The sequence below is a fragment of the Rhodobacter capsulatus genome, from assembly GCF_052363175.1.
Taxonomy (GTDB): Bacteria; Pseudomonadota; Alphaproteobacteria; order Rhodobacterales; family Rhodobacteraceae; genus Rhodobacter; species Rhodobacter capsulatus_D.
Map to the genome: position 1 here is coordinate 1,386,456 of NZ_CP198946.1, position 56,758 is coordinate 1,443,213.

Annotated in this window: 41 protein-coding genes, 2 tRNA genes and 19 pseudogenes (1 of these 62 running past the window's edge); 31 read left to right on the forward strand and 31 right to left on the reverse strand. The window is 66.0% G+C overall.

Annotation, left to right across the window (positions count from 1 at the left end):
* Window positions 1-945, reverse strand: partial view of a citrate synthase gene (gene gltA, locus ACTTAI_RS07690; RefSeq protein WP_444455198.1) — the 5' portion only. Its footprint begins 351 nt before the window's first position; 945 of the gene's 1,296 nt are visible here — the first part of the coding sequence; the start codon lies at window positions 943-945; its stop codon lies beyond the left edge, outside the window.
* A 101-nt stretch (window positions 946-1,046) separates the two neighbouring features.
* Window positions 1,047-2,445 (reverse strand): annotated as a pseudogene (gltX, locus tag ACTTAI_RS07695) (glutamate--tRNA ligase).
* Window positions 2,446-2,629: 184 nt separating this feature from the next.
* Here gltX (ACTTAI_RS07695) and ACTTAI_RS07700 point away from each other — a divergent pair.
* Window positions 2,630-4,717: a ComEC/Rec2 family competence protein gene (locus ACTTAI_RS07700; RefSeq protein ID WP_444455199.1), complete on the forward strand. Its 2,088-nt coding sequence runs from the start codon at window positions 2,630-2,632 to the stop codon at window positions 4,715-4,717.
* On the opposite strand, the gene lexA is transcribed toward ACTTAI_RS07700, so the two are convergent.
* The 5 genes from lexA to ACTTAI_RS07725 form a co-directional block, all read right to left on the reverse strand.
* Window positions 4,711-5,427, reverse strand: coding sequence for a transcriptional repressor LexA (gene lexA / locus ACTTAI_RS07705; protein WP_444455200.1), 717 nt, complete (start codon window positions 5,425-5,427; stop codon window positions 4,711-4,713). The two genes, ACTTAI_RS07700 and lexA, sit on opposite strands and share 7 nt — an antisense overlap.
* A gap of 121 nt (window positions 5,428-5,548) precedes the next feature.
* Window positions 5,549-6,022 carry a cyclic pyranopterin monophosphate synthase MoaC gene (moaC, locus tag ACTTAI_RS07710; RefSeq protein ID WP_444455201.1) on the reverse strand — a complete coding sequence of 158 codons (474 nt, stop codon included), beginning with the start codon at window positions 6,020-6,022 and terminating at the stop codon, window positions 5,549-5,551.
* Entirely contained in the window at window positions 6,016-6,810 is a 795-nt protein-coding gene (trpC, locus tag ACTTAI_RS07715; protein ID WP_444455202.1) for an indole-3-glycerol phosphate synthase TrpC, read from the reverse strand. The genes moaC and trpC overlap by 7 nt, the downstream gene beginning before the upstream one ends.
* Window positions 6,807-7,817, reverse strand: a complete 1,011-nt coding sequence (trpD, locus tag ACTTAI_RS07720; RefSeq protein WP_444455203.1) for an anthranilate phosphoribosyltransferase — start codon at window positions 7,815-7,817, stop codon at window positions 6,807-6,809. Before trpD ends, trpC begins: the two co-directional genes overlap by 4 nt.
* Window positions 7,814-8,401, reverse strand: a complete 588-nt coding sequence (locus ACTTAI_RS07725; protein ID WP_444455204.1) for an anthranilate synthase component II — start codon at window positions 8,399-8,401, stop codon at window positions 7,814-7,816. The genes trpD and ACTTAI_RS07725 overlap by 4 nt, the downstream gene beginning before the upstream one ends.
* A gap of 147 nt (window positions 8,402-8,548) precedes the next feature.
* On the opposite strand from ACTTAI_RS07725, the gene ACTTAI_RS07730 reads away from it, so the two are divergent.
* Both ACTTAI_RS07730 and ACTTAI_RS07735 read left to right on the forward strand, forming a co-directional pair.
* Complete coding sequence (locus ACTTAI_RS07730; RefSeq protein WP_444455205.1) at window positions 8,549-9,376, forward strand: hypothetical protein; 828 nt, start codon at window positions 8,549-8,551, stop codon at window positions 9,374-9,376.
* Window positions 9,327-9,947: a divergent polysaccharide deacetylase family protein gene (locus ACTTAI_RS07735; RefSeq protein ID WP_444455206.1), complete on the forward strand. Its 621-nt coding sequence runs from the start codon at window positions 9,327-9,329 to the stop codon at window positions 9,945-9,947. Before ACTTAI_RS07730 ends, ACTTAI_RS07735 begins: the two co-directional genes overlap by 50 nt.
* A gap of 202 nt (window positions 9,948-10,149) precedes the next feature.
* Here the strand turns inward: ACTTAI_RS07735 and trpE are convergent.
* The 6 genes and pseudogenes from trpE to fabI form a co-directional block, all read right to left on the reverse strand.
* Window positions 10,150-11,654, reverse strand: a pseudogene (trpE, locus tag ACTTAI_RS07740) (anthranilate synthase component I).
* An 11-nt stretch (window positions 11,655-11,665) separates the two neighbouring features.
* Window positions 11,666-13,519, reverse strand: a complete 1,854-nt coding sequence (locus ACTTAI_RS07745) for a SurA N-terminal domain-containing protein (protein ID WP_444455207.1) — start codon at window positions 13,517-13,519, stop codon at window positions 11,666-11,668.
* A gap of 86 nt (window positions 13,520-13,605) precedes the next feature.
* Window positions 13,606-14,781, reverse strand: a complete 1,176-nt coding sequence (locus ACTTAI_RS07750) for an aminotransferase (protein ID WP_444455208.1) — start codon at window positions 14,779-14,781, stop codon at window positions 13,606-13,608.
* A 157-nt stretch (window positions 14,782-14,938) separates the two neighbouring features.
* A complete protein-coding gene (gpt, locus tag ACTTAI_RS07755) occupies window positions 14,939-15,445 on the reverse strand; it encodes a xanthine phosphoribosyltransferase (RefSeq protein WP_444455209.1) in 507 nt (168 codons plus the stop codon).
* Window positions 15,446-15,455: 10 nt separating this feature from the next.
* On the reverse strand, window positions 15,456-16,073 hold the full coding sequence (locus ACTTAI_RS07760) for a LysE family translocator (protein ID WP_444455210.1): 618 nt from the start codon (window positions 16,071-16,073) through the stop codon (window positions 15,456-15,458).
* 1 nt (window position 16,074) lies between these two features.
* A pseudogene (fabI, locus tag ACTTAI_RS07765) lies at window positions 16,075-16,895 on the reverse strand (enoyl-ACP reductase FabI).
* Between the two features lie 127 nt (window positions 16,896-17,022).
* Between fabI and pdxH the strand changes: the two are divergent.
* From pdxH to ACTTAI_RS07785, 4 genes and pseudogenes are all read left to right on the forward strand, one after another.
* Window positions 17,023-17,646 carry a pyridoxamine 5'-phosphate oxidase gene (pdxH, locus tag ACTTAI_RS07770; protein ID WP_444455211.1) on the forward strand — a complete coding sequence of 208 codons (624 nt, stop codon included), beginning with the start codon at window positions 17,023-17,025 and terminating at the stop codon, window positions 17,644-17,646.
* A 184-nt stretch (window positions 17,647-17,830) separates the two neighbouring features.
* Window positions 17,831-18,361: pseudogene (locus ACTTAI_RS07775) on the forward strand (cold-shock protein).
* Window positions 18,362-18,402: 41 nt separating this feature from the next.
* Entirely contained in the window at window positions 18,403-18,684 is a 282-nt protein-coding gene (locus ACTTAI_RS07780; protein ID WP_444455212.1) for a DUF192 domain-containing protein, read from the forward strand.
* Between the two features lie 187 nt (window positions 18,685-18,871).
* A tRNA-Pro gene (locus ACTTAI_RS07785) sits at window positions 18,872-18,948 on the forward strand.
* A gap of 774 nt (window positions 18,949-19,722) precedes the next feature.
* Here the strand turns inward: ACTTAI_RS07785 and ACTTAI_RS07790 are convergent.
* The 6 genes and pseudogenes from ACTTAI_RS07790 to ACTTAI_RS07815 all read right to left on the reverse strand — a co-directional run bounded on the left by ACTTAI_RS07790 (window position 19,723) and on the right by ACTTAI_RS07815 (window position 23,824).
* Window positions 19,723-19,798 (reverse strand) — tRNA-Ile (locus ACTTAI_RS07790).
* An 88-nt stretch (window positions 19,799-19,886) separates the two neighbouring features.
* Complete coding sequence (locus tag ACTTAI_RS07795; RefSeq protein ID WP_444455213.1) at window positions 19,887-20,933, reverse strand: threonine aldolase family protein; 1,047 nt, start codon at window positions 20,931-20,933, stop codon at window positions 19,887-19,889.
* Complete coding sequence (locus tag ACTTAI_RS07800) at window positions 20,934-21,350, reverse strand: YcgN family cysteine cluster protein (RefSeq protein ID WP_444455214.1); 417 nt, start codon at window positions 21,348-21,350, stop codon at window positions 20,934-20,936.
* 73 nt (window positions 21,351-21,423) lie between these two features.
* Entirely contained in the window at window positions 21,424-22,341 is a 918-nt protein-coding gene (ribF, locus tag ACTTAI_RS07805) for a riboflavin biosynthesis protein RibF (protein ID WP_444455215.1), read from the reverse strand.
* A gap of 41 nt (window positions 22,342-22,382) precedes the next feature.
* Complete coding sequence (locus ACTTAI_RS07810; RefSeq protein WP_444455216.1) at window positions 22,383-22,823, reverse strand: MaoC family dehydratase; 441 nt, start codon at window positions 22,821-22,823, stop codon at window positions 22,383-22,385.
* A 123-nt stretch (window positions 22,824-22,946) separates the two neighbouring features.
* A pseudogene (locus ACTTAI_RS07815) lies at window positions 22,947-23,824 on the reverse strand (TIGR01459 family HAD-type hydrolase).
* Window positions 23,825-24,117: 293 nt separating this feature from the next.
* On the opposite strand from ACTTAI_RS07815, the pseudogene parE reads away from it, so the two are divergent.
* Both parE and ACTTAI_RS07825 read left to right on the forward strand, forming a co-directional pair.
* Window positions 24,118-26,062: pseudogene (parE, locus tag ACTTAI_RS07820) on the forward strand (DNA topoisomerase IV subunit B).
* A 20-nt stretch (window positions 26,063-26,082) separates the two neighbouring features.
* Window positions 26,083-26,397: a hypothetical protein gene (locus ACTTAI_RS07825; protein ID WP_444455217.1), complete on the forward strand. Its 315-nt coding sequence runs from the start codon at window positions 26,083-26,085 to the stop codon at window positions 26,395-26,397.
* Window positions 26,398-27,104: 707 nt separating this feature from the next.
* Here the strand turns inward: ACTTAI_RS07825 and ACTTAI_RS07830 are convergent.
* On the reverse strand, window positions 27,105-27,467 hold the full coding sequence (locus ACTTAI_RS07830) for a ribbon-helix-helix domain-containing protein (protein WP_444455218.1): 363 nt from the start codon (window positions 27,465-27,467) through the stop codon (window positions 27,105-27,107).
* A 133-nt stretch (window positions 27,468-27,600) separates the two neighbouring features.
* Here ACTTAI_RS07830 and xseA point away from each other — a divergent pair.
* Window positions 27,601-28,996 (forward strand): annotated as a pseudogene (gene xseA / locus ACTTAI_RS07835) (exodeoxyribonuclease VII large subunit).
* A 582-nt stretch (window positions 28,997-29,578) separates the two neighbouring features.
* Here the strand turns inward: xseA and ACTTAI_RS07840 are convergent.
* The 3 genes from ACTTAI_RS07840 to ACTTAI_RS07850 all read right to left on the reverse strand — a co-directional run bounded on the left by ACTTAI_RS07840 (window position 29,579) and on the right by ACTTAI_RS07850 (window position 30,901).
* Window positions 29,579-29,794: a hypothetical protein gene (locus ACTTAI_RS07840; protein ID WP_444455219.1), complete on the reverse strand. Its 216-nt coding sequence runs from the start codon at window positions 29,792-29,794 to the stop codon at window positions 29,579-29,581.
* A gap of 82 nt (window positions 29,795-29,876) precedes the next feature.
* The gene (locus ACTTAI_RS07845) at window positions 29,877-30,164 is read right to left on the reverse strand and encodes a fatty acid desaturase (RefSeq protein ID WP_444455220.1); all 288 of its coding nucleotides are present in this window, start codon (window positions 30,162-30,164) and stop codon (window positions 29,877-29,879) included.
* Window positions 30,152-30,901, reverse strand: coding sequence for a fatty acid desaturase (locus ACTTAI_RS07850; protein ID WP_444455221.1), 750 nt, complete (start codon window positions 30,899-30,901; stop codon window positions 30,152-30,154). The genes ACTTAI_RS07845 and ACTTAI_RS07850 overlap by 13 nt, the downstream gene beginning before the upstream one ends.
* Window positions 30,902-31,264: 363 nt before the next feature.
* Here ACTTAI_RS07850 and ftsY point away from each other — a divergent pair.
* From ftsY to ACTTAI_RS07870, 4 genes and pseudogenes are all read left to right on the forward strand, one after another.
* A pseudogene (gene ftsY / locus ACTTAI_RS07855) lies at window positions 31,265-32,601 on the forward strand (signal recognition particle-docking protein FtsY).
* 265 nt (window positions 32,602-32,866) lie between these two features.
* A pseudogene (locus tag ACTTAI_RS07860) lies at window positions 32,867-33,479 on the forward strand (inner membrane-spanning protein YciB).
* A gap of 148 nt (window positions 33,480-33,627) precedes the next feature.
* Window positions 33,628-33,765, forward strand: coding sequence for a hypothetical protein (locus ACTTAI_RS07865; protein WP_444455222.1), 138 nt, complete (start codon window positions 33,628-33,630; stop codon window positions 33,763-33,765).
* Complete coding sequence (locus ACTTAI_RS07870) at window positions 33,723-33,875, forward strand: hypothetical protein (RefSeq protein WP_444455223.1); 153 nt, start codon at window positions 33,723-33,725, stop codon at window positions 33,873-33,875. Before ACTTAI_RS07865 ends, ACTTAI_RS07870 begins: the two co-directional genes overlap by 43 nt.
* Before the next feature lie 58 nt (window positions 33,876-33,933).
* Here the strand turns inward: ACTTAI_RS07870 and ACTTAI_RS07875 are convergent.
* Window positions 33,934-34,730, reverse strand: a pseudogene (locus ACTTAI_RS07875) (23S rRNA (adenine(2030)-N(6))-methyltransferase RlmJ).
* A gap of 414 nt (window positions 34,731-35,144) precedes the next feature.
* Window positions 35,145-35,297, reverse strand: coding sequence for a DUF1127 domain-containing protein (locus ACTTAI_RS07880; protein WP_110806435.1), 153 nt, complete (start codon window positions 35,295-35,297; stop codon window positions 35,145-35,147).
* Window positions 35,298-35,973: 676 nt separating this feature from the next.
* Between ACTTAI_RS07880 and ACTTAI_RS07885 the strand changes: the two are divergent.
* The 5 genes and pseudogenes from ACTTAI_RS07885 (at window position 35,974) to ACTTAI_RS07905 (ending at window position 41,167) form a co-directional block, all read left to right on the forward strand.
* Window positions 35,974-36,703 (forward strand): annotated as a pseudogene (locus ACTTAI_RS07885) (Mrp/NBP35 family ATP-binding protein).
* Window positions 36,704-37,478: 775 nt separating this feature from the next.
* On the forward strand, window positions 37,479-37,964 hold the full coding sequence (mraZ, locus tag ACTTAI_RS07890) for a division/cell wall cluster transcriptional repressor MraZ (RefSeq protein ID WP_444455710.1): 486 nt from the start codon (window positions 37,479-37,481) through the stop codon (window positions 37,962-37,964).
* Window positions 37,954-38,953 (forward strand): annotated as a pseudogene (rsmH, locus tag ACTTAI_RS07895) (16S rRNA (cytosine(1402)-N(4))-methyltransferase RsmH); the annotation flags it as partial. The gene mraZ and the pseudogene rsmH, both read left to right, overlap by 11 nt.
* A gap of 21 nt (window positions 38,954-38,974) precedes the next feature.
* Entirely contained in the window at window positions 38,975-39,373 is a 399-nt protein-coding gene (gene ftsL / locus ACTTAI_RS07900; RefSeq protein ID WP_444455188.1) for a cell division protein FtsL, read from the forward strand.
* Window positions 39,370-41,167, forward strand: a pseudogene (locus tag ACTTAI_RS07905) (peptidoglycan D,D-transpeptidase FtsI family protein). The gene ftsL and the pseudogene ACTTAI_RS07905 overlap by 4 nt, the downstream one beginning before the upstream one ends.
* Window positions 41,168-41,256: 89 nt before the next feature.
* Here ACTTAI_RS07905 and ACTTAI_RS07910 read toward each other — a convergent pair.
* Complete coding sequence (locus ACTTAI_RS07910) at window positions 41,257-42,288, reverse strand: substrate-binding domain-containing protein (RefSeq protein ID WP_444455224.1); 1,032 nt, start codon at window positions 42,286-42,288, stop codon at window positions 41,257-41,259.
* Window positions 42,289-42,526: 238 nt separating this feature from the next.
* On the opposite strand from ACTTAI_RS07910, the gene ACTTAI_RS07915 reads away from it, so the two are divergent.
* From ACTTAI_RS07915 to ACTTAI_RS07945, 7 genes and pseudogenes are all read left to right on the forward strand, one after another.
* On the forward strand, window positions 42,527-43,573 hold the full coding sequence (locus ACTTAI_RS07915) for an ABC transporter substrate-binding protein (RefSeq protein WP_444455191.1): 1,047 nt from the start codon (window positions 42,527-42,529) through the stop codon (window positions 43,571-43,573).
* A 62-nt stretch (window positions 43,574-43,635) separates the two neighbouring features.
* A pseudogene (locus tag ACTTAI_RS07920) lies at window positions 43,636-44,438 on the forward strand (ATP-binding cassette domain-containing protein).
* A gap of 2 nt (window positions 44,439-44,440) precedes the next feature.
* Window positions 44,441-45,678: pseudogene (locus tag ACTTAI_RS07925) on the forward strand (sugar ABC transporter permease).
* 15 nt (window positions 45,679-45,693) lie between these two features.
* A pseudogene (locus ACTTAI_RS07930) lies at window positions 45,694-46,420 on the forward strand (SDR family oxidoreductase).
* 27 nt (window positions 46,421-46,447) lie between these two features.
* Window positions 46,448-48,076 carry an FGGY-family carbohydrate kinase gene (locus ACTTAI_RS07935; RefSeq protein WP_444455225.1) on the forward strand — a complete coding sequence of 543 codons (1,629 nt, stop codon included), beginning with the start codon at window positions 46,448-46,450 and terminating at the stop codon, window positions 48,074-48,076.
* Window positions 48,076-48,570: an HAD family hydrolase gene (locus ACTTAI_RS07940; protein ID WP_444455226.1), complete on the forward strand. Its 495-nt coding sequence runs from the start codon at window positions 48,076-48,078 to the stop codon at window positions 48,568-48,570. Before ACTTAI_RS07935 ends, ACTTAI_RS07940 begins: the two co-directional genes overlap by 1 nt.
* The gene (locus ACTTAI_RS07945; RefSeq protein WP_444455227.1) at window positions 48,567-48,704 is read left to right on the forward strand and encodes a hypothetical protein; all 138 of its coding nucleotides are present in this window, start codon (window positions 48,567-48,569) and stop codon (window positions 48,702-48,704) included. The genes ACTTAI_RS07940 and ACTTAI_RS07945 overlap by 4 nt, the downstream gene beginning before the upstream one ends.
* 212 nt (window positions 48,705-48,916) lie before the next feature.
* Here ACTTAI_RS07945 and ACTTAI_RS07950 read toward each other — a convergent pair whose 3' ends face one another.
* On the reverse strand, window positions 48,917-49,291 hold the full coding sequence (locus ACTTAI_RS07950) for a hypothetical protein (RefSeq protein WP_444455228.1): 375 nt from the start codon (window positions 49,289-49,291) through the stop codon (window positions 48,917-48,919).
* A 234-nt stretch (window positions 49,292-49,525) separates the two neighbouring features.
* On the opposite strand from ACTTAI_RS07950, the pseudogene ACTTAI_RS07955 reads away from it, so the two are divergent.
* From ACTTAI_RS07955 to ACTTAI_RS07965, 3 genes and pseudogenes are all read left to right on the forward strand, one after another.
* Window positions 49,526-50,113: pseudogene (locus ACTTAI_RS07955) on the forward strand (NnrS family protein); the annotation flags it as partial.
* 104 nt (window positions 50,114-50,217) lie between these two features.
* Window positions 50,218-50,628: an NnrS family protein gene (locus ACTTAI_RS07960; RefSeq protein WP_444455229.1), complete on the forward strand. Its 411-nt coding sequence runs from the start codon at window positions 50,218-50,220 to the stop codon at window positions 50,626-50,628.
* A 58-nt stretch (window positions 50,629-50,686) separates the two neighbouring features.
* Complete coding sequence (locus ACTTAI_RS07965; protein ID WP_444455197.1) at window positions 50,687-52,255, forward strand: glucan biosynthesis protein; 1,569 nt, start codon at window positions 50,687-50,689, stop codon at window positions 52,253-52,255.
* A 64-nt stretch (window positions 52,256-52,319) separates the two neighbouring features.
* On the opposite strand, the pseudogene gltA (ACTTAI_RS07970) reads toward ACTTAI_RS07965, so the two are convergent.
* The 4 genes and pseudogenes from gltA (ACTTAI_RS07970) to gltX (ACTTAI_RS07985) form a co-directional block, all read right to left on the reverse strand.
* A pseudogene (gene gltA / locus ACTTAI_RS07970) lies at window positions 52,320-53,249 on the reverse strand (citrate synthase).
* Complete coding sequence (locus tag ACTTAI_RS07975) at window positions 53,131-53,448, reverse strand: citrate/2-methylcitrate synthase (RefSeq protein WP_444455712.1); 318 nt, start codon at window positions 53,446-53,448, stop codon at window positions 53,131-53,133. Before ACTTAI_RS07975 ends, gltA (ACTTAI_RS07970) begins: the two are co-directional and overlap by 119 nt.
* Entirely contained in the window at window positions 53,331-53,609 is a 279-nt protein-coding gene (locus ACTTAI_RS07980; protein WP_444455230.1) for a hypothetical protein, read from the reverse strand. The genes ACTTAI_RS07975 and ACTTAI_RS07980 overlap by 118 nt, the downstream gene beginning before the upstream one ends.
* A 101-nt stretch (window positions 53,610-53,710) precedes the next feature.
* Entirely contained in the window at window positions 53,711-55,108 is a 1,398-nt protein-coding gene (gltX, locus tag ACTTAI_RS07985) for a glutamate--tRNA ligase (protein WP_444455231.1), read from the reverse strand.
* Window positions 55,109-55,292: 184 nt separating this feature from the next.
* On the opposite strand from gltX (ACTTAI_RS07985), the gene ACTTAI_RS07990 reads away from it, so the two are divergent.
* The gene (locus ACTTAI_RS07990) at window positions 55,293-55,505 is read left to right on the forward strand and encodes a hypothetical protein (RefSeq protein WP_444455232.1); all 213 of its coding nucleotides are present in this window, start codon (window positions 55,293-55,295) and stop codon (window positions 55,503-55,505) included.
* 17 nt (window positions 55,506-55,522) lie between these two features.
* Window positions 55,523-56,724, forward strand: a pseudogene (locus ACTTAI_RS07995) (ComEC/Rec2 family competence protein); the annotation flags it as partial.
* Window positions 56,725-56,758: the final 34 nt, after the last annotated feature.

A 56,758-nucleotide genomic window follows, 5' to 3' on the forward strand; every position in this document is an offset into this window, starting at 1 on the left:
GTCGAAGTTCTTGTAGACGCGGTGGCCAAAGCCCATCAGGCGGAACGGGTCGTTCTTGTCCTTGGCTTTGGCGATATATTCCGGAATGCGCTCCACCGAGCCGATTTCGCGCAGCATCTCGAGGCAGGCTTGGTTCGCACCGCCATGCGCCGACCCCCAAAGGCAGGCGATCCCGGCCGCGACGCAGGCAAAGGGGTTCGCCCCCGAAGAGCCCGCCAGACGCACCGTCGAGGTCGAGGCGTTCTGTTCGTGATCGGCATGCAGCATCATGATCCGGTCCATGGCCTTGGCCAGTTCCGGTTTCACCACATAGGGTTCGGCGGGGACCGAGAAGCACATGTGCAGGAAGTTCGCCGCGTAATCGAGATCGTTGCGCGGATAGACGAAGGGCTGGCCGATCGAATATTTGTAGGCCATCGCGGCGATCGTCGGCAGTTTCGCGATCATCCGCATCGCGGCGACCTCACGCTGCCACGGGTCGTTGATGTCGAGAGAGTCGTGATAGAAGGCCGACATCGCGCCGACGACACCCACCATCGTCGCCATCGGGTGGCTGTCCCGGCGGAAGCCGCGGAAGAACATGTGGATCTGTTCGTGCAGCATCGTGTGCCGGGTGATCCGGAACTCGAAATCGGTCATCTGCTTTTCGGTCGGCAACTCGCCGTTCAGCAGCAGGTAGCAGACTTCAAGGTAATGCGACTTTTCGGCCAGTTGCTCGATCGGATAGCCGCGGTACAGAAGCTCACCCTTGTCGCCGTCGATATAGGTGATCTCCGATTCGCAGGCGGCCGTCGAGGTGAAGCCGGGGTCGAAGGTGAAGACGTCGGCCTGCGCATAAAGCTTGCGGATGTCGAGCACATCCGGCCCCACCGAAGGCGACAGCACCGGCAGATCGTAGGTCTTGCCGTCAAGCGTCAGCGTTGCCGTGCGTTTCGTTTCAGCCATGGTTCCCTCTCCATTCATCCGGCGGGCCACGCCGGTGCATCCTTCCCGGTTCCCGCGGGCCGGTTCCCGACGAACCGGCTGCGGGAGAGGGCGGCCGGGCCTCAGGCCGCCTGATCGCTCAGCCGGGCCAGCACTTCCTCGCGGCCCAGCAATTCCATCATGTCGAAGACCGAGGGCGTTGCCGCCCGTCCCGCCAGCGCTGCCCGCAAGGGCGCCGCGATCTTGCCAAGGCCCAGTCCATGCGCCTCGGCCACACGCGCGACCACGCTTTCGAGCTCCTCACGCACCCAGCTAGCATTTTGCAACTGCGGCGTCAATTCTTTCAGTATACCACGGGATACCGGATCAAGCGATCCCATCGCCTTCTCGTCGATCTCGACGGGGCGGGAAATCAGGGCGAAGCGCGCTTTTTCCAGCAGCTGACCAAAGGTCTTTGCCCCGGATTTCACCACGGGCAGCGCCTTGTGCAAAGCCGCAGATTGAGCCTGCGTCAGCGCAGGCAGGTTCGCCGCCTCCAGATAGCCCGAAATCTGGGCGATCAGATCGTCCTCGGCGATCTGGCCCATGTGATGGCCGCAGACATTTTCGAGTTTCTTGAAATCGAGCCGCGACGGCGCGCGGCCGATTCCTTCCAGTTCGAACCATTCCTGCGCCTGCGCGTCGGTGAAGACCTCGTCATCGCCATGGCTCCAGCCCAGACGCGCCAGATAGTTGCGCATGCCCGCGGCCGGGTAGCCCATCGCCTGATATTCTTCCAAGCCCACCGCGCCGTGACGCTTGGACAGTTTCTTGCCGTCGGGGCCGTGGATAAGCGGGATATGCGCGAACACCGGCACCTCCCAGCCCATCGCGTGATACACCTGCATCTGCCGCGCCGCGTTGATCAGATGGTCGTCGCCCCGGATGATATGGGTAACGCCCATGTCGTGGTCATCGACGACGACGGCAAGCATGTAAGTAGGTGTACCATCCGAGCGTAAACAAACCATATCGTCGAGCTGGTCGTTCCGCACCGTGACCTCGCCCTGCACCTTGTCGGCAATCACCGTCGCGCCGTCGCGCGGCGCCTTCAGGCGGATCGCATAGGGCGCATCCGGGTGCGTCGACGGGTCAGCGTCGCGCCAGGGCGACTGGAACAGTGTCGATTTCCCCTCGGCTCTTGCGGCCTCGCGGAAGGCTTCGATTTCGTCCTGGCTCGAGAAGCACTTGTAGGCGGCGCCCCGGGCCAGCATCTCGCGCGCGACTTCGGCGTGCCGCGGCGCACGGTCGAACTGGCTCACCACCTCGCCGTCGAAATCGAGGCCGAGCCAGTCGAGCCCTTCAGGATCGCCGCCGTCGCCTCGGGGTCGAGCGCGCGCGGTCGGTATCCTCGATCCGCAGCAGGAAGGTGCCGCCGTGACCGCGGGCAAACAACCAGTTGAACAGCGCCGTCCGGGCGCCGCCGATATGCAGATAGCCGGTGGGCGAGGGGGCGAAACGGGTGACGATCTTTTGCGACATTGCGGCCTTTCTTGCGGGCTCCGGGACCGCCGGAGGGCGCGTTTTAACCTTTTGGAAACCATGAAGCCCGTAGGCTTGCTTGAGGGTTTCTCTAATGCAGGAGAGGGCGACAGGACAAGTGGCGCAGGCATCCCCCATGCACCCCGGCGCGACAAGGCTCCGGCTTTCGGGGCTTTGGGGGGGCTTGGCCGATCCCCTGGCGGCGCTTGATCGGGCGCAACTCGACTGGGTGCTCTGGGCGCCTTTGGGACTTGGGACTGGCGTCGGGCTTTACTTCCTGCTGCCCTTCGAGCCCGGCGTGCCCGTCTTCGCCGCGGCTGCCGCGGTGATCGTGCTGGCGGTGCTTTTGTGGCTGCGCGGCCCGGGCTTCCTGCACCTGCCCGCGACGCTTCTGGTGATGGCCGCGCTTGGGCTGATGTCGGCCAGCTGGCGCGCACATGCGGTGGCGGCTCCGGTGCTTCCTTTCAACTATTACGGCCCGGTCGAGGGGCGGATCATCGAGATCGACCGCTCGGCCCGTGACGTGATCCGGCTGACGCTGGATCAGGTCAGGCTGGCCAAGGTCGCGCCCGAGGCCCGGCCCGCCAAGATCCGCATCGCGCTGCATGGCGATATCGCCCGCCTTGCGCCCGAGCCGGGTCTGCGCGTCGCGACGACCGCACACCTCAGCCCGCCCGCCGAGCCGATCGCCCCCGGCGCCTGGGATTTTCGCCGCAACGCCTGGTTCGAGGGGCTGGGGGCGCTTGGCTACACCCGCAGCCCCGTGGTGGTGATCGCCCCGCCCGCAGACGATTGGGGGCTGGCCGCGCATCGGATGCGGATGCGGCTTTCGGCAGCGATGCAGGCGCGCATCGGTGGTCAGGCCGGGGCGGTCGCGGCGGCGCTGATGACGGGCGATCGCTCGGGGATTGCCGAGGCGACGAATGCGACGATGCGGGCCTCGAACCTCTACCACATCGTGTCGATTTCCGGGCTGCACATGGGGATGCTGGCGGGCTTCGTCTTCGGGGCGCTGCGCTGGGGGCTCGCGCTGATTGGCCCCTTCGCGCTGATCTGGCCGACAAAGAAGATCGCGGCAGCCGTCGCGCTGGCGGCCTCGACGCTTTATCTTTGGGTCTCGGGCGGCGATATCGCCACGCAACGCGCCTGGATCATGACGGCGGTGATGCTGACGGCGATCCTTGTCGACCGGCGCGCGCTGAGCCTGCACACGGTGGCGCTGGCGGCGATCTTCCTTTTGTTTCTGTGGCCCGAGGCGCTGACCGGCCCCGGCTTTCAGATGTCCTTCGCCGCGACCGTGGCGCTGATCCTGATGGCGGCACCCTGGGCGGCGCATCATCATCGCCTGCCGTGGGTGGCTCGCCCGGTGATCATGCTGGTGCTGACCTCGCTCATCGCGGGGCTGGCGACGGCGCCGATCGCCGCGGCGCATTTCGGGCGGATGTCGCAATACGGCATTCTCGCGAACCTGCTCGCGGTGCCGGTGATGGGGATCGTGGTGATGCCCGCCGGGGTCGTCGCGGCTTTATTGGCGCCGTTGGGTCTGGCTGGTCCGGCACTCTGGCTGATGGGGCTCGGCACCGAATGGGTGCTGGCGGTGGCCGAGTTCGTCGCGGGTCTTGCCGGGGCGCAGACCTTCCTGCCCGAGCCGCCCGGTTGGGTGCTGCCAGTGCTGGCCCTTGCCGCGGGCGCTGCCGTGCTGTCTCGTGGGGCGTTCCGCTCGGCGATGGTCGCGGTGCTGTTGCTCGCCTTCGCGGGCTGGGGGCTCGCCTCGCGTCCCGCGCTGCTCATCGCCCCCGAAGGCGCGCTTGTCGGCCTGATGACGCCCGAGGGGCGGGCTTTGTCGAAAGCCGCGCCCAGCTTCACCGCCGAGGGCTGGCTTGAAGCCGATGGCGATGCCGTAACGCCGAAAGAGGCCGTTGTTCGGACGGGGTTCAGTGGTCCGAAAGGGGCAAGACAGGCCGCATGGCAGGGCAGGGCGCTTGTGCATCTGACCGGCAAGGCGGCGCTCGGAAATCTGGAAAAAGCCTGCCGGGACGGGGCCTTGGTTGTTCTTGATACGATCGCGCCCAAGGGGTTCAAGGGCGATTGCCAGCTTTACGACGCGCGACGGCTGGCCCGCACCGGCGCGCTTGCCTTTGACGCGGCGGGGCAGAGCCGCGCGGCCCGGGCCGAGGCTGGGCACCGGCTCTGGACTGACCGGCTGAAACGGAAAAGGCCGCCCGAAGACCGGACGGCGCCAGAGCCGGATCTGCCCGCGGGCGATCAGTAGCTGCGGATAAGCCCGACCAGACGGCCTTGCACCTTCACCTGATCTTCGCGCAGAAGCCGCGTCTCATAGGCCGGGTTCGCGGCCTCAAGCGCGATCATCCCGCCGCGCCGGTAATAGCGCTTCAGCGTCGCCTCGTGATCCTCGATCAGCGCGACGACGATATCGCCATTCTCTGCCGTCGACTGGCTGCGGATCACCACGATGTCGCCATCGTTGATCCCCGCCTCGATCATGGAATCGCCCTTGATTTCAAGCGCGTAATGCTCGCCCCGCCCCGCGAGCATCGAGCCCGGAACGGTGACGTTATGCGCGACCTCGGCAATCGCCTCGATCGGCACACCGGCCGCAATGCGCCCCATCATCGGGATATCCAGCGCCGCGGCCGAAACCTCCATCGCGCCGCGCGGCGGATCGATGCGGCTGCCCGGGATCACCGTCGGGTTGAAGCCCGGCTGCGTCTGCAGCCCGCGTTCCGCCTCGGCCGCGCGTTCCATCGACTCGGGCAGTTTGACGATTTCAAGCGCCCGCGCGCGATGCGCCAGGCGCCGGATGAATCCGCGTTCTTCCAGAGCCGTGATCAGCCGGTGAATCCCCGATTTCGAGCGCAGATCCAGCGCATCCTTCATTTCGTCGAACGAGGGCGGAACTCCATCCCGCGCCATGCGCTTTTGGATGAAATCCAAGAGTTCCAATTGCTTGTGTGTCAGCATCCGGTTGCCCCCCGCTCGCGTCAGTGCCCGACGTTCCGCAAGTGTTCTAACCCCGTTCCCGTTTCGTGTCAATGACACCCCCGGGCTCGGCGTTAATGCACTGGCAAGGGTTGTGGCGGTTTCAGGGCGCCGCGCGATAGGGGCCGGACTTGCCGCCGTCTTTCGACAAAAGCCGTATCCCCTCTATATGCATCGATTTTTCGGTGGCTTTCAGCATGTCATAGAGCGTCAGCGCCGCACCCGAAACGGCGGTCAGCGCCTCCATCTCGACCCCGGTCGGGCCGGTCGTCTTCACCGTCGCCTCGATCCGCACGCCGGGCAGGGCCGGATCGGGCGTCAGCTCGACCGAGACTTTCGACAGCGCCAGCGGATGGCAGAGCGGGATCAGATCGGCGGTCTTCTTCGCCGCCATGATCCCCGCGACGCGGGCAATTCCCAGCACGTCGCCCTTTTCCGCCGTGCCGGCGAGCACCAGCGCCAGCGTTTCGGGCGCCATCACGATGCAGCCCTCGGCCACCGCGACCCGGGTCGTCGGCAGCTTCTCGGACACGTCGACCATATGGGCTTTGCCCGCGGCGTCGAAATGGGTCAGCATGCCAGAAGCGCCTTCGTGGCGGCGGCAACATCGGCCTGTCGCATCAGGCTTTCGCCGATCAGGAAGCGCCGCGCGCCGACCGCGGCCATCGCGGCCATGTCGTCGGGGGTGAAGATGCCGCTTTCGCAGACCAAGTCCCGCCCTTCCGCCAAGATCGTCGGCGCAAGCGCGCGGGTCACATCAAGCGTCACCTCGAAGGTCTTCAGATTGCGGTTGTTCACCCCAAGCAGCGGAGATTTCAGCCATTTCAGCGCGCGGTCAAGTTCGGCGCGGTCATGCACCTCGATCAGCACATCCATGCCCCAGCCCGTCGCCGCCGCTTCCAGATCGACCGCCAGCGCATCCTCGACCGAGGCCATGATGATCAGGATGCAATCGGCGCCCCAGGCCCTGGCCTCGGCGACCTGATAGGTGTCGTAAAGGAAATCCTTGCGCAAAGCGGGCAGGGAACAGGCGTTCCGCGCCGCAATCAGGTACTCCGGCGCGCCCTGAAAGCTGGGCGTGTCGGTCAGGACGGACAAACAGGCCGCGCCGCCCGCCTCGTAGGCCCGCGCGAGGGCAGGCGGGTCGAAATCGGGCCGGATGAGCCCTTTCGACGGCGAGGCCTTCTTGATTTCCGCAATCAGCCCATAGCCTTGCGCGGCCTTCTGGCGCAAAGCTTCGGCAAAGCCGCGGCAGGGCGCCTGCGCCTTGGCCTGCGCGTCAAGCTCCGCCAAGGACACACGGGTTTTCGCCTCGGCCACTTCCTGAAGCTTGTAGGCCTTGATCCGGTCGAGGATGTTCGTCATGCGCCCAGCACCTCGCGCAGCGCCACAAGACGCGCCTTGGCGGCCCCGGAGTCGAGACTTTCCGCCGCCATCGCGGCCCCCGTCTTCAGATCGCCCGCCTTGCCCGCCACAACCAGCGCCGCGGCGGCATTCAGCAGCACCGCATCGCGGTAAGCGCCCTTGCGGCCATCCAGCAAATCATTGAACGCGCGCGCATTCTCGGCCGGTTCGCCGCCGATGATCGCCTCGAACGGATGCGTCGGCAGACCGGCTTCCTCGGGGTGGACCTCGAATTCCGAAATCTCGCCATTGCGCAGCGCAGCCACCCAGCTCACCCCGCAGATCGAGAGCTCATCGGTGCCGTCCGAGCCGTGCACGAGCCAGGCCGCCTCCGAGCCGAGCGCCTTCAGCACCTCGGCCATCGGCCGGATCCAGGCGCGCGAGAACGCCCCGGTCAGCTGCCGCTTCACCCCGCCCGGGTTCGTCAGCGGCCCGAGCAGGTTGAAGACTGTGCGCGTGCCCAGCTCGACCCGCGCCGGGCCGATATGCTTCATCGCCGGATGGTGCATCGGCGCCATGAGAAACGTGATCCCGGCATGGGCCAGCGCCTTTTCGGCGGCCTCCGGCCCCTTCATCACGTCGAGCCCCATCGCCGTTAGCGCATCCGCCGCGCCCGACTTGGACGACAGGTTGCGGTTGCCGTGCTTGGCGACCGGCACGCCCGCGCCAGCGACGACGAAAGCCGTCGCGGTCGAGATGTTCAGCGTGCCCTTGCCGTCGCCGCCGGTGCCGACGATGTCCATCGCCCCCTCGGGCGCGGCGATCCGGTGCATCTTCGAGCGCATCACCGAGGCGGCGGCGGCGATCTCATCCACCGTCTCGCCACGGGTGCGCAGCGCCATCAGCAACCCGCCCATCTGTGCGGGCGTCGCCGCGCCCTCGAAGAAGATCTCAAACGCCGTTTCGGCCTCGGCACGGGTCAGCGGGCGGTCGGCGGCAAGGCCGATCAGGGGCTTGAGTTCGCTCATGCGCTCACCTTCACTTTCGCTTCCGTCAGGAAATTGCGCAGCATCGCGTGGCCATGCTCGGAGGCGATGGATTCAGGGTGGAACTGCACCCCCTCGATCAGTTTGGTGCGATGCCGCAGCCCCATGATCATGCCGCTGTCGAGCCATGCCGTGACTTCAAGGCAGTCGGGCAGGCTTTCCCGCTCGACGATGAGCGAGTGATAGCGCGTTGCCTGAAACGGGCTCGGCAGACCGGCGAAGACGCCTTTGCCCTCGTGATGGATCGTGCCCATCTTGCCGTGCACGATCTCGCCCGCGCGGATCACCTTGCCGCCGAAAGCCTCGCCAATGGTCTGATGGCCAAGGCAGACCCCCATCAGCGGCACGCCCGCCTCGGCCGCGGCGAGCGTCAGCGGAATGCAGATCCCCGCCTGCGCCGGATCGCAGGGCCCGGGGGACAGCACGATCGCTTCGGCACCCAGCCCCATCGCCTCCTGCACATCCATGGCGTCGTTGCGCACCACCTTCACATCCGCGCCGAGCGCGCCGAAGTAATGCACCAGGTTCCAGGTGAAGCTGTCGTAGTTGTCGATGAGCAGGAGCATGCGCAAATCCTTCTGGCCGCCCGCATTCTGGGGGTGAACCGGGTCAGGCGTCGCGGTATAGATGTTCAGAGCAAGCGGCCGGGGTCAAGCCTTCAAGGCCGCGATCTAGGCGCGCAGAAAGCGGCAAAAAGGTCGAAGAGGGGCAGGATGGCTGGCGGTCTGATCAAGGGCATGGTTGCGGGTGTGGTCGTCTCGGGGCTGGGGCTGGGCGGGGTCTCGCTGGTGATGCCGTTGCCGCAGCAGGGTCTGGGCAAGACTGCGTCCCCCGACGCCACGCCGTCTCAGGCCGTGGCCCTGCCCGAGGCCTCCGAATTCGCCCGCACCGGGGTTGAAGCTCCGCCTGCGGCCCCCGCCGCAACGCCCGTGCCCGAGGAAACGCCCGCCATCCCCGCCGCCCCCGCCCAGACGCCGGTCATCGAGACCGCGCCCGCGCTAAACAACCGAGCCGCCCGCGAAACCCGAAACCGCCGAAACGCCGCCGGTGATCGCGCCGCCGCCGCAAACCCCGCGGTCGCGCTCGAGACCCCGCCGCAGGCCGAGCCCGCGATGCCGGTGCCGCCGCCGGGCGAGGCCGCGGCCCCCGATCTGCCCCCGGCCGAAGCTGCGCCTGCGCCCGCCGCGAGCGGCGAGATCACCTTGATGCCGGATGGTGCCGTGGTGCCGCAAAGCCCCGCGCGGCCCCGGGTGATCGTGCCGGGCGACAGCGCGGGCTTTGCCGCGGCCGCGGGCACGAAGGTGAACCGCCTGCCGCAGATTGGTGCGCAGCCGCAGGGGAGTTCCGTTCCGCCCTCCGGCACGCCGGTCAAACCCTTCGGCAAGACGGAGGCCGCGCCCGCCGAGGTGCCGCACCCCCGCGCCCGAGGACACCGGCCCCGCGCTCGAGCGCTTTGCCGCGCCCTTCGTCGCCAAACCCGGCAAACCCAGCGTGACGGTGCTGCTGGTCGATGTCGGCACCCTGAAGGGGGGGGGGCTTGATCCGCAGACGATCGCGGCGCTTGGCGATTGGGTGACGGTGGTGCTGGATCCCGCCGCGCCCGGCGTGACCGAGGCGGCGCAAGGCTACCGCGACGCCGGGCTCGAGGTCGCGATGCTGGCCGATCCCCTGCCCGAAGGGGCGACGGCGCAGGATCTGGAAGTGGCGCTGGCCGCCTGGCATCAGGCCGTGCCGCAGGCGATTGCGCTTGTGGAACCGGAAACCCCGGTGCTGCAGGGCAATGCCCGTCTGCTGACGCAGGTGGAAAAGGCGCTTGGCGCCGAGGGGATGGGCTATGTCACGCAACCGGGCGCGATCGGTGTAAAGGCGACGCGGGACACCCCGCGCGAGGGCATCTTTCGCGTGCTCGATGCGCAGCGCGACAAGGCGGCGGTGATCACCCGCACGCTCGGCCGCGCGGCGTTCGAGGCGACGAAGGACGGCTCGACGGTGGTCATGCTCTCCGCCTGGCCCGAATCCGTGGCCGGTCTGACCGCCTGGGCCTCGGAAGACGGGGGCAAATACAACCTCGCGCCGCTTTCGGCGCTGCTGAAGGCGCAAGGCGGCAAGTAAGGCCGCGCCCGGCCCGGCCCCCTGCAAGAGCGTATTTGGACCAAGAAGAAACGGCATCGGCTTCTTCTTGGACCAAATACGCCCCTTTCCGCAGGTCGTCCCGGTCGCCGCCGCCGGAATTGCGTATTTCGCCCAAGAAAAAGCCCTCCCCGAAGGGAAGGCTGTTTTTCCTTGTCCAAATACGCCCTTCGCGCGGGCGGGCTTAAAGGTTGCCGCGGCGCACGAAGAGCCCCGCATCTTCCGCCGCGCGGCGCAGGGCCTTGGATTTGTTCACGGTTTCCTGGAACTCCGCCTCGGGGTCGCTGTCATAGACGACACCGCCGCCCGCCTGGATGTAAAGCGTCTGATCCTTCACCACCGCGGTGCGCAGCGCGATGCACATGTCCATCTCGCCATTTGCCGCGAAATAGCCGACACCGCCGCCATAGATGCCGCGCTTTTCCGGTTCCAGCTCATCGATGATCTCCATCGCCCGCACTTTCGGCGCGCCCGAAACGGTGCCCGCGGGCAGACCGGCGAGCAGGGCGGAGAGCGCATCCTCGCCCTCGGCCAGTTCGCCCACCACGTTCGAGACGATGTGCATGACGTGGAATAGCGCTCGATCACGAATTTCTCGGTCGGGCGCACGGTGCCGATCTTCGCCACCCGGCCGACATCGTTGCGGCCCAGATCGAGCAGCATCAGATGCTCGGCCAGTTCCTTCTTGTCGGCGAGCAGGTCCGCTTCCAGCGCCTTGTCTTCCTCGGGCGTCGCGCCGCGGGGGCGGGTGCCCGCGATCGGGCGGATCGTCACCTCGCCATCGCGCAGCCGCACGAGATCTCGGGCGAGGCGCCGACGATCTGGAAGCCGCCGAAATTGAGGAAGAACATGAAGGGCGAAGGGTTGGTGCGCCGCAGCGAGCGGTAAAGCGCAAAGGGCGGCAGCGGGAAATCCGCAGACCAGCGCTGCGCGGGCACGACCTGAAAGATGTCGCCCGCGCGGATGTAGTCCTTCGCCTTCTCCACCGCGGCCTTGTAGCCCTCGGGGGTGAAGTTCGATTTCAGCGGCCCGACCTGCGCGGCCTCGCCCATCTCGCGGCCCTGTGCGGGCGTGCGGTCAAGATCGCGCAATGCATCCATCACCCGTTCCGCCGCCTGCGCATAGGCCGCCCGCGCCGAGAGGCCCGATCCATGGAAGGCGGGGCGCAAGGATCACGTCGCCCTTGACGCCATCCAGCACGGCGACGACCGAGGGCCGCATCAGCACCGCATCGGGCACGCCGAGCGGATCGGGATTGACGTTCGGCAGATGCTCGACGAGCCGGATCGTGTCATAGCCAAGATAGCCGAAGAGCCCGGCCGCCGCCGCGGGCAGGCCCTCGGGCATGTCGATGCGGCTTTCGGCGATCAGCGCCCGCAGGCTCTCGAACGGATGGCCGGGCAGGTCTTCGAAGCGATCTTCGAACCGGGCCTGCCGGTTGATCCGCGCCGCCGTGCCGCGGCATTCCCAGATCACGTCGGGCTTCATGCCGATGATCGAATAGCGCCCGCGCACTTCGCCGCCGGTCACCGATTCCAGCATGAAGCTGTTCTTCTGTGCATCCGCCAGCTTCAGCATCAGCGAGACCGGCGTATCGAGATCGGCCGCCAGCCGCGCATAGACCAGCTGGTTGCGGCCCTCGGCCCAGGCGGCCTCGAACGCGTCATATCCGGGGAAAAGCGCGACCATCGGGGCCTCCGTCACTGAAACTGCGATTGCACGGCAGCGATCATCGCGCTGTCGAGCTTGATACCGGCCTCGGCCTGCGCCGCGCGGGCGTAGAAGGCGACGAGATCGGTGCCGATCGACTGGCCAAGCCGCGTGTCGAAGGTCTTGCGCAGCTGCACCAGTTCCGGATCGGCCATGTCGGCCGGTTTCACCGCGCGCACGAGCAGCACGAAGACCTTGCCGTCCTCGGTCAGAACGGCGGTCTTGCCGGCCTCGGTCGTGAAGGCGGTTTTCGCCAGCGCCTGCGGCGCGCCCTCGACAAAGCCGTCGCGCTGCAGATCGGGGGCCGATTTCTCGGTCAGCCCGGCCTCGGTCAGCGTTTTGCCCGCCGCCAGCGTCTCGCCCACGGCCTTGGCCTTCGCCTGTTTCGCCTTCACGAGCTCGGCCGCACGCCAGCTGGCTTCGACCTTGTCGCGAACCTGCGCGAAGGGGATCGGCGCCGCCGCCGTCACGCCATCAAGACGCAGCGCGAAAACGCTGCCATCTTCGAGCGTGCCAAGTTCCGGGAAATCGTCGGCGGTGACCTTCGCGGCCGCTTCGCGGAAGGCGTCATAGGCGGCGATGCCGTCGCGGGTATCGGCCGCCATCGAGATCTTGCCCGCCTGCATCTTGGTTTCCTTGACCATGTCCTCAAGCGTCGCGCCCGAGGCCAGCTTGTCTTCAAGCTCCGAAGTCATGTCGCCGATCATTCGCCGCGCCTTGTCGATCGCCAGTTCGGCGGCAATGTCACCCTTGGCTTCGTCGAAGGTGGTGGTTTCGCTCGGCACGAGGCTTTCGAACTCGAAGATCGCCGGGCCAAGATCGGTGTCGAGCGGCCCGACCGGGCCGGGGGTCGTCTGGGCAAAGACGGTCTTGCCCGCATCGCCGCCGACCTGATCCTGCGAGACCTCGCCAAGGTCGATATCCGTCGCGCTCAGCCCGCGCTCCTTGGCCAGATCGACCAGCGTCGCCGTACCCGCCTTGATCTTCGCCATCGCGGCTTCGGCCTCGGCCATGGTCGGGAAGACGAGCTTTTTCAGCTTGCGCCGCTCGGGCTGCACATAGTCCGACTTGCGCTCGTCATAGGTCGATTTCAGCAGCGCCTCGTCGATGGTGATGTCGTTCTTCAGCATCTCGGGCGTCAGCCAGACGTAGGAAATCTCGCGCGTTTCGGGCTTGGTGAATTCGGCGATCTGCGCCTCGTAATAGGCCTTCAGCGTCGCGTCATCGGGCTTGGGCAGCGCCTCGACGATCCCGGCATCGGGGATCTCGGCAAAGGCCACATCGCGGGTTTCGCCCAGATAGCCGATGTAGCTGTCCAGAAGCGGCGCCGGAGCCGCCACGCCGCCCGCCGCCGCGCCTTGCAGGATCGAGCGGGCGATATCGGCGCGCAACTGCGTCTCGAAACCGCTTTCGGTCATGCCTTGCTGCCGCAGCGCCTCGCGATAGGTCTCGCGGTCGAATTTGCCATCCATGCCCTGAAACGGCCGGGCCGAACGGATCTGCTTGCTCACCTCGGCATCGCCGACCGACAGCTCAAGCCGCCGGGCCTGTTCGCTCAGCGCCGCGGTGTTGAAAAGCTGCGCCTGCACTGCCTGATCCAACCCCATCGCCCGCACTTCGGACATCGAGGGCGCATGGCCGATCTGCTGCGCGACGGCGTCGATTTCCTGCCGCAGCGCCTGGGTATACTGCCGGGTGCTGATTTCGCTCTCGCCCACCGCCCCGATGCTTTGACCGCGGTTCGAGAAGCTGCTGACCTTGTAGCCGCCAAGGCCCAGAACGATCATCGCCAGAAGCACCCAGACCATCACGCTCTTGCCAGAGCTGCGCAACAACGTCGACATGGGACCTCCCGGGGTTTTCTGGTCTTTTGGGGTGTTTAGGGCTTTGGCCGCAAGGCCGCAAGCATCAGAGCCGCAGTCGTCCCCGATCAGGGCTGCAATGCGGCAAGCCGCCTCATCAATTCCGCGATACCCGCGGTGTCGATATTGGCAAAAGCGATGCGCAGCTGGCGCTGCCCGGCGGGGTCGGTCGCGGGCATGAACATCGTGCCCGGCAGCAGCAGCACCGAGGCCTCGGTCACCAGACGCTTGGCAAACTCCGGGGCGGGCAGGGGCGAGGGGTGTTCGACATAGGCGAAATAGGCGCCACAGCCGAGCGTTTTCCAGCCCGGCAGTGCGGCGAGCCCCGCCGTCATCGCAGCGCGACGGGCGAGGATCTCGGCCCGTTCGCCCGCGACCCATTGCGTCAGGTTCTGCATCCCCCAAAGCGCCGCGATCTGGCCCAACTGGCTCGGGCAGATGGCGACGGTATCGAGGAATTTCTCCACCTCGGCCAGCCGCGCCGCACTCGCGACGATCGCGCCGACGCGGTGGCCGGTCAGCCGATAGGCCTTCGAAAGGTAAAGCTGGATCAGCGTCTCGTCCCAATCGGGGTCGGTGAAAAGATCATGCGGGGCTCCCGATCGGGCGTCGAAATCGCGGTAGGTCTCGTCGACGATCAGCGCAAGGCCGTGACGGCGGGCCAGATCGGCAAAGGCGCGCACCAGCTCGGCCGGATATTCGACGCCGCCCGGGTTGTTCGGCGTGACCAGCACGATGGCGCGGGTGGCGGGGGTGATCAGCGCCGCCGCGTGATCCGGGTCGGGCAGCAGGCTCGGCCCGGTCGGCAGCGGCACCGTCGTCACGCCCGCCATGTCGAGCCACATTTTATGGTTGAAATACCAGGGCGTTGGCAGAAGAACTTCATCCCCGGCACCCGCCAGAGTGGCGAGCGCCGCGCAGAAGGCCTGATTGCAGCCCTGGGTGATCGCCACCTGCGCCGGGGTGATGGTGCCCCCATAGGTCGCGGACCATTGCGCCGCCACCTCGGCGCGCAGATCGCCATTGCCCAGGACCGGCCCGTAAAGATGCGCGGCGGGGTTGTCGAGCGCCGCTTGCGCGATCGCCTGACGCAGCGCGAGCGGCGGCGGATCGATCGGCGCGGCTTGGGATACGTTGATCAAGGGCCGCTCGGGCGGGAAGGTGACCCCCTCGATCCAGCGCCGCGCCTCCATCACCGGGGGGGCAAAGGTAGTGCCAAGCGCGGGGTTCAGCGGGTGGATCATGGCGGCCTCCGGTCAGTGTCGCGCCACCCTTCCATTCGCCCGCGCCCTTGGCAAGGGGAGGACGCCTGCGGCGGGCGCGTATTTTTGCCAAGAAAAAACCGCCTGCTTTTTCTTGGTGCAAATACGCCCTGTCGCGGGTGGGGCCGGGCGCGCGGCTTCAGTCGGTGCCGCGATAGGGCTGGACGTATTGCAGCGCCATGTCCCAGGGGAAAAAGATCCAGGTGTCTTGCGAGACTTCGGTGATGTAGGTGTCGACCTGCTCGCGGCCCTTCGGTTTCGCATAGACGGTGGCGAAATGCGCCTTGGGATACAGGCGGCGCACTAGTTCGAGCGTCTTGCCGCTGTCCACCAGATCGTCGATCACCAGAATGCCTTCGCCCTCGGCGCCCATCAGATCATCCTGCGGCGCCTTGATCACCACCGGATCGGATTGGGTCTGGTGGTTGTAGCCCTTGACCGAGATCGTGTCGATGATGCGGATGTTGAGTTCGCGCGCGATGATCGCCGCGGGGACCATGCCGCCGCGGGTGATGCCCACGATTGCCTTCCAGGCGCCATTGTCGGGCCCCTTGCCATCGAGCCGCCAGGCCAGCGCCCGCGCATCGCGGTGCAGCTGGTCCCAGCTGACGTGAAAGCCTTTTTCATGCGGCAAACGTTCGGCCATCTTTGCCTCCTCAGGTCAGGGCAAGCTTCAGGCCCATCAGCCCCAGAAGCCCGCCGAAAGTGCGGTCGATCAGTGTTTTCAGGCCCAGATAGGCGGCCCGCGTCCGGTCGAGCGAGAAGATCCGCGCCACAAGCACGTTCCAGACCGTATCGTTGAAGAAGATGATGCCCAGAATGACGCCGTAAGCCCAGAAGGGCACCACCGGCGGCAGGAAGGTCAGGAAGACCGTGCCGAAGAAAACGGCCGGTTTCGGATTGGCCAGCTGGGCCGCAATGCCACGCCAGACTTGCCCCAGCGCGGTGCGGCTGGCGTGATCCTCGGGCAGTTCCATCGACATCGGCTCGGCCGAATGGCGCCACATCTTGTAGGCAAGGTAAAGCAAATAGGCCGCGCCCGCGAATTTCAGCACGGTGAGCAGGGTGGGGGCGATCTTGAACAGCAGCGCCAGTCCGAACATCGCCGCAACGGCCCAGATGCAGGCGCCAAGGCCGATGCCGACAGCGAGCCAGGCGCCGCGCACGAAGCCCTCGCGCAGACTTGTCCGGGCCGCCAGCAGCACCGCCGGACCCGGAGAGATCGCCGCCGCAAGCGAGATCATGTAGATGCCCAGAAAGGCGGCGAAGCTCATCTCAGTCCTTGCGCCCCGTCACCACGTCGATATCGGGCGCGTCGACCGCCTTCATGCCGACGACATGATAGCCCGCATCGACGTGCAGGTTCTCGCCCGTGGTCCCCGACCCCAGATCCGAGAGCAGGTAAAGCGCGGCCTTGCCGACCTCTTCCTGCGTCACGTTGCGGCGCAGGGGCGAATTCAGCTCGTTCCACTTCATGATGTAGCGGAAATCGCCGATGCCCGGGCGGCCAGCGTCTTGATCGGCCCGGCCGAGATCGCGTTGCAGCGGATGCCGAGCTTGCCCAGATCCTCGGCGATGTACTTGACCGAGGCTTCCAGCGCGGCTTTCGCAACGCCCATCACGTTGTAATGCGGCATCACCTGTTCGGCGCCGTAATAGGTCAGCGTGAGCAGCGAGCCCCCCGCGGGCATCATCGCCGCGGCGCGGGCGCAGACGGCGGTGAAGGAATAGACCGAAATGTCCATCGTCATGGTGAAGTTGCCGCGCGAGGTGTCGACATAGCGACCGCGCAGCTCGTTCTTGTCGGAGAACCCGATCGCATGGACCACGAAATCGAGTGTCCCCCACGCGTCCTTCAGCCCGGCGAAAAGCGCATCCATGCTGTCTTCATTCGCCACGTCGCATTCGAACAGGAGCGGCTTGCCAAGGCTTTCGGCCAACGGCTCGACGCGCTTTTTCAGCGCCTCGCCCTGATAGGAGAAGGCAAGCTCAGCGCCCGCATCGGCAAGCGCCTTGGCGATGCCCCAGGCGATCGACTTGTCATTGGCGAGCCCCATGATCAGGCCCCGTTTTCCCGCCATCAGGCCCGTCGTCATTTCCGCAATCTCCCGCTTGCCTCTGGAAAGTGCGCTCTCATTAGGCGAAGATTGCAAAGTCAGCAAGGCGGGTTGACGTCGGGGCAGCGGCGCCTTGGCGTCGCATCCTCAACAGAAAGGGCAGGATATGAGCGACAGAACCGGCATCTTTGCGGGCGAAGATCCCTTTGCGCTGGCGCAATCCTGGCTGACCGAAGCCGAGAAAACCGAGATCAACGACCCCAATGCCATTGCCCTGGCCACCGTCGATGCCGAGGGGCTGCCCAATGTGCGGATGGTGCTTCTGAAAGAGATCGAGGCGCACGACGCGCCCTCGGGCGGGGCGTTTTTGTTCTATACCAATTACGGTTCTGCAAAGTCGGCCGAGATCGAGGCTGCGGGCAAAGCCGCCTTCGTGCTGCACTGGAAGAGCCTGCGTCGGCAAATCCGCGTGCGCGGCCTCGTGAGTCGTGAAGAGGGGCCGCAGGCGGACGCCTATTATGCCTCGCGCTCGCTCAAGTCGCGGCTCGGTGCCTGGGCCTCGCGGCAAAGTGAACCGCTGTCCTCGCGCACGGCGCTGATGGCCGAGGTGGCGAAGGTGACGGCCGCGCATGGCACCGCGCCCTCGCGTCCGCCGTTCTGGGGTGGTTTCCGCATCTTGCCGCTCGAGATCGAATTCTGGGCTGACGGGGCGTTTCGGCTGCATGATCGCTTCCGCTGGCGCCGTGACGCGCCGGGCGCCGCCTGGGAGATCCTTCGGCTGAACCCCTGATCCTGACGCTGCGTCAGCCTGAAATGCGGCTCAAATTGACTGCATTTCACGCTTCGCCAATCGCAGACTGCCCAAAAAGACAAGCCAAATCAGCTTGAATCCGGTTGCGAACCTGTGACAACTGATCTGCAGCGCTCTGGCGGACGTCCACAGTCCCGGCGCATCAGAAAATGGACGGCAGCGGATGGTTGACGAAGCGGGCGCGGCGCGTGAAGTCGCGGGTCGGGTGAAATGGTTCGACGCGGGCAAGGGTTCGGGTTCATCCTCGACGGCGAGGCGGACCGGACATTCTTCTCCATGCCAATGTGCTGCGCAATTTCGGACAAAGCTCGGTGGCTGACAATGCAGGATTCGCGTGCTGGTGCAGGCGACGCCGCGCGGGGCGCAGGCGATCGAAGTGCTCGAAATCTCGCCGCCCGAAACCGACAACCGGCTGGCGCCGATCGAGGATCTGGGCGAGACCGACCCCGAGGTGATCGCGGCGCTGCCGCTGGAACCGGCGCGGGTGAAGTGGTTCGACAAGGGCAAGGGTTTTGGCTTTGCAAATGTCTTCGGCAGGCCCGAAGATGTCTTCATCCATGTCGAGGTGCTGCGCCGCTCGGGGTTCGCCGATCTGGCGCCGGGAGAGGCGGTATGTCTGCGGGTGATCGAGGGGCGGCGCGGCCGGATGGCGGCGCAGGTCACAAGCTGGGAATCCGCGCTGCGCACGCGCTGATCCTTTTTCTTGTCGCGGGTCTTTGCGGGCTGGCGGCTCCTGTGGCCGCTGCCGACTGCGATGATGCCAGCTTCGCGGCGGCGCGTCAGGGGCAGGGCGAGGCCGTGCTCTGCATCGAACGCCCCGAAGGTCGGCTGCGCCTGAACGTCGAGATCGCCGATACCGAGGCCGAGCGCGAACGCGGTCTGATGGGGCGCGATCATCTTGATCCGGGCAGCGGCATGATCTTCGTCTATCCGGGGCCGCGCACGGTCGCGTTCTGGATGCATGATACGCCTTTGCCCTCGACATGCTTTTCATCGATGCCACGGGCCACATTCTGACCATCCATCCCGACGCGCGCCCTATGACGAGACCCCGATCTGGTCGGGCGGTCCGATCAATATGTGCTTGAGATCGCGGGCGGGCAGGCGGCTGCGCTGGGGCTGGCACCCGGACAGCGCATCCTGCCGCTCGACTGAGCCATTTCCCCTTTTCAGCGCCCGCCGGTGTCGCTATTGAAGGCGCAATCGGGGCGTAGCGCAGCCTGGTAGCGCGTCTGTTTTGGGTACAGAAGGTCGTGAGTTCAGATCTCGCCGCCCCGACCATTCCGAATTCCCTTTATAGTCAATGGCTTAGGCGGCGGCTCGGTCGGCCATGTGTTACAGTCAGGCGTGTGTAACACATGGGCTTTCCGGTTGGGCCGACTCGCCTTTGACATGAAAACGGGCGAGGTTTTCACCTCGCCCGCGTGCTTGTTGATTGTGCCGGGGATCAAGCGGCTTCGAGCCTGCACTTGATGGCCGCAATAACGTCTTCGAGATGTTCGGGCGGCGTCGCCGCAAGTGCATCGTCGGTTTCGTGGAGTGCGCAATTTCAGAACGAGGTAGAGCTTGTTCGGTGAACCGGTGTCTTTTCGTCATCCGCTCACGAAGCCGTGAGTTCAATCTCTCCTCGGCACGTCGCGGGCAGGATGTTTGCGTCACAGAGAACTTCGGTCAGGGCCGTTTCCCAGTCGGCGGCCCGCGCGGCCATGCGCAGATCAAACAGAAGGCGGGCGTAAGCGTTCTCGTCAATGAAGGTCGGCCCTGCTTTGAGCGACGGCGATTACGTGTTGAAGGCGCGCAACCGCTGCCGGATGCAGGCGCAAGGCGGTGCGACGATCACCGCCGAGCGGTTCAGAAAGTTCGCACCGGGGCTGGTCAAGATACGGTTGAAGCCTTTCGGGAACAGAGATTCGTGCCCAGAAGCGGCCATCCTTCTCTTTCCAATACCGAAGCTTCCCAGCCATCTTGCACCCCGATTCTGGCACCAACTCTGGGACCAAAAATGGCACAAGGGTCGGAAAATCAAGGTTATTCTTTGAGATCAAAGGGATGCTCTGGTAGGCCCGGAGGGACTCGAACCCCCAACCAAGGCGTTATGAGCGCCCGGCTCTAACCATTGAGCTACAGGCCCCCAGAGTGCGCAAAGCTCTAGGCAAGATGGGCACAACGGTCAAGCGCCGGAATGGGGCAGGGGGCCGCCCCATTCCGATCCCCGACGCTCAGCGCAGATGCGCGAGGAAGGTGTCGATTTCTTCCGCGGTCGTGTCCCAGGTCGTCACCATCCGCGCGGCCAAGGGCGTCTCGCCCGGGCCGTCGAGCGATTGGTCGAAGGGCCAGAGATAATAGGGCGCCCGCCGCATGGAGCGCGCGATGCGCGGCACGGGGAAGGCGGCGAAGACCTCGTTCGCCTGCGTCGGATGGGTAAGCGATGCCCCGGGCACCGCCGCAATCCCCGCCGAGAGCCGTGCGGCCATCGCATTCGCGTGCCGGGCGAGGCGCAGCCACAGATCGCCGTCCAGATAGGCCGCCATCTGCGCCGCAAGGAAGCGGTGCTTCGAAAAGAGATGGCCGCCGCGCTTGCGGCGCAGCTCGAACTCCCAGGCGCGGGCGGGATCGAAGATGATCACCGCCTCGACCCCCATGCAGCCGTTCTTGGTGCCGCCAAAGCTCAGCACGTCGATCCCGGCTTTCCAGGTCACCTCGGCGGGCGTGCAGCCCAGAGTGACGAGGGCATTGGCAAACCGCGCCCCGTCCATGTGCACCGGCAGCTTGAACTCGCGCGCGACCGCCGTCAGCGCGGCGACTTCGGCGGGGGTGTAGATTGTTCCGGCCTCGGTCGCATTCGTCAGCGAGACCATGCCGCGCTGCACGTTATGCACCCCGGCCCGCGCGGTATGGGCGATCGCCGCGCGCAGACCGGCAGGGTCCATCTTCGCATGCGGGCCGTCCACCAGAACCAGTTTCGAGCCGCCGGTGTAGAATTCGGGCGCGCCGCATTCGTCTTCTTCGATATGGGCATTGCGGTGGCAGAAGATCGCCCCCCAGGGCTGAGTCAGCACCGCACAGGACAGCGCATTCGCCGCCGTTCCGGTCGCCACCAGATAGACCGAAGCATGCGGCGCCTCGAAGATCTCGCGCAGATGTTCGACCACCGCCCCGGTCAGCGGATCGGCCCCATACGAGGCCACATGACCCGCATTCGCCGCCGCCAGCGCAGCCATGATCTCGGGTGCGACGCCCGCGGTGTTGTCAGAAGCAAAATGCATTCAGAGGTCCTCGATGATATAGTCCTGCCAGTCTTCCTCGGGCACCTCTGCCTCGGAGACGGTCCATCCGCGCACCGATTGACGGGCGTCATGCACCGTCTCGGGATCGCCGGAAATCAGATAGTGCCAGGGCTCGAGCGGCTTGCCCTCGTAGCGCAGCCGATAGGCGCAGGTCACGGGCATCCAGTAGACGCTTTTCTTCAGCGATTTCGGCGTCAACCGCACGCATTCGGGCACGAATTGATGCCGGATCTCGTAGTTGCGGCAGCGGCAGCTTTCGCCGTCGAGCAGCCGACAGGCGACCCGGGTGAACTCGAGCTCGCCCGTGTCTTCGTATTCGAGCTTGTTGAGGCAGCATTTGCCGCAGCCATCGCACAAGGCCTCCCATTCGGCGGGGGTCAGCTTGGCCAGCGGCAAGGTCCAGAACAGGGGCGCAGATTACTACTCATCGCGCAAAGCTGACTCGGATCGGGGCATTTTCATAGTCACATCACGCGGAGCGCAGGATTTCGCGCGCGGTTTCGCAATCGGCTGCCATCTGTTTCATCAGGGCGGGCAGGCCGTCGAACTTCATTTCCGGGCGCAGATAGTCGACCAGCGCCACCGAGAGGTGCTGGCCGTACAAATCGCCCTCGAAATCGAAGAGGAAGGTCTCGAGATTCGGCGCGTTTTCGCCAAACATCGGCCGCACGCCAAGGCTCGCCGCGCCGAGGTAAGCCCCCGCATGCGGGCCGGTCAGCACATCGACCTTGACCGCATAGACGCCGAGCTTCGGCAGATGCAGCCGCGCCACCGACATGTTGGCGGTCGGAAAGCCAAGGTCGCGGCCGCGCTTGTCGCCGTGCATCACCTCGCCCTCGATCCGGTGCAGGTGACCGAGCATCTTCGCCGCATCGCGCACCCGCCCTCGGCCAGCGCCTTGCGGATGTTGGTCGAGGACCTCGATCCCGTCGATGTGCAGAAGCGGCGCCACCGTGACGTCAAAGCCAAGCTCGCGGCCAAGCGCGATCAACTCGGTCGTGCCCGCGGCGCGGCCCTTGCCAAAGCGGAAATCGCCGCCCACCGTGACATGGGCGACGCCCAGCCCCTCGGCCAGAACTTCGCGGGCGAAGGTTTCCGGGTCCATCCCCGCAAGGTCGCGGTTGAAGGGCAGCTCGTAAAGCCGTTCGACGCCGAGTTTCGCCAGCCGATGTTCCCGCGCTTCGGCGTTCATCAGCCGGAAGGGCGCGGCATCCGGGGCGAAGACTTCGCGCGGATGGGGTTCGAAGGTGATGATGCCCAAGGGCTCGCGACCGCGCGCCAGATCGATCACCGATTGATGCCCCAGATGCACCCGTCGAAATTGCCCATCGCCACCGAGGCGCCACGCGCCTCGGGCGAGAGCCGTCCAATGGGTATAGGTCTGCATTCCCGGTCTCGTCCCCGCCTCCGGCGAGGCCGCCGGTCGTGTCAGCTCTTGCAGGCGGGCGCCAGAACCTGCGCTTCGCCCTCGATCACCACCGTATCGCCCACGCGGCAGCGGGTTTCAAGGGTCACGCGACGCTTCACCGGGTCGATCGACGCAACCGTGACTTCGGCCGTGACGACGTCACCGGGGCGGACCGGGGCGCGGAATTTCAGCGATTGGCCAAGGTAGATCGTGCCATGGCCCGGCAGCTGCTCGCCGATCACCGCCGAGATCAGCCCGGCCGAGAGCATCCCATGCGCGATCCAGCCCTTGAACATCGTGCCCTTGGCGAAGTCGTCATCCAGATGCACCGGGTTGCAGTCGGTCGAGACCTCGGCAAAAAGTTCGATGTCGCGGTCGGTGATTTCCTTGGTCAGGCTGCGCATCATGCCGACCTCGAGCTGGTCGATGCAGATCGTGCCGCGGACGATGGGGTCGGTCATGAGAGGCGCTCCGGCTTGGGTCATGTTGCGCCGCGGCATAGCATGGCACTATTCACCATGCAAGCGCAGCGAAACTTATGAACCCAAGATGAAGGTCGAACGCAAGATAGTTGCGAGACGATTTCAGCGCAGACGGCCGATCGTGTATTGCGGGTCTTGCTGACGCGCGCCGAGCCAGCCCCGGAGCAGGTCCCGGTTCGGATTGTCGACATCGGGGCCGAATTGCTCGGCGGCGAGCCCGCCCGAGACGAAGAGCACGTCGAGGTTCTCGCCGATCGCGCCCGCCACATCGGTGTTGATGCCGTCGCCGATCGCCAGCACGCGGCTGTCATCGGCCAGACCGAACTCCGCCATGCGGCGCCGCGCCATGTCATAGATCGGCGGATGCGGTTTGCCGAAATACATCGTGCGCCCGCCCATTTCCTCGTAAAGCGCGGCGAGCGCGCATGCGCAATAGATCCGGGTTTCGCCCATGTCGACGACGACATCGGGGTTGGCGCAAAGCATCGGCAGGCCGCGGGTCTTGGCTTCAAGGAAGCGCGGGCGGTAGTCTTCGGGGACTTCGTTCAGCTCGTCGAAGGGGCCGGTGCAGACGATGCCCTCGGCCTGATCGAAGGGACCAGCTGAACATGGGTCCGGCCCTCCCATTCTTTCGGGATCTCGGTGAAGAAGCCGTCGTCCTTGTGCGGCCCGAGGTGCCAGAGCTTGCGCCCGACCGCGCCTGCGAACATCGCATCCTGCGCCGCGTCGCCCGAGGTGACGATGGCATCCCAGGCCTCGCGCGGCACGCCCATCCGGTCGAGCCCCTCGGCGACAAAGCGGGCCGGGCGCGGCGCGTTGGTGATCAGGATCACCCGGCCGCCCTGACCGCGGAAGCCTTGAAGCGCGGCGACGGCCGCGGGGAAGGGGGCGACGCCATTGTGCACGCAGCCCCAGAGATCGCACAGCAGCACGTCGTAACGGGCGGAGATTTCGGCGAGCGACTGGAGGATGCGGGTCATGGGGCGGCCTTTCGGAACGGTTCGGACATCGATGCGGCCAGCTTATGACATGGGTGCGACAGAATGACAAAGGGCACGACGCGGTGCGGCGCGCGTCGCGGCCGCCCGGGGCAGGGCGCTGCCCCCTCTGGCTGCGCATTCACCCCGAGGTATTTTTGGCAAGATGAAATCCGGTTCATTCATCTTGCCAAAAATACCTCGAAAATCCCGGGACAGGGCAGCGCCCCCTGCTTGCCCAGGGCCCCAAGCTGCGGTATCTCTGCATCTCAAGAACACCAATGAAAGCGAGCACCATGTCCGGCGATCTTCTGTCTTCGACCCAGACCGAGACTTATGACGCCTCCTCGATCGAGGTGCTCGAAGGGCTGGAGCCGGTGCGCAAGCGGCCGGGCATGTATATCGGCGGCACGGATGAGCGCGCGCTGCATCACATGGTGGCCGAGATTCTCGACAACGCCATGGACGAGGCGGTGGCGGGGCACGCCAATCGGATCGAGGTCGAGGTGAACGCCGATGGCTCGGTCACCGTGCGCGACAACGGCCGCGGCATTCCGGTCGATCCGCATCCGAAATTCCCCGGCAAATCGGCGCTGGAAGTGATCCTGTGCACGCTGCATGCAGGGGGCAAGTTCTCGAACAAGGCCTATTCGACCTCGGGCGGGTTGAACGGGGTGGGCTCGTCGGTGGTGAATGCGCTCTCGGATCTGATGGTGGTGCAGGTCGCGCGCAACAAGGAGCTTTACGAGCAGCGGTTTTCGCGCGGGGTGCCGCAGGGGCCGGTCGAAAAGCTTGGCGCGGCGCCCAATCGGCGCGGCACGATGGTGACCTTTCACCCCGATCCGGAGATTTTCGGCTCGCTCAGCCTGAAACCCGCGCGGCTCTTCAAGATGACGCGCTCGAAGGCTTATCTGTTTTCGGGCGTCGAGATCGCTGGAAGACCGCGATCCCCGATGGCGACACGCCGACGGAAGCGACCTTCCATTTCCCGAATGGCCTTGCCGATTATCTGGGCGAAGCCCTGACCGGGGCCTCGACCTATTCCGACAAGCCCTTTGCGGGGCGGGTGAGTTTCGAGGAGAAATACAACATCAGGGTCGGTCGAATGGGCGATCAACTGGACGCCGGTGCGCGACGGCTTCCTGCATTCCTATTGCAACACCGTGCCGACGCCCGAAGGCGGCACGCATGAAGCCGGGTTCTGGGCCGCGATCCTCAAGGGCATCCGCGCCTATGGCGAGCGGATCAACAACAAGAAGGCGGCGCAGATCACCCGCGAGGACATGCTGACGGGCGGCTGCGCGTTGATTTCGATCTTCATCCGCGAGCCGTCCTTTGTCGGCCAGACCAAGGACCGGCTTTCGACCGAGGAAGCCGCGCGCTGGGTCGAAAATGCGGTGCGGGATTATTTCGACACCTGGCTGACCACCGATACCAAGGCCGCGGGGCGATCCTGATTTTCTTGTGCTGCGGGCCGGGCGGCTGCGGCGCAAGGCGGAAAAGGACCTCGCGCAAATCGGCGACGAAGAAGCTGCGGCTGCCCGGGAAGCTGGTCGATTGCTCGGCCACGAACCGCGAGGGACGGAGCTGTTCATCGTCGAAGGCGACTCGGCCGGTGGCTCGGCCAAGATGGCGCGGGACCGGACGATGCAGGCGCTTTTGCCCTGCGCGGCAAGATCCTGAACGTGCTGGGCGCGGCGAGTTCGAAACTGGGCCAGAATCAGGAGATCAACGATCTGGCGCAGGCTTTGGGCGTGGGTCTGGGCACGAAGTTCCGCGTCGATGATCTGCGCTATGACAAGATCATCATCATGACCGACGCCGATGTCGACGGCGCGCATATCGCGTCGCTTCTGATGACCTTCTTCTTCACCCAGATGCGGGGGCTGATCGACAAGGGCCATCTGTATCTGGCCTGCCCGCCGCTTTACCGGCTGACGCAGGGGGCGAAGCGGATCTATGTCGCCGACGATGCCGAGAAGGAGCTCTGGATGGCCAAGGGTCTGGGCGGGCGCGGCAAGATCGACGTGCAGCGCTTCAAGGGTCTGGGCGAGATGGATGCCAAGGACCTGAAGGACGACGATGAACCCGGCAACGCGCAAGCTGATCCGGGTCACGATCGACGACGAATTCGCGGGCGAGACCGATGATCTGGTCGAGCGGCTGATGGGGAAAAAGCCCGAGCTGCGGTTCCAATATATCACCGAGAACGCGCGGTTCGTCGAAGAGCTGGATGTGTGATCCCGCAGGGGGGGAACGTGTTGATCGACAGCGTTGTCGACGCCGCAAAAGCTAGCCTCGTCGCCGACCTCTTTGCGGTTCCGGCGATCGAGGACTATGTGGTCGCCCGTTGGGCATATCTGAACGGATTGAAACGCCAATACTACTGGAGCGCGGCACAGGCGCTTGAGAAACTGCTCAAAGCCTCGTTGATCTCTGCGAATGTGGGGGTGAGAAACGACAAGCACCACATCGCCAAGATGAGCACCAAACTTGAGGCTCTCGGCCAAGGCCTTCGCTCACAGAGCCCTTCTCAACGGTTGAGCCACACAAACTTATCCGGGAACACAATCTGACCCGATGGGGTTCATCGCGCAGATCGATCAATACGGGGCCCCTAACTCGCTACGGATTGCTGGACTTCGTGACCTATGAGGGCGACATCCATCGGTTTGATGAAACCGTTTTCGGATCATCGTCGCAGAGGTCGATCGCTTCCGTAGGCAAGAACGATAATCCCGGCTTTCGTCCTGAGCACTGGGCGTTTTCTTCAGACGCGAGAGATGCTGCACTCAAAGGTAATCGGATTTTCCAAAGCTCCAATCCAGCTCACCTTCTGCACGGCGACGGTTTCTGTATGGCGCGTACGCCCAAGAAAATGCACGATTACGATTCAGAACCCTGAAGTCGGCGATGCAATGGCTCCGTGGACTTGCGCAGATGGGCTAGAGATTCTTCAGGCCCTTTCCGATACCTTTGCCCCAGAGATTTGCCGGTTGATGCGCCCGGTGGTATGTGTGTACGAAGTTCGACAAGTTTGTCTCAACAAAGCCGTCTATCCAAAGCGCGCGAGTGACAACCAATCTTGACCGGCCTAGACGGTGCATGGAAGCCTTAACGGCTGTTCTCTGAGACCGCTATCTCGGTCGAACGTCGCTCGCCCGCCTGTGGATGGAGTATGCAGCTGTTGCAGCCATCAGACTTCGGGCGCATTGAACGAGCGCGCCCGATCCTGTCTTGTGTTCAGCCGTGCCGGGGCGCTGACAGGACTGAGCCAGCCCGCTCAGTTCAGCACCTGCCGCCGCCGCTCGGCCTCGCGTGCCAGGATCGTGCGGGCCGGATGCGCCGAGATCGGCACCCGGCGGTCGGGGGATATTTCGCCCGCGGCGATCAGTGCATGATAGCGCGCGCAGCACACCCGCAGAAACGAGGTAAAGTTGCCCAGGTCGTGATCGGCATCCATCGCCTCGTGCCAGAGCTTGGTGATCAACTGCGCGGTGGTCATGCCGTCGCGCTGCCCGATCTCGGTCAGCGTGTCCCAGAAATGGGTCTCGATCCGGATCGAGGTGGCGACCCCGTCGATGCGCAGGCTGTGGGTGCGGCTTTGCCATTGACCCGCATCGGCCTTGATGAAGAGTTCACACATCGCGGGCCTCCTTCCCGTTGATGTTACAACAGCGCCATGAACTGTTTGAGCCACGCATGGACATCCTGGACGACGGCCCCGAGGCTTCGAAAACGGCCCCTCCGGCAACACGCCCGAATTCACCGTCTCGGAAATCTCGGGCGCGGTGAAACGGGTGATCGAGGGCGAGTTCACCCGTGTACGCGTGCGCGGCGAGGTCGGGCAGGTCAGCCGTCCCGGCTCGGGGCATCTTTACTTGACCTCAAGGACCAGAATGCCGTCATCGCCGCCGTCAGCTGGAAGGGGCAGGTGGCCCGGATGCAGATCCGCCCCGAGGAGGGGATGGAGGTCATCGCCACCGGCAAGCTGACCACCTTTCCGGGGCAGTCGAAATATCAGCTGATCGTCGATGATGTCGAACCCGCGGGGGCGGGGGCGCTGATGGCGATGCTCGAAGCCCGGCGCAAGGCGCTGACGGCCGAGGGGCTCTTCGATCCCGCCCGCAAGAAACCGCTGCCCTATCTGCCCGCGGTGATCGGGGTCGTCACCTCGCCTTCGGGTGCGGTCATCCGGGACATCCTGCACCGGCTGCGTGACCGCTTTCCGCGCCGGGTGCTGATCTGGCCGGTGGCGGTGCAGGGGCAGGCCTGCGCGCCCGAGGTGGCGGCGGCGATCCGTGGTTTCAACGCGCTTGCGCCCGGGGGCAAGGTGCCGCGGCCCGATCTGATCATCGTCGCGCGCGGTGGCGGCTCGCTCGAAGACCTCTGGGGCTTCAACGAGGTGGTCGTGCGGGCGGCCGCCGAAAGCAAGATCCCGCTGATTTCCGCCGTGGGGCACGAAACCGACACGACGCTGATCGACTTTGCCGCCGATCGCCGCGCGCCCACCCCCACGGCAGCGGCGGAAATGGCGGTGCCGGTGCGGGCGGAGCTGGCGATCCGGCTTGCCGAGATGCAGGCCCGCATCGCCCGGGCGACGCAACTGCGCCTCAGCACCCGGGCGCAGCGCCTGGCCGATCTGTCCCGCGCGCTTGGCCGCCTGAGGCGATCACCCGGCCGCGCCGCCAGCGCTTCGATCTGGTCGCCGACCGGCTTCGCCCGCGCTGCGCATGGTTGTCGTGCGCAAGCGTGCGGCCTTTGCCCCGCTCGAGGCCCGGATCTCGCCGCGGCTGTTGCAGACCTATCTGCGGGTCGAGCGCGACCGGCTGGCGTCGCTCTCCGACCGGTTAGAGCGCGCAGAAGACCCGGCTGACCCGGGCGCAGGACCGCTTCGCGCGGCTCACCGCGATGCTGCAGACGCTCGGCTATCAGGAGACCCTGCGGCGCGGCTATGCGGTGGTGCGCGGCCCGGCCGATCAGGTGCTGACCACCGCCGCCACCGCCGCGACCTGCGCGCCCCTCGAAATCGAGTTTCAGGATGGTCGTCTGCGCGTCCTCCCCTCCGACGCGCCGCCGCCCCCGCCGCAGGTGGCCCCGAAACCGGTCCAGAAACCGGCCGCAAAAACCCGCAAACCTGCCAAGGCCCCGCCCGATCAGGGCTCGCTGTTCTGAGGGGTTTCACGGGCAACCCGCGAAGAGCGTATTTGAGCCAAGAAAAAGCCCATCGCTTTTCCTGGCTCAAATACGCCCTTTCTGACCGCAGGACCGGGCGCGGCGTGTCAGACCCGACCTCCGGCCCGGGGCAGTTCAGCGGTGCGGTGCTGGTGTCGAGCGAGACGAGGGGCGAGCTGTCCTTCTTGCCTTCGAACCAGGCGACCAGCGCGTTGCCCTGCATGTGGAAGGTCCAGCATTGCAGCCCGACATCGGCGCTGTGGTAGTCGAAGCAGATCTGCTCGCCCTTCTGGAACCAGTCGCCTTCCTCGCAATCGCCCTCGGCGAAGGCCCAGACGACCTTGTGACCGGGGCGGTATTCTTCGATCCGTAGGTCACGCCGCCCGCGGAATAGGTGATGGTCTTGCCGAGCGTCTGCGCGTCGAATTGCTCTGCCGTGAGCGGGGGCCGATGTCCTCGGCCAGCGCGCCAAGGGGCGAGGGCAAGGGCGAGTGAAATGAAAACTGGGCGCATCGGGTCTCCCTTGCGCCCAGCTTGCCGTATGTGCACGGGCGTGGAAAGCCACGCCTGCGTGAAAGTTTCTCAGGCGTCGGCCTTTTCCGGTTCCGCCGCAGCGGGGGCGGCCGGAGCTGCGGGGGCCACGCTCACTTGCGGGGCCTCGGCCGGTTCGGCGTCGGTCAGGACGAGCGGCGTTTCGCCCTCGGCCGGTTCCGCCGCGGCGGGGGCCGGGGCGAGCTTCGGTTTCGGCTCGCTGTAGACGCTTTCGCCCTTGCGCACGGCCAGAACGCGATGGTCCATCAGCCGCGCGAATTGCGAGGCACCAGCGCCAGCATCGCCATCACCGGCAGGCTGTAGGGCAGGATCGGACGACCCTGTTCCTTCAGATCGCCCAGTTGCAGCGCCGGATAGGGCGCGTCGGATGGGCGTGGTGATCGGAGTGGCGCGGCGCGTTCAGCATCATCAGCGCCGAGCCGGTCTCGATCGCATCCCAGCTGTGCGCGGCCGTCACCGGTTCATATTCGCCCGGTGCGGTTTCTTTTCGCACAAGGCCATAATGCTGGACGTAATCCGACAGCATCAGCTGCGCCTGCGTCAGCGCGCAGAGGAACAGGAAGCTGGCAAACCCGGCCGAGCCGAACAGAAGCCCGGCGCCGATCACGAACCACACCCACCCAGAACATAGGTGGCATAGGGGTTGATGCGGTTGAGCCGCTCCTTGAGCGTCGGCTTGCCCGGATTGGCCTTCACCCGCGCGTCGATGATCGCCTGTTCCTTGGCGTAGCCCGCCTTGAACGACTCTGACCACGTGCGCGAGGCATAGTTCCAGTAGCTTTCGCCCAGCGTCGCCGTGGCCGGATCGGCGGGCGTCGCGACCGAGACATGGTGCACCAGCCGGTGTGCCGAGACATGGTGGCCATAGAGCAGCGAGATGTAGACCCACTTGCCCAGATTGAACAATTTCCGGTCGGCGCGGTGGATCAGCTCATGCGCGTTCGCATTCGAGATCTGCCCGAACCAGAGCGCGGCGGCGATCATCAGGCCAAGCGTCCCCATCGTCGAGATGCCCGCATAGCCCGCGAGCGAGGCGACGACGATCGGCAAAAGCACGAAATGGGTGATCGCGAGCGCCGACGACAGCTTGTCGGCGGCGGGGAATGCCGAGCCCTCGGGGGCATCGGGCGCGGGCTTCGGCGCGCGGCGGTCGACGACGAAGATGCCGACCGTGATCCAGGCGACAGCGAGCCAGGAGAAGAGGCCTCCGAACAGCGCACCAAGATCAGCGGCACGGGGCAAAGGCGAAGAGAGCGAAAGTGTCGACTTCGGGGTTTCGCGGCCGATCTTGCGCAGTTTGCGCAGGGCGACCATGAATTTCGCGAAGGACAGTTCAGCGGGCTTTTCAGTCATGATGCGGTTTACTCCGGCATGAGATGGCTCCGACTTGAGCGCGCACTGTAGCCAGCTTTGGGAAATCCGCAGGGCGACGACTTGCCGCAAGGTCGTTTTCCGCCCACGGCAGCCGCAGTTGCGGGGGAAATCGGCAGATTTGGGCGATTTTTCCGCAAACCGGGCTGCTGTGGCGATGCGTCGTCTTTGCCGGGCCAGCCCGGGATGCGGAAATCCGCCCGCGTCCCGAGGCGGCGCCGCGGTGTTGCAAAGGCCCGAGTCGGGCCTTTCTTCTCTGCGTCCTGCCGTGCCCTTGGCCCCGGTCCGGGCTTCTCCCTTCCCTCTTCCCCCGATCCGCTAGGGGTTTGCAAAACGGAGGCTCCGATGTCGTTCTTCAACAAGCTGAAGTCCCGGCTCACCCGCTCGTCCTCGAAACTCGAGGAGGGGCTCGATGCGATCATCGCCGAGGCCCCGGACACCACGCCCGAGCCGAAGTCGAGGCACTGCCCGAACCGGAGGTCGTGGCTGCGCCTGAGCCTGTGGCCGAGCTGAGCCTGAAGTCGACGCGGAGCCCGCGGTCGAGCCAGTGCCGGAGGCCGAAGCGGAGCCTGTCGCCGCGCTTGAGCCCGAGGTGGAGCCGGAGCCTGAGGTCGAGAGTGAGCCGGAAGCAGAAGCCGAGCCTGAACCTCAACCGGAGCCGGAATATGAACCTGAGCCTGAGCCTGAGAAGCGCGGCTTCGGCCGCCTGCTGGGCCGGGGCGCTGCGCCCGAACCTGAGCCTGAGCCCGAACCGGAACCCGAAGAGCCCGAACCCGTGCCGGAACCGGTGGCGGCGCCCGCGCCTGCGCGGCAGGGCTGCTTGGCCGTCTGGTCAGCCGGGCCGACGTGCCGCGCAGGGTGCTTGATGATGCGATGCTCGAAAGTATCGAGGAATTGCTGATCGCCGCCGACATGGGGTCGACACCGCCCTGCGGGTGACGGCGAACCTCGCCGAGGGCGGATGGGGCGCAAGCTGTCGGTCGACGAGTTGAAGGATCTGCTGGCCGCCGAAGTGGCGCGGATCATGGAGCCGGTGGCGCGGCCGATGCCGATCTATGCGCGCCGCCCGCAGGTGGTGCTGGTGGTGGGGGTGAACGGCTCGGGCAAGACGACGACGATCGGCAAGCTGGCGTCGCAGTTCCGCGCCGCGGGCAAGTCGGTGATCATCGCCGCGGGCGACACGTTCCGCGCCGCGGCGGTCGAGCAGCTGAAGGTCTGGGGCGACCGGGCGGGCGTGCCGGTGATGACTGCGCCCGAGGGGCCGATCCGCCTCGCTCGCCTTTGACGCGCTGACGCGGGCGAAGGCCGAGGGTGATCTCTTGATGATTGACACCGCCGGGCGGCTGCAGAACCGCACCGACCTGATGGAGGAGCTGGCGAAGATCGTGCGGGTGATCCGCAAGATCGACGAGTCTGCGCCGCATAACACGCTTCTGGTGCTCGATGCGACGACCGGGCAGAACGCGCTGTTGCAGGTCGAGGTGTTCCGCAAGATTTCCGACGTGTCGGGGCTCGTGATGACGAAGCTCGACGGCACGGCGAAGGGCGGCGTGCTGGTGGCCTTGGCTGACAAGTTCGGCCTGCCGATCCATGCGATCGGGGTGGGCGAGCAGATCGACGATCTGTCGCCCTTCGATCCCGAGGAATTTGCCGCGGCGCTGGTGGGGCTGGAACAGGCCTGAGGGCGGTTGCGCCCGCCTCGGGCGGGCAGGCCCGCCGCTCGCCCGGCGCTTCGGGGCGCTGCCCCCGCTTTGCGCTGGCGCGCAAAACCTCCGGCGTTTTGCCCAAGGAAAAGCGGGGTGGGTTGCGGCGCGAAGGACACAATCCCGTCAGGAATGCGCGCTCGCGACGAAAAGCCCTGTCCTTGCGCGCGGGCTTGCCTATCTAACGGGCACGGGTCGCCCGATGGGAGAGGCGCCGGAGCGCGGGAAGCCGCGGAGGGGAGAGATGGCAGAACGCAAACCGATACCGCAGGGTCTGAAACTCGCGCTTGATTTCGGGCCGCTTGTCGTTTTCTTTGCCGCCTTCTTCCGCTGCGCGACCATCCGGTGAGTTTTGGCGGCGAGACCTATGGCGGCTTCGTTCTGGCCACCGCCGTCTTCGTGCCGGTGCTGATGCTGTCGATGGCGGTGCTGTGGCGGCTCTCGGGCCATCTGGCGCCGATGCAGGTGGCGACGCTGATCCTTGTCACCGTCTTTGGCGGGCTCTCGGTCTGGTTCAACGATCCGCGCTTCTTCAAGATGAAGCCGACGCTGATCTATCTGCTGTTTGCCGGGCTTCTGGGCTTTGCCTGCTGCGCGGCAAGCCCTGGCTGCAGTTGGTGATGGATGGCGCGATCCCGATGCGGCCCGAGGGCTGGGCGATCCTGACGAAACGCCTGGTCGGGTTCTTCCTGTTCCTGGCCGTCGCGAACGAGGTGATCTGGCGCAATTTCTCGGATGTGACCTGGGTCAATTTCAAGACCTTCGGGCTGACCGTGCTGCTCATGGGCTTCTTTGCCGCGCAAAGCCCGCTCTTCACCCGCTTTGCCCCCGAAGACAGCGACAAGCCCGAGGCCTGAGCCCCGGTGAAATATCTGCAACTTTAGCTTGTCGGCGGATTGCCGCAATCGCGCCACTTTTCGGCGCGAGCCTCTGGCCATCACGGATCGGGGGCATCGCCTGCTGCCCGAGGCCGCGCAGAATGGTCATCGGCAACAGGAGTCCGACATGTCCGCAGTTGAACTGAATGCCCGCGAAGACAGCTCCGATGTGGGCTTCCACCACGAACCGCTTGCGCTGCTCTTGGTGGTGCTGTTCGCCCGGTGGGGCTGCTTTACACCTCGGTCCGGGGTGGGGTCGCGCTGATCCTTGTCGCGCTCGTCGGCTCGCTTTTCACCATGGGCTTTGCGCCGCTTGCGGTCTGGCCGGTCTGCATCGCCTGGGTGCTGGTCGCCGGGATGATGCGCCGCTACTGAGCCGCCGTCAGATCCCGTCCTCCGATCGCCTCGGCGCAAGCCGGGGCGAAGTCATGTTTCATAGATTCGCAAACCGGCGTTCGATCTGCGCGGCTTCCTCGGCAAGACCCCAGGGCGGGTTGAGCACGAACATGCCCGAGCCGATCATCCCATGCCCCTCGCGCGCGGGGGGGAATTTCACTTCCGACAGCAGCGCCTCGGGATGGGCGGCGACAAGCCCGCGCACCATCGACCGCTGCGCCGCCGCCACCGGCACATGCGCCGCGAGGATCGGATACCAGAGCGCGATCACGCCCACGTTCCACTTCCGCGCCACCTGAGCCAGAACCGTCGGCACGCTGTCGTAATCCGACTTCACCTCCCATGAAGGATCGATCAGCAGGACGCCCCGCCGCGGTGTCGGCGGGCACATCGCCAGCGCCATCTGCAGCCCGTCCTTCTGATGGAAGATCCGCCATGGGGCGCCATCGCCGCCTTCAGCGCGGCGAATTCCTGCGGGTGCAGCTCGCACAGCTGGATCGAGTCGACCGGCCGCAACAGCGTTGCCGCCAGCATCGGCGAGCCCGGATAGGCCGCGCGGCCATGCGCCTTGCGCACCGCGGAAAGCGCCCGGCTGTAGGGGTGATCGGGGGCAAACCAGCGCTCGGCCTCGGCCCGGGTGATGCCCGCGGCCGCCTCGCCGGTTTTCGCCGCCTCGGCGCCATCGAGCGCATAAAGCCCGCGCCCGGAATGCGTCTCCATATACGAGAGCGGCTTGTCCTTGCGCGTCATGTAGTCGAGCAGCGCCGCCATCAGCGCATGCTTGTGCACATCGGCCAGATTTCCGGCGTGATAGGCATGTTGATAAGACAGCATTGAAGCCTCCCTTTGCGCCTTCCTGACCCGTGCGGGGCCGCGGCGCAAGCGCCGTTTAAAAGAAAACGGCGCGCTCAGGAGGAGGAGAGAGCGCCGCCGCATGAACCTCGGCCCAGGGAGGAGGAGAGGGCCTCGGATGTTCCGGTGCCACCCGGGAGGAGGATGGGCAGCACCACACCGCCGCCCAGGGAGGAGGAGAGGGCGGTCGGGATCTGGTCGAAGGAACGGCGGCCTCTGGGAGGAGGACGAGGCCGCCGCCTTCTATCGAAGCCCCAGGGAGGAGGAGAGGGGCTTGATCCTTGGTCCGGCAGATGGGGCCGGTATGAGGGTGGCGGCATCCTCAGGGAGGAGGAGAGAGGATGCCGCCGATCTCCGAGACCCAGGGAGGAGGAGAGGGTCTCCGGAAGTCTAGTCTTACTTGCCGTAGGCCGCTTCCAGCGCGATGCGCGTCAGCATCGAGCGGTGCATGCCAAGGTCGCTCAGTTCCCGGTTCGACAGCGAGCGCAGTTCAGCCAGCGTCTGGCGATAGACCTTGCGGCGGGCCAGAGCCTCGCGGATCGAAGCCACAAGACTGGAAAACCGCTATCGGTCGTCCGGATGTCGCTGACCAGTGCCATCGGTCGTCTACTTTCGTTCGTGTCGTCTCGGAGTTTAGCTGGGGACCGATCGGTTGTCGCCGTGGTGCACCGTCGCTGTTGGGCTAACATGGCCCGATTGCTGCGCCTGCACAATGGGCGGCGGGGCAATGCGGCCTTGCAGAAAATGCATAACTGATTCTGACCTGATTTCGCCTGCAAACTGGATTAATTCCATATTTGGCTGCGCAAATATCGTGCAAATCTTGCATGAGAGGTGCGCCCCTTGCAGCCCGCGGCAAATGCGCCACAGTCCCCGCCAAATCGACAGGAGAGACCCATGACGCTTACGAAGGAATCGGTGCTGGAGGCGCTGCGCAAGACCGCTCTGCCGGGGGGCGGGGATGCGATCGGGCGCAATCTGGTGCATGCGCTGGCGGTCGAGTCGGGGTGGTGCGCTTTGTTCTGGAAGGCGCTCCCGAGGCGGAGCTTCTGGCGATGCGGCCGGTGCTGGAAGGGCGGTGCGGGCGCTGGACGGGGTGAAAAGCCTGTCGGTGGTGATTCCGGCCGGGCCGTCGAAGGCGCCGGGCGGCGGGGTGAAGATCGGCGGGCACGCCAAGCCGCAGGACGGGCCGCTGCCGGTGCCGGGCGTTGCGCATGTGATTGCGGTGGGCTCGGGCAAGGGGCGTGGGCAAATCCACCGTCGCCTCGAACTCGCCGTCGCGCTGGCGCGGGCGGGCAAGCGGGTGGGGCTGCTCGATGCCGATCTTTACGGGCCGAGCCAACCGCGGATGATGGGCGCCACGGAAAAGCCCGCCTCGCCCGACGGGCAGACGATCCTGCCCGTGCGCGCATGGGGTGGTGCTGATGTCGCTTGGGCTGATGCTGCGCGAGGACGAGGCGGTGATCTGGCGCGGCCCGATGCTGATGGGGGCGCTGCAGCAGATGCTGGGTCAGGTGAAATGGGATCATTTCGGCCCGCTCGACGTGCTGGTGATCGATCTGCCGCCCGGCACCGGGGATATTCAGCTGAGCCTGTGCCAGAAGACGGTGCTCGATGGCGCGGTGATCGTCTCGACGCCGCAGGACATTGCGCTTTTGGACGCGAAGAAGGCGCTCGACATGTTTGCCAAGCTGAAGATGCCGGTTCTGGGGCTGATCGAGAACATGTCGACCTATGTCTGTCCGAACTGCGGGCATGAGGCGCATCTTTTCGGTCATGGGGGGGTCGAGACCGAGGCGGCGCGGCTCGGTCTGCCGTTCCTCGGTGCGCTGCCGCTGGCGCTTGAGGTGCGCGAGGCCGGGGATGCGGGCCGCCCGGTGGCGCTGGGCGAGGGCGCGGCGGCCGAGGCCTATGCGGCGATCGCGGCGAAGCTGATCGAGGTTGGGGTGGTGTGAGTTCGCCTCGGGCGGGCCTGAGGCGACCCGCCGGGGGCTCTGCCCCGTCGTCCATTGGTTCTCGAACCAATGGCGCACCAATGGGCGACCCCGAGATATTTAGAGCAAGATAAAGGAGGGGGCAGTCTGCGGGCTGCCCTTTCGTTTTGGCTGGGATTGTCTTCCACCGGTGGGCGCGGGGTGGGAATTCATGGGCGGAAGGGGGCGTATTGGCGCCTCTGCCCGAATCACTCGTCCGTGTTTTGGCGTGATCGGGGCGATTTTCCGGGCCTCGGTGCCGGGTTCGGCGCGGATGAGGGGCTTTGCTGGGAATTTGCCCCACCGGACGGGAAACCAAGTCTTTTCGGATGCCACGTCTAGATGTTGTGGTTGATCTGGATCAAATCCCCCAAGGCTTCGCTTTTGTCGCAAAAGTTATCCACAAGCTCTTGAGTTTGCATCTGTTTCTTAACAACATGCAGGGCGCGAATTCCATCGTTTCCCAAAATTTCCCTTGAAATCCCACCCGGGACCATGGCATCACTGTCTCACGGAAGACGGGCAAGAGGCATCAAGACCTCAACGGCGCAAAGACCGAGAGTTTCATACAGGCACCCGCTTCACGAAAGAGAGATCCGGCGCGCGAGCGAGCAGACATCCCCCAGGTGGCGCGCGCAGACCGGACAGCCCAGGAATGGGACGAGGGCGGCGGATCGAGCAGTGGCAGCAGCTCGGTCCGCCGTTTTCCATAAAAACCACCGCGGGGAAGGGCACAGGAGTTGCCGCCTTGGCGGGAATGTTCATCGGCGAATACACCTTCAAGGTGGACAGCAAGGGTCGCGTGTCGATCCCCGCGCTGTTTCGTCGTGAACTCGAAGAGGGTGACCCCGAGGCCGCCGTCACCAAACGCCCCCGTCTGGTCATCGTTTACGGCGCCGACACGCAGAAGATGCTGCAGGTGCATTCCTTTGCGGGCTTCCAGAAGCTGGCCGCCGCGATCAACGCGCGCCCCTACAACGACCCCGGCCGGTCCGTCCTGCAACGCCTCGTGCTGAACAAGGCGCATCCGACCGAGATTGATCCCGATGGCCGTCTGGTCCTGCCCGCCAACCTGCGCGAGCGCTTCCAGCTGACCGGCGACGCCTATTTCGCCGGCATGGGCGAGACCTTCGAGATCTGGAACCCCGAGACTTTCGCCGCTGTCGATCAGGCGCGGCTCGAGAAACTGATGGCCGAGATGGGCGACGATTTCGACCCGCTCAGCCTGCTCAATGGGGGCTGAGATGCAGACACCCGAGGCCCCCCACATTCCCGTTCTTCTGCGACCGCTCCTTCAGGCGGTCGCGCCTGTCTTGGGGACATGGCTTGACGGCACCTTCGGGGCGGGGGGCTATTCGAAGGGCCTGCTGGCTGCGGGCGCCGCGCGGGTGATCGGCATCGATCGCGACCCGCTCGCCTTCGAGATGGCGGCGCCGTGGCGGGGCGAGTATGGCGACCGGCTGGTGCTGGTCGAAAACACCTTCTCGAACCTGGATGCCGTGGCCGAAGAGATCGCGCCCGAGGGGCTCGACGGGGTGGTGCTCGATCTTGGCGTCTCCTCGATGCAGCTCGATCAGGCCGAGCGCGGCTTTTCCTTCCTGCGCGATGGGCCGCTCGACATGCGGATGTCGCAATCCGGGCCGTCGGCCGCCGATCTGGTGAACGAGGCCGACGAGGGCGCGCTGGCCGACATTCTGTATCACTACGGCGAGGAACGCGCCTCGCGCCGGATTGCCCGCGCCATCGTCGAGGCCCGCAAGACCGCGCCTTATGAAAGCACGAAGCAGCTGGTGGCCACGGTCGAGCGCTGCCTGCCGCGGCCGAAGCCGGGGCAGAGCCACCCGGCGACCCGCAGCTTTCAGGCGCTGCGCATCGCGGTGAACGATGAATTCGGCCAGCTGATCGAGGGGCTCGAAGCCGCCGAACGCGCGCTGAAGCCCGGCGGCAAGCTGGCCGTGGTCACCTTTCATTCGCTCGAAGACCGGGTGGTGAAGCGCTTCTTTCAGGCGCGCTCGGGCCGGGCGCCGGGGCTCGCGCTATGCGCCCGAGACCGCGGCCGAGGCGGCGGCCTTCGATCTTGTGACCCGAAAGGGGGTCGGACCGGACGAAATCGAGCTTGCAGAGAACCCGCGGGCACGATCTGCTATCCTGCGTATCGGTACACGCACCGAATCCCCTGCCGGTAGAGCTGATCGTCATAGCCTTGGCCTCTTACTCCCTTTTCGAAACCGACCGCAGCCGGGGCCGCCCCAGATGAAGACCATCTCGTATATCCTTGTTTCGCTTTGTGTTCTGGGTCTTGCCTTCTGGGCCTATCACGTCAACTACGCGACCCAGGACCGCGAAGAAGAGCTGCGCGCCCTGAATTCCGAGATCGCCGATCTGCAGGAAGGCCTGAGCGTTCTGCGCGCCGAATGGGCCTATCTGAACCGCCCCGAGCGGCTGCGCGAACTTGTGAACTTGAATTTTGTCTCGCTCGGTCTTCTGCCGATGACGCCCGATCAATTCGGCACCGCCGCGATGGTGGCCTATCCGGTGCCGGAAGGCGCCGATCCGAGCGCGATCGATCAGGCCGTCGCACAAGCCGTCGAAGTTTCTGCCCCGCCGACTGATGACGACAGCTCGCAAGTTGTCGAGGAGGAAGCTCAATGAGCCAACGCACCCCGCTGCGACCGCTTGCCCGCATCCTTGACGCCCGCGCGCGCGGCGAAAACCCCGACCTGATCGAGCGCGACAATATCCGCGCGCGCGGCGAGGCGGGGCGGGAAGCGGCCCGGGCGCGGGTGGCCTGGCGCATCGGTCTGGTGATCGGCATCTTCTGTGTCTGCTTTGGCGCCGTCGGCGTGCGGATGGGGACGCTCGCGGCCTCGACCCCCGAGGAGCCGCAGCGCGCGGACACCGCCCCGGTGATCATGGCGCAGCGCGCCGACATCATCGACCGCGAGGGCCGGGTTCTGGCGACGAACCTGGTGACCCATGCGCTTTACGCGCAGCCGCCGATGATGGTCGACCCGGTCGGCACGGCGAAGAAACTGGCGAAGATCTTCCCCGATCTCGACGCGAAACGCCTTGCCGCCGATTTCACCGGCCCGCGCAAATTCGTCTGGATCAAGAAGAAGATCTCGCCCGAGCAGCTGCAGGCGGTGCATGACATCGGCGAACCGGGGTTGCTGTTCGGCCCGCGCGAGATGCGGCTTTACCCGAACGGGCGGCTGGCCGCGCATGTGCTGGGCGGCGCACGCTTCGGCAACGAGGGCGTTGACAGTGCCGAGATCGTCGGCACCGCGGGCGTCGAGAAGGCCTTTGACGGCTGGCTGCGCGATCCGGCGAACAACGGCGCGCCGCTGAAGCTTTCCATCGATCTGACGGTGCAGCAGGCGGTCGAGGAGATCCTTGCGGGCGGCATGAAGCTGATGAATGCCAAGGGCGCGACCGCGGTGGTGATGGAGGCCCATACGGGCGAGATCCTCGCAATGGCCTCGCTGCCCGATTTCGACCCGAACGACCGCCCGGCGCCGCTGGCCAAGGGGGATGCGAGCGACAGCCCGCTCTTCAACCGCGCGGTGCAGGGGGTCTACGAGCTTGGCTCGACCTTCAAGATCTTTGCCGTGGCGCAAGCGCTGGAACTGGGGCTGGTCAGTCCGACGACCATGCTCGACACAAAGTCACCGATGGTCTGGGGCCGATCCGCATCCGCGATTTCCACATTACGGGCCCGCGCTCTCGATCACCGATATCGTTGTCGAAAGCTCGAACGTCGGCACGGCGCGGATTGCGCTTCTGATCGGCGGGCAGCGGCAGAAGGCGTTCCTCGAAAGCCTCGGCTTCATGGCGCCGACGCCGGTTGAACTGTCCGAGGCGAATTCGGGCCGTCCGATCGTGCCGGCGAAATGGTCGGAAATCACCTCGATGACGGTGGGCTATGGCCATGGTCTGGCGGCCTCGCCGCTGCATCTGGCGGCGGCCTATGCGACGATCGCGAATGGCGGCACCAAGGTCAAGCCGACGCTGGTGCATTCGGCGACACATGAAAAGGGCCCGCAGGTGATGAGCACCGAGGCCGCCAAAACCTCGCTTGCGATGATGCGGGCGGTGGTGACACGCGGCACGGCCTCCTTCGCCGATGTGCCGGGTTACGAGGTCGCGGGCAAGACCGGGACCGCCGACAAGGTGAAACCGGGTGGCGGCTATTACGACAACAAGGTGATCGCCACCTTCGCCTCGGCCTTCCCGGCCTCGGATCCGAAATACATTCTGGTGCTGAGCCTTGACGAGCCCTCGTCCTTTGCGGCGAACGAAACGCGGCGCACCGCGGGCTGGACGGCCGTTCCGGTCGCGGCCGAGGTGATCCGCCGCATCGCGCCGATCCTGGGCCTGCGCCCGGCCGACAGCGTGCCGGAGGTGCTGGACGGCATCCAGCTGGTCAAGGCCGAGAAAAGCCACTGAGGGCGGAGGCGCTGCCCCGCACCCGGGATATTTCGGGCAAGATAAAGCAGCGGGTCGGATCGGAAGATCCGGCCCGTTTGTTTGGGCGCTCAGCTGCGGGGGCAGGGCGCGGGCGTGCGCAGGATGCAGGGCACCCGGAAGTGGTCTCTCGTGTCGATCCCGCCCTCGATCAGCTCGAAGACCTTGGCGATCATCCCGTCCACGTCCTGCTCGATCATGCCAACATTGTCGGGCAGTTGCGCGGCGAAGCTGTCATAGTCGAAGCAGCCGTAGCGCATCCGCCCGGCGTGATCGGGGACCGAGCGGTTGAGCCAGCCCACCACCCCTTCGAGGGTGATCGTCGAGTTCACGAACAGCCCCGGCGGCAGCGCGATCGGCAGATCGTCGAGCGCCCGCTCGGTCTTGTCGGGGGAATAGCCGCAGGCAAGGATATGGGTTTCTGGCAGCGCGATGCCGCGCTCGGCATGGGCGGTGCGAAAGCCCCGGATCCGCTCGGCGGTGTTGTGATCGGAGGCCCGGCCGCCGATGAAGAGCAGGGGGCCCGGGTAGCCCAGATCGTCGCGGCAGCGGTCGAGAATGAGATGCGTCAGCGTCTGCGCCCCGGCAAAGTTGTCCGAGGTGACCGAAGCGGCCTTTGACCCCGGCAGGTCGAGGTTGAGCACCCGCACCCCCGCCGCGGCGCAAAGGTCGGCGATCCGGTCCGGGTCGGTCGCCCCGTTCGCGACCAGACACTCGACCTGATAGGACAGCAGCGCCCGGGCCGCCTCGAATTCCAGCTCCGGGTCGCGCTGCGTGCAAGTCATCACCGGGAACAGCCCATGCGCGCGCGCCACCGCCTCGAATCGCTCGGCCATCGCGCCGAAATAGCGGTTGTCATATTTCGGAACGATCATGCCGACGATGTTCGAGCGTTCCCGCCGCAGCACCGAGGCTTGAATGTTCACCGCATAGCCCTGTTCCCCCGCGAGCGCGGTGATCCGCTCGGCCAGTTTTTCACTGATGCGGCGCTTCTTCCACGACCCGTTCAGAACGGCGCTGACCGCACTGGGAGAGGTTCCAGCAAGCGTGGCCAGGTCATAGATCGTGGGGCGCTTGCGGCCGGGGCCGGAGGTGTCGGTCATGGTTTCCCGTTTTGCTGTCATCTTGCATCTTGACGTGAATCGAAACCGGATGCAATTCTGCTTCATCGATTGAGCAAGCTTGCGCAACCGATGAAGCAAGCGGGCGGAGGCGAGGAGGAGGCGCATCCGGGTCGCGTCGGCATGTGCCGCGACGGGCTGTCAGGTCCGGGCGGTCGGCGGCGGGACCGGGGCCAAGACCGAGCCGGGCTTTGCAGATCATCCAGAGGAGGAGACCAGGATGAACAAGACGATTTCGCTGGCGGGGGCTTCGGTTCTCGTTGCAGCTTTCTTCGGTGCTGCCGCAAGTGCGCAGGAAGCCGCCACCGTGGCGTTCCTGATGCCCGACCAGGCCTCGACCCGCTACGAACAGCACGATTTCCCGGGCTTCAAGGCGGCCATGGACAAGCTCTGCGCCGAGTGCACGGTGATCTATCAGAACGCCAATGCCGATGTGGCGCTGCAACAGCAGCAGTTCAACTCGGTGATCGCGCAAGGCGCCAAGGTGATCGTGCTCGATCCGGTCGACAGCGCCGCCGCGGCGAACCTGGTCGAGATCGCGCAGTCGCAAGGCGTCAAGGTCATCGCCTATGACCGCCCGATCCCGGCGAAACCGGCCGATTACTACGTCTCCTTCGACAACGAAGGCATCGGCTATGCGATCGCGAAATCGCTTGTCGATCACATGAAGGCCTCGGGTGTGCCGGATGGCGCGGGGGTGCTTGAGATCAACGGCTCGCCGACCGATGCGGCCGCCGGTCTGATCCGGGACGGTATCCACCGCGCGCTGGAAGAATCCGCCTATACGAAGCTTTCGGAATTCGACACGCCGGATTGGGCGCCGCCGAAAGCGCAGGAATGGACCGCCGGGCAGATCACCCGCTTTGGCGATCAGATCAAGGGCATCGTCGCGGCGAACGACGGCACCGGCGGCGGCGCGATTGCCGCGCTCAAGGCCGCGGGCGTCGATCCGATCCCGCCGGTCACCGGCAACGACGCCACCATCGCGGCGCTGCAGCTGATCATCGCGGGCGATCAATACAACACGATCTCGAAACCCTCGGAAATCGTGGCCGAAGCGGCGGCGAACGTGACCGTGACCTTCCTCAAGGGCGAAACGCCCGCGCCGAAAACCACGCTTTACGACACGCCCTCGGAACTTTTCGTTCCGGCCGTCGTGACCAAGGAAAACATCAAGGCCGAGATCTTCGACAAGGGCATTCAGACTGCCGCCGAGATCTGCACCGGCGAATATGCCGAGGGCTGCAAGGCGCTCGGGATCGAGTAAGCTGTGAAGGACTGGCGCAGGCGGGCAACTGCCTGCGCCGCCAAGGGGGAGGAGAGAGCCTGATGGCTGTGAAAGACGCAACGCTTGCGGCAGGCCGCGAGCCGATCTTGCGCCTGCGCGGGATTACCAAGACCTTCGGCGCGGTTTCGGCGCTGAGCGACATCGACCTGGACGTCCATGCGGGCGAGGTGGTGGCGCTGGTCGGCGACAACGGCGCGGGGAAAAGCACGCTGATCAAGATCCTTGCGGGCGTGTTCCAGCCCACCTCGGGCACGATCGAATTCATGGGGCGGCCGGTCAGCATCGACAGCCCCTCGGCAGCGCTGACGTTGGGCATCTCGACGGTGTTTCAGGATCTGTCGCTGTGCGAAAACCTCGATGTGGTGGCGAACCTGTTCCTCGGGCAGGAACTTTCGCCCTGGGCGCTGGACGAAGTGCAGATGGAGGTCCGCGCCTGGCAGCTTCTGGGAGAGCTTGCCGCCCGGATCCCGTCCGTGCGCGAACCCATCGCCTCGCTTTCGGGCGGGCAGCGCCAGACCGTGGCCATCGCCCGCTCGCTGCTCTCGAGCCGAAGATCGTCATGCTCGACGAGCCGACAGCGGCTTTGGGCGTGGCGCAGACCGCCGAGGTCTTGAACCTGATCGAACGCCTGCGCGACCGCGGCTATGGCGTGATCCTGATTTCGCACAACATGGACAATGTCCGCGCCGTGTCCGACCGCATCGCGGTGCTGCGGCTCGGTCGCAACAACGGCACCTTCCCGAAGGACGCCACGCGCGAGCAGATCGTGGCGGCGATCATGGGCGCCGATGACAATGTCGCCGCCCGCCGTGATGCCATCGAAAGAACAAGGGCCCAGCAATGAGCATGAAACCCGACACTCCGAAACCCGCCTATGACCGCGCCGATGCGCGGGTGCGGGCCGATACCGGGCTTTCCGGCGCCGCGCGCGCCTTTGTCGACCGCATCCGCTCGGGCGATCTGGGCATCCTGCCGGTGGTGGTGGGGCTGATCCTGATCTCGCTCGTTTTCACCGCGCTCAATCCGGTCTTCCTGCTGCCCAACAACCTCGTCAACCTGCTGTTCGATGCTGCCGCGGTGGGGTTCATCTCGCTTGGCATCGTGATGGTGCTGCTTCTGGGCGAGATCGACCTTTCGGTCGGCTCGATGAGCGGCCTTGCCTCGGCTTTGGTCGGCGTTCTTTGGGTGAACATGGGCCTGCCGCTGCCGCTGGCGCTTCTCGCCGCGCTGACGGCCGGGGCGGTGATGGGGGCGGCCTATGCGACGCTTCTGAACCGCTTCACCATGCCGAGCTTCGTCTCCACCCTGTCGGGGCTGCTCGCGCTTCTGGGGATGCAGCTTTACATCCTCGGGCCGACCGGCTCGATCAACCTGCCTTACGCCTCGTTCCTTGTCCGCTTCGGACAAATCCTGATCATGCCGGACTGGGCTTCTTACGCGCTGGCGCTGGTGCCCGGACTTGGCATCCTGTGGTTCGGCTTTCGGCAGATGAAGGCACGGGCGGCGGCAAACCTCTCCACCAGCGCCAGTGTCGTGCTGGTCAAGGCGGGCGCCGTGACCGTTCTGCTTGAAGGCGCCGTCGCCTATCTGAACCTTGGCCGCGGTGTGCCCTTCATGTTCGTCGTCTTCGTGCTCTGCGTCGCGGCGATGCAATATGCGCTGACCCGCACGAAATGGGGCCGGTCGATGTTCGCCGTCGGCGGCAATATCGAGGCGGCGCGGCGCTCGGGCATCAAGGTGAAACGCATCCGCCTGACCGCCTTCATGCTTGGCCCGCTCGCAGCCCTTGGTGGCGTCTTCTCGGCCGCGCGTCTGGCCACGGCCAGCCAGCAGGCGGGGACGGGGACGTGAACCTGAATGCCATCGCCGCAGCCGTGATCGGGGGCACATCGCTCTTTGGCGGTCGCGGCTCGGCCTGGGCAGCCCTTCTCGGCGTGCTCGTGATCCAGTCGATCTCGAACGGCCTCACCCTTCTCAATCTCAGCTCGTCGCTGCGTTACATGATCACCGGGGCGGTTCTGGCCATCGCCGTGATCATCGACTCGCTCGCACGGCAATCGCGCGCCAGCCACGGCCGCGCCTGACAACCGGAGGATAGAATGACAAACCTCATGCAGGGCAAAACCGCCGCCATCACCGGCGCCGCCTCGGCATCGGCCTCGCTTGCGCGAAAATTCTGGTCGAGGAAGGCGCGCAGGTCGTGCTGATCGACCGCGACGAGACGAAACTGGCCGCAGCCTGCGCCGAGATCGGACCCGGCGCCCATCCGCTGTCCCTTGATCTGTTTGACGGCAAGGCGGTCTCGGGATGCTGCCCGCGATCCGTGATCTGGTCGGCGATCTCGACATCTTCCACGCCAATGCGGGCGCCTATGTCGGTGGCCCCGCCGCCGAGGGCAACCCGGATGTCTGGGACAAGGTGCTCAATCTGAACATCAACGCCGCCTTCCGCACGGTGAACGCGGTGCTGCCGCACATGATCGCGCGCAAGACCGGCGACATCATCTTCACCTCCTCCGTCGCGGGGGTGGTGCCGGTGGTCTGGGAACCCGTCTACACCGCCTCGAAATTCGCGGTGCAGGCCTTCCTGCATGCCACCCGCCGCCAAGTGGCGCCGCATGGCATCCGCATGGGCGCGGTGCTGCCCGGCCCGGTGGTGACGGCGCTTCTGGACGACTGGCCGAAGGCGAAGATGGAGGAAGCCCTGGCCAATGGCTCGCTGATGCAGGCGCGCGAAGTCGCCGAGGCGGTGCTCTTCATGCTCAGCCGCAACCGCGGCGTCGTCGTGCGCGACCTCGTGCTGTTGCCCAACAGCGTCGATCTCTGACCCCACGGCCAGCCCGGAGGATTTCCCATGTCCGCACCTAACGCCCGCCATCTCATTGGTGTCGATGTCGGCACCGGCTCTGCCCGCGCCGGGGTCTTTGACCTGACCGGGCAGTTGCTTGGCACCGATCACCACCCGATCACGCTCTTCCGCGAGGAAGGCTCGGTCGTCGAGCAATCGAGCGACGAGATCTGGGCGGCAGTCGGCCGTTCGGTGCAGGGCGCGCTGAAGGCGGCGGGGCTTTCGGCGTCGGATATCGCCGGGATCGGCTTTGACGCCACCTGTTCGCTGGTGGTGCTGGACCCGGAGGGTCGGCCGCTGCCGGTCGGCCCCTCGAACGATCCCGCGCGCAACGTGATCGTCTGGATGGATCACCGCGCCACCGCGCAGACCGAGCGGATCAACGCGACGAAACACCGGGTGCTGGATTACGTCGGCGGCCGGATCTCGCCCGAGATGGAGACGCCGAAGCTTTTGTGGCTCAAGGAACACCGCCGTGCCGACTTCGACGCCGCTGGGCATTTCTTTGACCTGACCGACTTCCTGACCTGGAAGGCGACGGGCTCGGGGGCGCGCTCGATCTGCACCGTCACCTGCAAATGGACCTATATGGGCCACGAAAGCCGCTGGGACGAAAGCTATTTCCGCCAGATCGGGCTTTCGGAACTGGCCGACGAAGGCTTTGCCCGCATCGGCACCGAGGTCGTGATGCCCGGCACCGCCCTTGGCGCCGGTCTGACCGAGGCCGCTGCGCGAGACTTGGGCCTTCTGCCCGGCACCCCCGTCGCTGCCGGGCTGATCGATGCCCATGCGGGCGGCGTCGGCACCGTCGGCGCCGCGGGCGAGGGGGGGGCTGTGGCAAACCTCGCCTATGTCTTCGGCACCTCTTCCTGCACCATGACCACGACCGAAGAACCCGTCTTCGTTCCGGGCGTCTGGGGCCCCTATTACTCGGCGATGGTGCCGGGGGGCCTGGCTCAACGAAGGCGGTCAGTCTGCCGCCGGGGCTGCGATCGATCAGCTTCTGCGGTTCCATCCCGCCTCCGCCGAGGCCTCGACCGCGGCTTCCCGTGCCGGGCTTTCCCTCCCCGCCTGGCTCAGCGCGCGCGCCGAGGCCTTGGTGGGGGCGCGGGAGGTGACGCGGCCCGTCTGGCCGACGGGTTGCATGTCGTCCCCGAATTTCTGGGCAACCGCGCGCCGCATGCCGACCCCTATACCCGCGCGATCATCGCGGGGCTCGGCATGGAGGATGACATCGACAATCTGGTCGCGCTTTACATCGCGGGGATCTGCGGGCTCGGCTACGGGCTGCGCCAGATCATCGAGGTGCAGGCGAAACGTGGGGCTTCGGTCTCGACGATCGTGATCAGCGGCGGGGCAGGGCGGTCGGATCTGGTGCGCCAGATCCTCGCCGATGCGACCGGCGTGACGGTGGCCGCGCCGCAGACCGAAGAGCCGGTTCTGCTTGGCTCGGCAATCCTGGCGCGGTGGCCGGGGGCGGCGCCGGATGTGGCGACCGCGATGGCGCAGATGTCGCGCATCGCGCGGCGCTATGCGCCGGGCGGCGAGGAAACGCGCGCCTATCACGACGCCCGTTTCGCGCTTTTCGAGAAGTTTCAGGCGCTTGCCCGCGACGCCGCGCTGCGGGAGGCATGATGAGCTTGCCCCTTCGCGCGCTTCTGTGGGACATGGACGGCACGCTGGTCGACAGCGAGCCGGTGCATCGCCGCTCCTTCGTCGATGCGGCGCGGTCCTGCGGGCTGGCCCTGCCCGAGGATTTCCACGACGGGCTGATCGGCAAGAGCGAGGATGCGATCCATGCGATCCTCGTGTCTGACCACGGCTTGCAGGCCGATTTCGCCACCTGGTCGGAGCGTCGCTTCGCCGCCTATCTCGCGCGGATCGAGGAGGTGCAGCCCTTCGCGCTCGCCACCGATCTTTGGGCGCGGGCCGAGGCGGCGGGGCTGGATCAAGCGATCGTCTCGAACTCGCCCGAGGGGATCTTGCAGGCGAACCTGACCCGGCTCGGTCTTGCCCCCGGCTCGGTCGTCACGGTCAGCCGCAATGATGTCGCGCGCGGCAAGCCGCATCCCGACCCTATCTGCTGGCACTTTCGCGGCTTGGCGTGCTTGCAACGGCGGCGGCGGTGATCGAGGACAGCAGCGCCGGTCTTGCGGCGGCGCAGGCGGCCGGGATTGCGACCTACATGATGCCCTGGTTTGAGGGCGAAAAGGGCGATTGGGCACCCTTCGCGGATTTGCAGGTGCTTTTGTCCAAGGTCTGACCGCGCCACGCGGCGTTCCTGACCCGCCGTCACGCAGCCGCAGGAAGACTGTTTGCTGACAACGCGAAATCGGTCGTGATGAGATCATGAAGAGCGTTCACCTGGATCACCATTTCTGCGGTGGTGTCGGAGCCCTCGGAAGCGGCCTTCGGGTGAGGCGCATAAACCAAAGGGTATGCCACAGGCTTACGCCTTGGGGCGGACCCCGTCTTTCAGCGCCAAGGCGCGGTGCGCAGGGCAAGCGTCGCGATGGCCGACCAGAGGCTGAGACGCAGCATCATCGCCGCCAGCGTGCGCGGCTCATAGGCGCCGCCCTCGAGCACATGCGCAAGCAGAGCGGCAAAGACGATCCCGGTCGAGACGGCAAGGGCAAACGCCAGCCAGCGTGCCCAGCCCGCACCGCGCCACAGCCCGAGACCGGCGGCGACATAGGCGAAGCCCGCGCCGAAATTGAACCACAGCACGAAGGGCACCACTGCCCCCATGTCGGCGCCGCCAAAAAGCACCCGCCCGCCCGAAAAGATCGTGACAAGGCCGAACAGCGTGGCAATCGGGGCGGCAATCGTCAGGGACAGCGGTCGCGACATCGGGGTCTCCGGCAGGGTTTTCTCTTCCTGACAAGGCGGGGGCCGCGGGGCAAGCCCTGGCGGATCGATCCGGGGCGGGCCAATTGGCGCATCCTCGCCCTTGACAGCCCCCGCGCCGGGCCGCACCACCGCAACCGACCCTGCGATGGACTGCCGATGACCGCCCTTGCCCGTCTGTTCTCCGAATCTTTCCGCGCCTTCTTCCTGTTGGCCGCGCTTTGGGCACTGGGGGCGATGGCGCTCTGGCTCTGGTGGCTGTGGCAAAATCAGTTCGGCGTCGGGTTCGATCTGCCGACTGCGCTCGCGCCGAGCCATTGGCACGCGCATGAGCTGATCTTCGGTTTCGGCATGGCGGCGACGGCGGGGTTCTTTCTGACCGCCGCGCCGAACTGGACCGGAAAGCCCGTCGCCGGGCGGGTTTTCATTGCGGCGATGGCGGGGCTTTGGCTTGCGGGCCGTGGTGCGGTGCTGCTTTGGGGCTGGGTGCCGCCGCTCTTGGCCGCGGGTCTGGTTCTGGCCTTCCTTGTGCTTTTGACCGAGCGGATGGCGCGGCAGCTGATCCGCCGTCCCGCATCGCAGGAGGGGCTGTATCTGGCGCTGCTGGCGCTGATGACCCTGTCCGAGGGGCGGGTGCTGCTCGAATGGCTTGATCTGCCGGGCGGCGATGCCACGGCGGGGCTGCGCGGCGGGCTTGCGGCGCTGGTCGCGCTGATCGTGGCGCTTGGCGGCAAGATCACCCCGCAATTCACCCGTAACGCGCTGACCCGCGCGGGTGTCGGGGCCGCGGCGCTGCCGCGCACATTCGCGGTTCTGGATCGGGGCGCCACCGCGGCGGCCTGTCTGGCGGCGATCTCGGCCAGTCTTGCGCTCTCCGACACGCTGACCGGAGCCGCGCAGCTGGCGCTGGGGCGACGCAGCTGCTGCGGATGGCCTTCTGGCGCAGCCGGACCGTGGCGCAGAACCCGCTCCTTGCCGCACTGCATCTGGCGATGCTTGGCACCGGGATCGGTGCGCTTTTGCAGGGGGCGGCGGCCTTTGGCTGGGGCGAGGAAATCGGCGCGCTGCATGTCAGCGCGATTGCAGGCGTCGGCGGCATGATCCTGGCCGTGATGAGCCGCGCGACGCTGGCCCAGACCGGCCGCCCGCTTGTCGCGCCGCGCCCCGTTGCGCTCGCCTATGCGCTGCTGCCGTTTGCGGCCCTTGCGCGCTGGAGCGCCGCCAGCTTCGCCGAGGCCTATGGCCCCGGCACCCTTGCCGCCGCCGCGCTCTGGTGCCTTGCCTTCGCGCTTTTCGCCCTCAGCTACGCGCCCGCCTTTGGGGGCCGCGCAAACCCTTGATCGGCGCGGGATTTCCTGTCTTTCGGTGGGCACCCGGCCAGAAGCAAAGGAGCCTGCCGTGACCCTGCGCCCCCTTTTCTTCGCGGCCAGTGCGGCGCTTGCGCTGCTCGCCCCCATCGCCCCCGCGACATGGGCCGAGACGCCCACCGAAGGCCCGACCCTTGCCGCGCCCGCGCCCTTCAGCTTTGACGCCTTGGCCGCCCGCGCCGCCGTGATCGCCCGCGCGCCCTATGTGCCCAGCCCGCCGCGCCAGCCCGAGGTGCTCGCCCGCATCGATTTCGACGCGCATTGGAAAATTCGCTACCGCAAGGACAAGACCCTGCATCAGGACGGCGTGCCGGTGCAGTTCTTCCACATGGGCACCTATTTCCGCCAGCCGGTGAAGATGTTTGCCGTGCATAACGGCGCGGCGCGCGAGGTCGTCTATTCCCCCGACCTCTTCGACATGCCCGACGACAGCCCGGCGCATGATCTTGCGCCCGATGCGGGCTTCGCGGGCTTCCGCATCCTGCGCCCGGATCTTTCGGGTGACTGGATCTCCTTCCTTGGCGCCTCCTACTTCCGGACCGAGGGGGCGCTGAGCCAATTCGGTCTTTCGGCGCGGGCCATCGCCGTCGATACTGGCCTGCCCTCGGGCGAGGAATTCCCCCGCTTCACCGAGGTCTATCTGGAAGACGCGCCCGAGGGGCAGGCGATCGTCACCGCGCTGGTCGAGGGGCGCAGCTTGGCCGGGGTCTGGCGGATGGTGATCACCAACCGCGCGGGGCAGGGGCAGGTGATGGCGGTCGAAAGCCGTCTTTACCTGCGCAAGCCGGTGGCGCGGCTCGGCATCGCGCCGCTGACCTCGATGTTCTGGTATTCCGAGACGAACCGGCTGCAATCGCTCGACTGGCGCCCCGAGGTGCATGACAGCGACGGGTTGTTGATCGCACCGGCCGAGGGCACGCCGATCTGGCGCGCGCTCGATGCGCCGGGCAAGATCGTCACCACGCGCTTTGCCGGGCCCGCGCCGCAGGGCTTCGGTCTTGTGCAACGCGACCGGAATTTCGATCATTATCAGGATGATGGCGTCTGGTATGACCGCCGTCCCACGGTCTGGGTCGAACCGACCTCGGACTGGGGCAGGGGGGCGGTGACGCTGGTCGAGCTGCCGACGCATGACGAGACGAACGACAATATCGTCGCCTTCTGGACGCCCGAGACCCTGCCCGCGCCGGGGCAGGAGCTGCGTTTCGACTACACCCTGCACTGGGTCGACAAGGCGCCGCTGCAAACCGATCTGGCGCAGGTGGTGGACAGTCGCATCGGCGCGGGGGGCAATCCGGGCCAGTCGTTGCCGAAGGATCAGATCAAGGTGGTGCTGGATTTCGAAGGCCCGGCGCTGGAAGGCCTGGGCGAGGCCGATGCCGTGCAGCCTGCGATCACAGCGCCGAAGGGGGTCGAGATCATCAACCCCTTCGCCCATCCGATCCGCGGCACCGACCGCTGGCGGCTCGTTTTCGACGTGAAGACCGCACCCGGCACCGAGACGGTCGATCTGCTGGCCACGATCAAGCGCGGCGGTCGGGCGCTGAGCGAGACCTGGGCCGGGGTGTTGCATCCTGCGCAGATCGAGCGGCTGCGGTAAGCGCCGCACCGCTGATGCAAAAGGCCGGGGTTTCCCCCGGCCTTGTTCGTTTCTGACGCGTCGCTCAGCGGCTCGGCACCGGAACGTAGTCGCGCTGCACCTTGCCGGTGTAAAGCTGGCGCGGACGGCCGATCTTGCCCGTCGGATCGCCGAGCATTTCCTTCCATTGCGAAATCCAGCCCACCGTGCGCGAGAGCGCAAAAATCGGGGTGAACATCGCGGTCGGGAAGCCCATCGCCTCGAGGATGATCCCCGAGTAGAAGTCGACGTTCGGGTAAAGTTTCTTCGAGACGAAATATTCGTCCTCGAGCGCGATCCGTTCCAGTTCCTTGGCGACCTGCAGGATCGGGTTGTCGTGCACGCCGAGCAGGTCGAGCACCTCGTCGGCCGATTCCTTCATCACCTTGGCGCGCGGGTCGAAGTTCTTGTAGACGCGGTGGCCAAAGCCCATCAGGCGGAACGGGTCGTTCTTGTCCTTGGCTTTGGCGATATATTCCGGAATGCGCTCCACCGAGCCGATTTCGCGCAGCATCTCGAGGCAGGCTTGGTTCGCACCGCCATGCGCTTACCCCAAAGGCAGGCGATCCCGGCCGCGACGCAGGCAAAGGGTTCGCCCCGAAGAGCCCGCCAGACGCACCGTCGAGGTCGAGGCGTTCTGTTCGTGATCGGCATGCAGCATCATGATCCGGTCCATGGCCTTGGCCAGTTCCGGTTTCACCACATAGGGTTCGGCGGGGACCGAGAAGCACATGTGCAGGAAGTTCGCCGCGTAATCGAGATCGTTGCGCGGATAGACGAAGGGCTGGCCGATCGAATATTTGTAGGCCATCGCGGCGATCGTCGGCAGTTTCGCGATCATCCGCATCGCGGCGACCTCACGCTGCCACGGGTCGTTGATGTCGAGAGAGTCGTGATAGAAGGCCGACATCGCGCCGACGACACCCACCATCGTCGCCATCGGGTGGCTGTCCCGGCGGAAGCCGCGGAAGAACATGGATCTGTTCGTGCAGCATCGTGTGCCGGGTGATCCGGAACTCGAAATCGGTCATCTGCTTTTCGGTCGGCAACTCGCCGTTCAGCAGCAGGTAGCAGACTTCAAGGTAATGCGACTTTTCGGCCAGTTGCTCGATCGGATAGCCGCGGTACAGAAGCTCACCCTTGTCGCCGTCGATATAGGTGATCTCCGATCGCAGGCGGCCGTCGAGGTGAAGCCGGGGTCGAAGGTGAAGACGTCGGCCTGCGCATAAAGCTTGCGGATGTCGAGCACATCCGGCCCCACCGAAGGCGACAGCACCGGCAGATCGTAGGTCTTGCCGTCAAGCGTCAGCGTTGCCGTGCGTTTCGTTTCAGCCATGGTTCCCTCTCCATTCATCCGGCGGGCCACGCCGGTGCATCCTTCCCGGTTCCCGCGGGCCGGTTCCCGACGAACCGGCTGCGGGAGAGGGCGGCCGGGCCTCAGGCCGCCTGATCGCTCAGCCGGGCCAGCACTTCCTCGCGGCCCAGCAATTCCATCATGTCGAAGACCGAGGGCGTTGCCGCCCGTCCCGCCAGCGCTGCCCGCAAGGGCGCCGCGATCTTGCCAAGGCCCAGTCCATGCGCCTCGGCCACACGCGCGACCACGCTTTCGAGCTCACGCACCCAGCTAGCATTTTGCAACTGCGGCGTCAATTCTTTCAGTATACCACGGGATACCGGATCAAGCGATCCCATCGCCTTCTCGTCGATCTCGACGGGGCGGGAAATCAGGGCGAAGCGCGCTTTTTCCAGCAGCTGACCAAAGGTCTTTGCCCCGGATTTCACCACGGGCAGCGCCTTGTGCAAAGCCGCAGATTGAGCCTGCGTCAGCGCAGGCAGGTTCGCCGCCTCCAGATAGCCCGAAATCTGGGCGATCAGATCGTCCTCGGCGATCTGGCCCATGTGATGGCCGCAGACATTTTCGAGTTTCTTGAAATCGAGCCGCGACGGCGCGCGGCCGATTCCTTCCAGTTCGAACCATTCCTGCGCCTGCGCGTCGGTGAAGACCTCGTCATCGCCATGGCTCCAGCCCAGACGCGCCAGATAGTTGCGCATGCCCGCGGCCGGGTAGCCCATCGCCTGATATTCTTCCAAGCCCACCGCGCCGTGACGCTTGGACAGTTTCTTGCCGTCGGGGCCGTGGATAAGCGGGATATGCGCGAACACCGGCACCTCCCAGCCCATCGCGTGATACACCTGCATCTGCCGCGCCGCGTTGATCAGATGGTCGTCGCCCCGGATGATATGGGTAACGCCCATGTCGTGGTCATCGACGACGACGGCAAGCATGTAAGTAGGTGTACCATCCGAGCGTAAACAAACCATATCGTCGAGCTGGTCGTTCCGCACCGTGACCTCGCCCTGCACCTTGTCGGCAATCACCGTCGCGCCGTCGCGCGGCGCCTTCAGGCGGATCGCATAGGGCGCATCCGGGTGCGTCGACGGGTCAGCGTCGCGCCAGGGCGACTGGAACAGTGTCGATTTCCCCTCGGCTCTTGCGGCCTCGCGGAAGGCTTCGATTTCGTCCTGGCTCGAGAAGCACTTGTAGGCGGCGCCCCGGGCCAGCATCTCGCGCGCGACTTCGGCGTGCCGCGGCGCACGGTCGAACTGGCTCACCACCTCGCCGTCGAAATCGAGGCCGAGCCAGTCGAGCCCCTTCAGGATCGCCGCCGTCGCCTCGGGGGTCGAGCGCGCGCGGTCGGTATCCTCGATCCGCAGCAGGAAGGTGCCGCCGTGACCGCGGGCAAACAACCAGTTGAACAGCGCCGTCCGGGCGCCGCCGATATGCAGATAGCCGGTGGGCGAGGGGGCGAAACGGGTGACGATCTTTTGCGACATTGCGGCCTTTCTTGCGGGCTCCGGGACCGCCGGAGGGCGCGTTTTAACCTTTTGGAAACCATGAAGCCCGTAGGCTTGCTTGAGGGTTTCTCTAATGCAGGAGAGGGCGACAGGACAAGTGGCGCAGGCATCCCCCATGCACCCCGGCGCGACAAGGCTCCGGCTTTCGGGGCTTTGGGGGGGCTTGGCCGATCCCCTGGCGGCGCTTGATCGGGCGCAACTCGACTGGGTGCTCTGGGCGCCTTTGGGACTTGGGACTGGCGTCGGGCTTTACTTCCTGCTGCCCTTCGAGCCCGGCGTGCCCGTCTTCGCCGCGGCTGCCGCGGTGATCGTGCTGGCGGTGCTTTGTGGCTGCGCGGCCCGGGCTTCCTGCACCTGCCCGCGACGCTTCTGGTGATGGCCGCGCTTGGGCTGATGTCGGCCAGCTGGCGCGCACATGCGGTGGCGGCTCCGGTGCTTCCTTTCAACTATTACGGCCCGGTCGAGGGGCGGATCATCGAGATCGACCGCTCGGCCCGTGACGTGATCCGGCTGACGCTGGATCAGGTCAGGCTGGCCAAGGTCGCGCCCGAGGCCCGGCCCGCCAAGATCCGCATCGCGCTGCATGGCGATATCGCCCGCCTTGCGCCCGAGCCGGGTCTGCGCGTCGCGACGACCGCACACCTCAGCCCGCCCGCCGAGCCGATCGCCCCCGGCGCCTGGGATTTTCGCCGCAACGCCTGGTTCGAGGGGCTGGGGGCGCTTGGCTACACCCGCAGCCCCGTGGTGGTGATCGCCCCGCCCGCAGACGATTGGGGGCTGGCCGCGCATCGGATGCGGATGCGGCTTTCGGCAGCGATGCAGGCGCGCATCGGTGGTCAGGCCGGGGCGGTCGCGGCGGCGCTGATGACGGGCGATCGCTCGGGGATTGCCGAGGCGACGAATGCGACGATGCGGGCCTCGAACCTCTACCACATCGTGTCGATTTCCGGGCTGCACATGGGGATGCTGGCGGGCTTCGTCTTCGGGGCGCTGCGCTGGGGGCTCGCGCTGATTGGCCCCTTCGCGCTGATCTGGCCGACAAAGAAGATCGCGGCAGCCGTCGCGCTGGCGGCCTCGACGCTTTATCTTTGGGTCTCGGGCGGCGATATCGCCACGCAACGCGCCTGGATCATGACGGCGGTGATGCTGACGGCGATCCTTGTCGACCGGCGCGCGCTGAGCCTGCACACGGTGGCGCTGGCGGCGATCTTCCTTTTGTTTCTGTGGCCCGAGGCGCTGACCGGCCCCGGCTTTCAGATGTCCTTCGCCGCGACCGTGGCGCTGATCCTGATGGCGGCACCCTGGGCGGCGCATCATCATCGCCTGCCGTGGGTGGCTCGCCCGGTGATCATGCTGGTGCTGACCTCGCTCATCGCGGGCTGGCGACGGCGCCGATCGCCGCGGCGCATTTCGGGCGGATGTCGCAATACGGCATTCTCGCGAACCTGCTCGCGGTGCCGGTGATGGGGATCGTGGTGATGCCCGCCGGGGTCGTCGCGGCTTTATTGGCGCCGTTGGGTCTGGCTGGTCCGGCACTCTGGCTGATGGGGCTCGGCACCGAATGGGTGCTGGCGGTGGCCGAGTTCGTCGCGGGTCTTGCCGGGGCGCAGACCTTCCTGCCCGAGCCGC

Coding starts and splice junctions, on each gene's coding strand:
- ACTTAI_RS07950 (WP_444455228.1), bottom strand. CDS start 49,291: ATGTCGCGACCGCTGTCCCTGACGATTGCCGCCCCGATTGCCACGCTG.
- moaC (WP_444455201.1), bottom strand. CDS start 6,022: ATGCTGACCCATTTCGACGCCGCGGGCAAAGCCCATATGGTCGACGTG.
- ACTTAI_RS07940 (WP_444455226.1), top strand. CDS start 48,076: ATGAGCTTGCCCCTTCGCGCGCTTCTGTGGGACATGGACGGCACGCTG.
- ftsL (WP_444455188.1), top strand. CDS start 38,975: ATGAAGACCATCTCGTATATCCTTGTTTCGCTTTGTGTTCTGGGTCTT.
- ACTTAI_RS07725 (WP_444455204.1), bottom strand. CDS start 8,401: ATGCTCCTGCTCATCGACAACTACGACAGCTTCACCTGGAACCTGGTG.
- ACTTAI_RS07810 (WP_444455216.1), bottom strand. CDS start 22,823: ATGACCGACCCCATCGTCCGCGGCACGATCTGCATCGACCAGCTCGAG.
- ACTTAI_RS07840 (WP_444455219.1), bottom strand. CDS start 29,794: ATGGACCATCGCGTTCTGGCCGTGCGCAAGGGCGAAAGCGTCTACAGC.
- ACTTAI_RS07795 (WP_444455213.1), bottom strand. CDS start 20,933: ATGCATTTTGCTTCTGACAACACCGCGGGCGTCGCACCCGAGATCATG.
- ACTTAI_RS07745 (WP_444455207.1), bottom strand. CDS start 13,519: ATGTCGACGTTGTTGCGCAGCTCTGGCAAGAGCGTGATGGTCTGGGTG.
- ACTTAI_RS07760 (WP_444455210.1), bottom strand. CDS start 16,073: ATGAGCTTCGCCGCCTTTCTGGGCATCTACATGATCTCGCTTGCGGCG.
- ACTTAI_RS07865 (WP_444455222.1), top strand. CDS start 33,628: ATGTCCGCAGTTGAACTGAATGCCCGCGAAGACAGCTCCGATGTGGGC.
- ACTTAI_RS07915 (WP_444455191.1), top strand. CDS start 42,527: ATGAACAAGACGATTTCGCTGGCGGGGGCTTCGGTTCTCGTTGCAGCT.
- gpt (WP_444455209.1), bottom strand. CDS start 15,445: ATGGCCGAACGTTTGCCGCATGAAAAAGGCTTTCACGTCAGCTGGGAC.
- ACTTAI_RS07730 (WP_444455205.1), top strand. CDS start 8,549: ATGGCTGGCGGTCTGATCAAGGGCATGGTTGCGGGTGTGGTCGTCTCG.
- gltX (WP_444455231.1), bottom strand. CDS start 55,108: ATGTCGCAAAAGATCGTCACCCGTTTCGCCCCCTCGCCCACCGGCTAT.
- mraZ (WP_444455710.1), top strand. CDS start 37,479: ATGTTCATCGGCGAATACACCTTCAAGGTGGACAGCAAGGGTCGCGTG.
- ACTTAI_RS07750 (WP_444455208.1), bottom strand. CDS start 14,781: ATGATCCACCCGCTGAACCCCGCGCTTGGCACTACCTTTGCCCCCCCG.
- ACTTAI_RS07850 (WP_444455221.1), bottom strand. CDS start 30,901: ATGACTGAAAAGCCCGCTGAACTGTCCTTCGCGAAATTCATGGTCGCC.
- ACTTAI_RS07960 (WP_444455229.1), top strand. CDS start 50,218: ATGGCCTTCTGGCGCAGCCGGACCGTGGCGCAGAACCCGCTCCTTGCC.
- ACTTAI_RS07980 (WP_444455230.1), bottom strand. CDS start 53,609: ATGGCTGAAACGAAACGCACGGCAACGCTGACGCTTGACGGCAAGACC.
- lexA (WP_444455200.1), bottom strand. CDS start 5,427: ATGCTGACACACAAGCAATTGGAACTCTTGGATTTCATCCAAAAGCGC.
- trpC (WP_444455202.1), bottom strand. CDS start 6,810: ATGACGAACATCCTCGACCGGATCAAGGCCTACAAGCTTCAGGAAGTG.
- pdxH (WP_444455211.1), top strand. CDS start 17,023: ATGAGCGACAGAACCGGCATCTTTGCGGGCGAAGATCCCTTTGCGCTG.
- ACTTAI_RS07910 (WP_444455224.1), bottom strand. CDS start 42,288: ATGACCGACACCTCCGGCCCCGGCCGCAAGCGCCCCACGATCTATGAC.
- ACTTAI_RS07830 (WP_444455218.1), bottom strand. CDS start 27,467: ATGTGTGAACTCTTCATCAAGGCCGATGCGGGTCAATGGCAAAGCCGC.
- ACTTAI_RS07935 (WP_444455225.1), top strand. CDS start 46,448: ATGTCCGCACCTAACGCCCGCCATCTCATTGGTGTCGATGTCGGCACC.
- ribF (WP_444455215.1), bottom strand. CDS start 22,341: ATGCAGACCTATACCCATTGGACGGCTCTCGCCCGAGGCGCGTGGCGC.
- trpD (WP_444455203.1), bottom strand. CDS start 7,817: ATGAGCGAACTCAAGCCCCTGATCGGCCTTGCCGCCGACCGCCCGCTG.